The sequence below is a fragment of the Pseudomonas sp. ACM7 genome, assembly GCF_004136015.1.
GTDB lineage: Bacteria > Pseudomonadota > Gammaproteobacteria > Pseudomonadales > Pseudomonadaceae > Aquipseudomonas > Aquipseudomonas frigoris.
In genome coordinates, this window is the sequence record NZ_CP024866.1 from 4,155,456 (window position 1) to 4,211,473 (window position 56,018).

The 56,018-nt window shown below is 59.1% G+C and carries 54 protein-coding genes (2 of these 54 cut by a window edge); 21 read left to right on the forward strand and 33 right to left on the reverse strand.

The features are described from left to right. The 8 genes from CUN63_RS19705 to CUN63_RS19740 all read right to left on the reverse strand — a co-directional run. On the reverse strand, positions 1-217 hold the beginning of the coding sequence (locus CUN63_RS19705; RefSeq protein WP_129441731.1) for a succinylglutamate desuccinylase/aspartoacylase family protein. It extends 902 nt beyond the left edge of the window; the window shows 217 of its 1,119 coding nt (coding positions 1-217); it begins with the start codon at positions 215-217; the stop codon falls past the left edge of the window. 24 nt (positions 218-241) lie between these two features. Continuing rightward, entirely contained in the window at positions 242-952 is a 711-nt protein-coding gene (locus CUN63_RS19710; RefSeq protein WP_129441733.1) for an ABC transporter permease, read from the reverse strand. Continuing rightward, on the reverse strand, positions 949-1,677 hold the full coding sequence (locus CUN63_RS19715) for an ABC transporter permease (RefSeq protein WP_129441735.1): 729 nt from the start codon (positions 1,675-1,677) through the stop codon (positions 949-951). Before CUN63_RS19715 ends, CUN63_RS19710 begins: the two co-directional genes overlap by 4 nt. A gap of 56 nt (positions 1,678-1,733) precedes the next feature. Then, entirely contained in the window at positions 1,734-2,516 is a 783-nt protein-coding gene (locus tag CUN63_RS19720; RefSeq protein ID WP_129441737.1) for a transporter substrate-binding domain-containing protein, read from the reverse strand. A gap of 324 nt (positions 2,517-2,840) precedes the next feature. Continuing rightward, complete coding sequence (locus CUN63_RS19725) at positions 2,841-4,529, reverse strand: ATP-dependent DNA ligase (RefSeq protein WP_129441738.1); 1,689 nt, start codon at positions 4,527-4,529, stop codon at positions 2,841-2,843. Continuing rightward, entirely contained in the window at positions 4,526-5,560 is a 1,035-nt protein-coding gene (locus tag CUN63_RS19730) for a ligase-associated DNA damage response exonuclease (protein WP_129441740.1), read from the reverse strand. The genes CUN63_RS19725 and CUN63_RS19730 overlap by 4 nt, the downstream gene beginning before the upstream one ends. 197 nt (positions 5,561-5,757) lie before the next feature. Further along, entirely contained in the window at positions 5,758-8,208 is a 2,451-nt protein-coding gene (locus tag CUN63_RS19735; protein ID WP_129441742.1) for a penicillin acylase family protein, read from the reverse strand. Positions 8,209-8,418: 210 nt separating this feature from the next. Further along, on the reverse strand, positions 8,419-9,063 hold the full coding sequence (locus CUN63_RS19740) for a glutathione S-transferase N-terminal domain-containing protein (protein ID WP_129441744.1): 645 nt from the start codon (positions 9,061-9,063) through the stop codon (positions 8,419-8,421). A gap of 146 nt (positions 9,064-9,209) precedes the next feature. Here CUN63_RS19740 and CUN63_RS19745 point away from each other — a divergent pair, with 146 nt between their 5' ends. Further along, positions 9,210-9,761: a cysteine hydrolase family protein gene (locus CUN63_RS19745; RefSeq protein WP_129445121.1), complete on the forward strand. Its 552-nt coding sequence runs from the start codon at positions 9,210-9,212 to the stop codon at positions 9,759-9,761. Between the two features lie 150 nt (positions 9,762-9,911). On the opposite strand, the gene CUN63_RS19750 is transcribed toward CUN63_RS19745, so the two are convergent. From CUN63_RS19750 to CUN63_RS19765, 4 genes are all read right to left on the reverse strand, one after another. Next, the gene (locus CUN63_RS19750) at positions 9,912-10,139 is read right to left on the reverse strand and encodes an SEC-C metal-binding domain-containing protein (protein WP_129441746.1); all 228 of its coding nucleotides are present in this window, start codon (positions 10,137-10,139) and stop codon (positions 9,912-9,914) included. After that, the gene (locus CUN63_RS19755) at positions 10,136-10,630 is read right to left on the reverse strand and encodes an LEA type 2 family protein (RefSeq protein WP_129441748.1); all 495 of its coding nucleotides are present in this window, start codon (positions 10,628-10,630) and stop codon (positions 10,136-10,138) included. The genes CUN63_RS19750 and CUN63_RS19755 overlap by 4 nt, the downstream gene beginning before the upstream one ends. A gap of 135 nt (positions 10,631-10,765) precedes the next feature. Continuing rightward, a complete protein-coding gene (locus CUN63_RS19760; RefSeq protein ID WP_129441750.1) occupies positions 10,766-11,242 on the reverse strand; it encodes a YchJ family protein in 477 nt (158 codons plus the stop codon). 4 nt (positions 11,243-11,246) lie between these two features. Next, on the reverse strand, positions 11,247-11,744 hold the full coding sequence (locus tag CUN63_RS19765; protein ID WP_129441752.1) for a DUF6231 family protein: 498 nt from the start codon (positions 11,742-11,744) through the stop codon (positions 11,247-11,249). Positions 11,745-11,935: 191 nt separating this feature from the next. Here CUN63_RS19765 and CUN63_RS19770 point away from each other — a divergent pair, with 191 nt between their 5' ends. From CUN63_RS19770 to CUN63_RS19785, 4 genes are all read left to right on the forward strand, one after another. Next, a complete protein-coding gene (locus tag CUN63_RS19770; protein ID WP_129441754.1) occupies positions 11,936-12,631 on the forward strand; it encodes an OmpA family protein in 696 nt (231 codons plus the stop codon). 90 nt (positions 12,632-12,721) lie between these two features. Continuing rightward, on the forward strand, positions 12,722-13,438 hold the full coding sequence (locus CUN63_RS19775) for an OmpA family protein (protein ID WP_129441756.1): 717 nt from the start codon (positions 12,722-12,724) through the stop codon (positions 13,436-13,438). 147 nt (positions 13,439-13,585) lie between these two features. Beyond that, positions 13,586-13,864, forward strand: a complete 279-nt coding sequence (locus CUN63_RS19780; RefSeq protein ID WP_129441758.1) for a DUF1145 domain-containing protein — start codon at positions 13,586-13,588, stop codon at positions 13,862-13,864. Continuing rightward, positions 13,857-14,615 (forward strand): collagen-like protein, encoded by a 759-nt coding sequence (locus tag CUN63_RS19785; protein ID WP_129441760.1) that lies wholly within the window; start codon positions 13,857-13,859, stop codon positions 14,613-14,615. The genes CUN63_RS19780 and CUN63_RS19785 overlap by 8 nt, the downstream gene beginning before the upstream one ends. A 168-nt stretch (positions 14,616-14,783) precedes the next feature. Here the strand turns inward: CUN63_RS19785 and CUN63_RS19790 are convergent, their stop codons facing one another. Continuing rightward, positions 14,784-15,248: a CopD family protein gene (locus tag CUN63_RS19790; protein ID WP_129441762.1), complete on the reverse strand. Its 465-nt coding sequence runs from the start codon at positions 15,246-15,248 to the stop codon at positions 14,784-14,786. Positions 15,249-15,346: 98 nt separating this feature from the next. Here CUN63_RS19790 and dinG point away from each other — a divergent pair, with 98 nt between their 5' ends. From dinG to pdxH, 5 genes are all read left to right on the forward strand, one after another. Beyond that, positions 15,347-17,491, forward strand: coding sequence for an ATP-dependent DNA helicase DinG (gene dinG, locus CUN63_RS19795; protein ID WP_129441764.1), 2,145 nt, complete (start codon positions 15,347-15,349; stop codon positions 17,489-17,491). 95 nt (positions 17,492-17,586) lie between these two features. Beyond that, entirely contained in the window at positions 17,587-20,115 is a 2,529-nt protein-coding gene (locus tag CUN63_RS19800; RefSeq protein WP_129441766.1) for a beta-galactosidase, read from the forward strand. Between the two features lie 242 nt (positions 20,116-20,357). Further along, positions 20,358-21,503: a serine hydrolase domain-containing protein gene (locus CUN63_RS19805; RefSeq protein WP_129441767.1), complete on the forward strand. Its 1,146-nt coding sequence runs from the start codon at positions 20,358-20,360 to the stop codon at positions 21,501-21,503. 113 nt (positions 21,504-21,616) lie between these two features. After that, positions 21,617-22,732: an OmpA family protein gene (locus tag CUN63_RS19810; RefSeq protein WP_129441769.1), complete on the forward strand. Its 1,116-nt coding sequence runs from the start codon at positions 21,617-21,619 to the stop codon at positions 22,730-22,732. 24 nt (positions 22,733-22,756) lie between these two features. Next, positions 22,757-23,404 carry a pyridoxamine 5'-phosphate oxidase gene (gene pdxH, locus CUN63_RS19815; protein WP_129441771.1) on the forward strand — a complete coding sequence of 216 codons (648 nt, stop codon included), beginning with the start codon at positions 22,757-22,759 and terminating at the stop codon, positions 23,402-23,404. A 5-nt stretch (positions 23,405-23,409) separates the two neighbouring features. On the opposite strand, the gene CUN63_RS19820 is transcribed toward pdxH, so the two are convergent. Then, positions 23,410-23,646, reverse strand: coding sequence for a hypothetical protein (locus CUN63_RS19820; RefSeq protein ID WP_129441773.1), 237 nt, complete (start codon positions 23,644-23,646; stop codon positions 23,410-23,412). A 169-nt stretch (positions 23,647-23,815) separates the two neighbouring features. On the opposite strand from CUN63_RS19820, the gene CUN63_RS19825 reads away from it, so the two are divergent. Then, entirely contained in the window at positions 23,816-24,280 is a 465-nt protein-coding gene (locus CUN63_RS19825; protein WP_017336812.1) for a glycine zipper 2TM domain-containing protein, read from the forward strand. A gap of 126 nt (positions 24,281-24,406) precedes the next feature. Here the strand turns inward: CUN63_RS19825 and CUN63_RS19830 are convergent, their stop codons facing one another. From CUN63_RS19830 to nhaA, 4 genes are all read right to left on the reverse strand, one after another. After that, positions 24,407-24,631 (reverse strand): hypothetical protein, encoded by a 225-nt coding sequence (locus CUN63_RS19830; protein WP_129441775.1) that lies wholly within the window; start codon positions 24,629-24,631, stop codon positions 24,407-24,409. Between the two features lie 53 nt (positions 24,632-24,684). Next, positions 24,685-24,939, reverse strand: a complete 255-nt coding sequence (locus CUN63_RS19835) for a colicin E3-like toxin immunity protein (RefSeq protein ID WP_129441777.1) — start codon at positions 24,937-24,939, stop codon at positions 24,685-24,687. A gap of 7 nt (positions 24,940-24,946) precedes the next feature. After that, the gene (locus CUN63_RS19840) at positions 24,947-26,170 is read right to left on the reverse strand and encodes a colicin E3/pyocin S6 family cytotoxin (protein WP_129441779.1); all 1,224 of its coding nucleotides are present in this window, start codon (positions 26,168-26,170) and stop codon (positions 24,947-24,949) included. Between the two features lie 121 nt (positions 26,171-26,291). After that, entirely contained in the window at positions 26,292-27,479 is a 1,188-nt protein-coding gene (nhaA, locus tag CUN63_RS19845) for a Na+/H+ antiporter NhaA (RefSeq protein ID WP_129441781.1), read from the reverse strand. 236 nt (positions 27,480-27,715) lie between these two features. Between nhaA and CUN63_RS19850 the strand changes: the two genes are divergently transcribed. Continuing rightward, a complete protein-coding gene (locus tag CUN63_RS19850; protein ID WP_129441782.1) occupies positions 27,716-28,810 on the forward strand; it encodes a PLP-dependent cysteine synthase family protein in 1,095 nt (364 codons plus the stop codon). A 134-nt stretch (positions 28,811-28,944) separates the two neighbouring features. Here the strand turns inward: CUN63_RS19850 and CUN63_RS19855 are convergent, their stop codons facing one another. From CUN63_RS19855 to CUN63_RS19865, 3 genes are all read right to left on the reverse strand, one after another. Beyond that, positions 28,945-30,558 (reverse strand): NAD(P)/FAD-dependent oxidoreductase, encoded by a 1,614-nt coding sequence (locus CUN63_RS19855; protein WP_123366886.1) that lies wholly within the window; start codon positions 30,556-30,558, stop codon positions 28,945-28,947. Between the two features lie 94 nt (positions 30,559-30,652). After that, positions 30,653-31,306, reverse strand: coding sequence for a COG3650 family protein (locus tag CUN63_RS19860; protein WP_129441784.1), 654 nt, complete (start codon positions 31,304-31,306; stop codon positions 30,653-30,655). Between the two features lie 180 nt (positions 31,307-31,486). After that, entirely contained in the window at positions 31,487-32,086 is a 600-nt protein-coding gene (locus CUN63_RS19865; RefSeq protein ID WP_129441786.1) for a short chain dehydrogenase, read from the reverse strand. 105 nt (positions 32,087-32,191) lie between these two features. Here CUN63_RS19865 and CUN63_RS19870 point away from each other — a divergent pair, with 105 nt between their 5' ends. Beyond that, the gene (locus CUN63_RS19870) at positions 32,192-33,112 is read left to right on the forward strand and encodes a LysR family transcriptional regulator (RefSeq protein ID WP_129441788.1); all 921 of its coding nucleotides are present in this window, start codon (positions 32,192-32,194) and stop codon (positions 33,110-33,112) included. Positions 33,113-33,221: 109 nt separating this feature from the next. On the opposite strand, the gene CUN63_RS19875 is transcribed toward CUN63_RS19870, so the two are convergent. From CUN63_RS19875 to CUN63_RS19900, 6 genes are all read right to left on the reverse strand, one after another. Then, the gene (locus tag CUN63_RS19875) at positions 33,222-33,473 is read right to left on the reverse strand and encodes a DUF6124 family protein (RefSeq protein WP_129441790.1); all 252 of its coding nucleotides are present in this window, start codon (positions 33,471-33,473) and stop codon (positions 33,222-33,224) included. A gap of 544 nt (positions 33,474-34,017) precedes the next feature. Next, positions 34,018-34,719, reverse strand: a complete 702-nt coding sequence (locus CUN63_RS19880) for an ABC transporter ATP-binding protein (RefSeq protein ID WP_008147292.1) — start codon at positions 34,717-34,719, stop codon at positions 34,018-34,020. Then, complete coding sequence (livG, locus tag CUN63_RS19885) at positions 34,720-35,487, reverse strand: high-affinity branched-chain amino acid ABC transporter ATP-binding protein LivG (protein ID WP_129441792.1); 768 nt, start codon at positions 35,485-35,487, stop codon at positions 34,720-34,722. After that, positions 35,484-36,740 carry a high-affinity branched-chain amino acid ABC transporter permease LivM gene (locus CUN63_RS19890; RefSeq protein ID WP_129441794.1) on the reverse strand — a complete coding sequence of 419 codons (1,257 nt, stop codon included), beginning with the start codon at positions 36,738-36,740 and terminating at the stop codon, positions 35,484-35,486. Before CUN63_RS19890 ends, livG begins: the two co-directional genes overlap by 4 nt. Continuing rightward, positions 36,737-37,660, reverse strand: a complete 924-nt coding sequence (gene livH / locus CUN63_RS19895) for a high-affinity branched-chain amino acid ABC transporter permease LivH (RefSeq protein WP_046046220.1) — start codon at positions 37,658-37,660, stop codon at positions 36,737-36,739. The genes CUN63_RS19890 and livH overlap by 4 nt, the downstream gene beginning before the upstream one ends. A 232-nt stretch (positions 37,661-37,892) precedes the next feature. Continuing rightward, the gene (locus tag CUN63_RS19900) at positions 37,893-39,020 is read right to left on the reverse strand and encodes a branched-chain amino acid ABC transporter substrate-binding protein (protein ID WP_129441796.1); all 1,128 of its coding nucleotides are present in this window, start codon (positions 39,018-39,020) and stop codon (positions 37,893-37,895) included. Between the two features lie 338 nt (positions 39,021-39,358). Here CUN63_RS19900 and CUN63_RS19905 point away from each other — a divergent pair, with 338 nt between their 5' ends. Beyond that, on the forward strand, positions 39,359-39,664 hold the full coding sequence (locus tag CUN63_RS19905) for a DUF2288 domain-containing protein (protein WP_129441798.1): 306 nt from the start codon (positions 39,359-39,361) through the stop codon (positions 39,662-39,664). A 335-nt stretch (positions 39,665-39,999) separates the two neighbouring features. Here CUN63_RS19905 and CUN63_RS19910 read toward each other — a convergent pair whose 3' ends face one another. After that, positions 40,000-42,201 carry a hypothetical protein gene (locus CUN63_RS19910; protein WP_129441800.1) on the reverse strand — a complete coding sequence of 734 codons (2,202 nt, stop codon included), beginning with the start codon at positions 42,199-42,201 and terminating at the stop codon, positions 40,000-40,002. A gap of 197 nt (positions 42,202-42,398) precedes the next feature. On the opposite strand from CUN63_RS19910, the gene CUN63_RS19915 reads away from it, so the two are divergent. Continuing rightward, positions 42,399-43,295, forward strand: a complete 897-nt coding sequence (locus CUN63_RS19915) for an NAD(P)-dependent oxidoreductase (protein WP_129441801.1) — start codon at positions 42,399-42,401, stop codon at positions 43,293-43,295. Here CUN63_RS19915 and CUN63_RS19920 read toward each other — a convergent pair. Next, positions 43,186-45,468 carry a bifunctional diguanylate cyclase/phosphodiesterase gene (locus CUN63_RS19920; RefSeq protein WP_129441803.1) on the reverse strand — a complete coding sequence of 761 codons (2,283 nt, stop codon included), beginning with the start codon at positions 45,466-45,468 and terminating at the stop codon, positions 43,186-43,188. The genes CUN63_RS19915 and CUN63_RS19920 overlap by 110 nt on opposite strands. A gap of 288 nt (positions 45,469-45,756) precedes the next feature. Here CUN63_RS19920 and CUN63_RS19925 point away from each other — a divergent pair, with 288 nt between their 5' ends. Beyond that, entirely contained in the window at positions 45,757-47,106 is a 1,350-nt protein-coding gene (locus CUN63_RS19925) for an MFS transporter (protein WP_129441804.1), read from the forward strand. A 179-nt stretch (positions 47,107-47,285) separates the two neighbouring features. On the opposite strand, the gene rapA is transcribed toward CUN63_RS19925, so the two are convergent. Continuing rightward, positions 47,286-50,132 (reverse strand): RNA polymerase-associated protein RapA, encoded by a 2,847-nt coding sequence (gene rapA / locus CUN63_RS19930; protein WP_129441806.1) that lies wholly within the window; start codon positions 50,130-50,132, stop codon positions 47,286-47,288. Between the two features lie 252 nt (positions 50,133-50,384). Here rapA and CUN63_RS19935 point away from each other — a divergent pair, with 252 nt between their 5' ends. The 3 genes from CUN63_RS19935 (at position 50,385) to ccoM (ending at position 51,246) form a co-directional block, all read left to right on the forward strand. Beyond that, positions 50,385-50,726 carry an aspartate-semialdehyde dehydrogenase gene (locus tag CUN63_RS19935; protein WP_095128015.1) on the forward strand — a complete coding sequence of 114 codons (342 nt, stop codon included), beginning with the start codon at positions 50,385-50,387 and terminating at the stop codon, positions 50,724-50,726. 100 nt (positions 50,727-50,826) lie between these two features. Further along, entirely contained in the window at positions 50,827-50,988 is a 162-nt protein-coding gene (locus CUN63_RS31705; RefSeq protein ID WP_095128014.1) for a hypothetical protein, read from the forward strand. A 144-nt stretch (positions 50,989-51,132) separates the two neighbouring features. Continuing rightward, the gene (ccoM, locus tag CUN63_RS32570; protein WP_010462558.1) at positions 51,133-51,246 is read left to right on the forward strand and encodes a cytochrome c oxidase subunit CcoM; all 114 of its coding nucleotides are present in this window, start codon (positions 51,133-51,135) and stop codon (positions 51,244-51,246) included. A gap of 283 nt (positions 51,247-51,529) precedes the next feature. On the opposite strand, the gene CUN63_RS19940 is transcribed toward ccoM, so the two are convergent. The 3 genes from CUN63_RS19940 to CUN63_RS19950 form a co-directional block, all read right to left on the reverse strand. Beyond that, positions 51,530-53,005: an inorganic phosphate transporter gene (locus tag CUN63_RS19940; protein WP_129441808.1), complete on the reverse strand. Its 1,476-nt coding sequence runs from the start codon at positions 53,003-53,005 to the stop codon at positions 51,530-51,532. 377 nt (positions 53,006-53,382) lie between these two features. Continuing rightward, on the reverse strand, positions 53,383-53,583 hold the full coding sequence (locus CUN63_RS19945; RefSeq protein ID WP_007935837.1) for a hypothetical protein: 201 nt from the start codon (positions 53,581-53,583) through the stop codon (positions 53,383-53,385). Positions 53,584-53,630: 47 nt separating this feature from the next. Then, positions 53,631-53,894 carry a hypothetical protein gene (locus CUN63_RS19950; RefSeq protein ID WP_129441810.1) on the reverse strand — a complete coding sequence of 88 codons (264 nt, stop codon included), beginning with the start codon at positions 53,892-53,894 and terminating at the stop codon, positions 53,631-53,633. Positions 53,895-54,259: 365 nt separating this feature from the next. Here CUN63_RS19950 and pcaR point away from each other — a divergent pair, with 365 nt between their 5' ends. Together pcaR and CUN63_RS19960 are read left to right on the forward strand one after the other, a co-directional pair. Next, on the forward strand, positions 54,260-55,102 hold the full coding sequence (gene pcaR / locus CUN63_RS19955) for a pca regulon transcriptional regulator PcaR (RefSeq protein WP_008147316.1): 843 nt from the start codon (positions 54,260-54,262) through the stop codon (positions 55,100-55,102). A 141-nt stretch (positions 55,103-55,243) separates the two neighbouring features. After that, on the forward strand, positions 55,244-56,018 hold the 5' portion of the coding sequence (locus CUN63_RS19960) for an MFS transporter (RefSeq protein WP_111450928.1). The gene runs 572 nt beyond the window's last position; the window shows 775 of its 1,347 coding nt (coding positions 1-775); it begins with the start codon at positions 55,244-55,246; the stop codon falls past the right edge of the window.

The following is a 56,018-nucleotide window of genomic DNA, read 5'->3' on the forward strand; positions in this document are numbered from 1 at the left end:
CTAGCACGATTTCGCTGCGCAAACGGCCGGCGGCTTCGAGTTCCGCCAGACGTTGCTTGAGGTGCCAGGCAACCAGCATGCCGGGCATTTCATCGGCGTGCAGGGACGACTGGATGTAAATCTTGCCTTTGGCCGATGATGGGCCGAAGTGAAAGCTGTGAATCTGTCGCGCGGTCCCCGGCAGCGGGGCCAACAGGTCATGAATCTGGTGGCGCATGTGTCTTTATCCCTAAAGCGGGTCCTAGTGGGTCGGCCCGAGGAAGGCCAGCCATCGGCGTTCGGCGAGGCGGAACAGGCCGACCAGCGCAAAGGTAACGGTCAGGTAGATCAGCGCAGCGATGCCGAACGACTGGAAAGTCAGAAAGGTCGCCGAGTTGGCGTCTCGCGCGACTTTCAAGATGTCCGGGATGGTCGCGGTGAAGGCCACGGTGGTTGAGTGCAGCATCAAAATCACTTCGTTGCTGTAATAAGGCAACGAACGACGCAGGGCCGAAGGCATGATCACGTAGGCATAAAGCTTCCAGCCTGTCAGACCGTAAGCCTTGGCCGCTTCGACTTCACCATGCGCCATGCTGCGAATCGCCCCGGCGAAAATCTCTGTGGTGTAGGCGCAGGTGTTCAGGGCGAAAGCCAGGATCGTGCAGTTCATCGCATCGCGAAAGAACGCGTCCAGCACGGGTTGGGCGCGCACGGCGGCCAGGCTGTAGATACCGGTGTAGCAAATCAGCAGCTGGATATACAACGGCGTACCGCGGAACAGGTAGGTGTAGAACTGCACCGGCCAGCGGATGTAGAAGTTCGGCGAAACCCGGGCGATAGAGAGTGGAATCGACACCAGAAAACCGATGAAGATCGACGCACTGAGCAGCCACATGGTCATGGCCAGGCCGGTGATGTTGTAGCCGTCGGTATAAAGGAAAGCTTTCCAGTATTCCTGCAAGAGCTCGATCATCGTACGGCCTCCCGGGAACCGGCGGCGTAGCGGCGTTCGAGCCAGCGCAAGACGAAGTTGGAGGCGCTGGTAATCAGCAGGTAAATCATTGCTGCAAGCACCAGGAAGTAGAACAGCTGATAAGTGCTTTTGCCGGCATCCTGCGCAGCCTTGACCAGGTCGGCCAGGCCGATGATCGAGACCAGTGCGGTGGCTTTGAGCATTACCATCCAGTTGTTACCGATACCCGGCAGGGCAAAACGCATCATTTGCGGGAACACCACGATCCAGAAACGCTGGCCGCGCTTGAGGCCATACGCGGTAGCGGCTTCGACCTGGCCCCGTGGGACTGCGAGAATCGCGCCACGGAAGGTTTCAGTGAAGTACGCGCCATAAATGAAGCCCAGGGTGATGACCCCGGCGCTGAACGGGTTGATCTCGATGTATTCCCATTCCATGAAATCGGTAAACGACGTCAACCAGGTCTGCAGGCTGTAGAAGATCAACAGCATCAGCACCAGGTCCGGCACACCGCGAATCAGCGTGGTGTAGAGCTGGGCCGGAACCCGTACCAGTTTGACTTTTGACAGTTTGGCACTGGCGCCGAGCAAGCCGAGCAAAACGGCCACCAACAGCGACAGCACCGATAATTTGATGGTCATCCAGGTGCCTTCCATCAGCAGCGGACCGAAGCCCTTGAGGCTGAAGGCTGAGAGCCCCAGGTTTTGTAAGAGGTTTTCGAACATAAATCAGCAACCTGATCGAGTAAAAAAAGCGCCCATCGCAAGATGGGCGCCTGGCATTATTTGCCGCTGAACAGATTCAGATCGCCAAAGTGTTTCTTCTGAATGGTGGCGTAGGTGCCATCGTCGTGTAACGCTTTGATACCTTTATCCAAAAGTGCCTTGAGGTCTTTGTTACCTTTCGAGATACCGACAGCTGTTTTGGCTGGCAGCAATTCGCTGTCCACCGGCTTGCTGATTTCGTAATCGGCGCCATTTGGCGACTTCAGGAAGCCCAGTTCGGCTTGCAGCATGTCCTGGATCCCGGCGTCGAGACGACCGGAAGTCAGGTCGGAATACACCTGATCCTGGTTCTGATAGGCCTGGGTTTTCACGCCAGCCTTGTCCAGAACGGCTTTGGCATAGGCTTCCTGAATGGTGCCTTGTTCGTAGCCTACAGTTTTGCCCTTGAGCGAAGCGACGTCTGCCGTTACGCCAGAACCTTTTTTGGACACGTACGCGGTGGGGCCGGAGAACAGCTCGCTGGAGAAGTCGATGACTTTTTCGCGGGCCGGGGTGACGGTCATCGAAGAGATCACACCGTCGAATTTATTGGCCTTCAGGCCCGGAATCATGCCGTCGAAATCGCTTTCGACCCATTTGCACTTGACCTTCAGTTCGGCGCAGATCGCGTTACCCAGATCGATGTCGAAGCCTACCAGGCTACCGTCAGCCGCTTTCGACTCAAACGGGGCGTAGGAAGGGTCAACGCCAAAACGCAATTCCTTGTATTCCTTGGCCAGCGCGGAGCCTGCAGCCATGCACAACGCCAGTGCAGAAAGGGTCAGCAATGCTTTTTTCATTATTCAATCCCTAAAAACCAATATGAGCGCTTGTGGCGCAGAATTATTGTTACTGGAAAGCGTAAGACCTTATGAAAGTAGCAATTTCCGAACCAGAGTCCCGAACAAGTGTTTTAAAAGGTGATTCAAGAAATGGCAAGGAGGGATTTGTGCACGAAAACGGGCATTGAAAATTTGATGCACCAACTTGGTTTGGAATCGCACAAATCCATGTGTGCGGGCTTGCTCGCGAAAGCGGTGTATCAGCCAACATAGATGTTGGATGTGATGGCCTCTTCGTGAGCAAGTCGGATCGCCGCACCGCCGCTCCCACAGGGATTCGGTTTAGCTCAACAGGTCCTGAAGCGTCGCCAGGTTGTCCGCTTCTTCGACGGTTTTATCCTGCCGCCAGCGCAGCATCCTCGGAAACCGCACCGCAATCCCGCTCTTGTGTCGTTTGGACAGGGCGATGCCCTCAAATCCCAGTTCAAACACCAGGCTCGGCGTCACGCTGCTCACCGGCCCGAATTTCTCTACGGTAGTCTTGCGCACGATGCTGTCGACCTGGCGCATTTCTTCGTCTGTCAGCCCCGAATACGCCTTGGCGAACGGCACCAGTGCGCGTTCGCTCGCCTCAGGCGGCCTGTCCCACACGGCGAAGGTGTAATCGCTGTATAGACTGGCGCGGCGACCATGGCCGCGTTGCGCATAAATCAGCACCGCGTCAACGCTGAAGGGGTCGACTTTCCATTTCCACCAGACGCCCATGTCCTTGGTCCGCCCGACGCCATACAACGCATCCCGGGCCTTGAGCATCATGCCTTCGACACCGAGCTTGCGGGAGGCTTGCCGTTGTCGGGCGAGGTCGATCCAGTCTTCGCCAGTGAGCACCGGTGAGGCGAGCAACACCGGGTTGTTACAGCGGCTGACGACGTGCTCCAGTTGAGTGCGACGCTTGGCCTGAGGCTGGTTGCGCCAGTCTTCGCCCTGCCATTCCAGCAGGTCGTAGGCGAGGACCACCACCGGCACTTCTTCGAGGATTTTTTTATCCAGGGTTTTACGGCCGATTCGTTGTTGCAACAGAGCGAAAGGCTTTACCGCCGGTGAAGTCGGGGATTGAGGGCTGAAGGCGTCCTCTGTGGTGGGTTGTTCGGTTTTCCAGGCGACGATTTCACCGTCGATCACCGTGCCATCGGGCAAGCAGTGAACCAGACGCTCGAGTTCGGGGAAGCGCTCGGTGACCAGCTCTTCACCTCGCGACCAGACCCACAGTCGCCCCTCGCGTTTGACCACCTGGGCGCGAATGCCATCCCACTTCCATTCCACTTGCCATTGGTTGGCAGGGCCGAGCAGAGCTTCGAATTGTTCAACGGGTTGTGATAGCGCGTGGGCCAGGAAAAACGGGTAGGGCTGACCGCCACGTTGGGCATGTTCATCAGACGATTCGGTGGCAATCAGCTTCAAATAACTGGACGCACTCGGGCGGTTGGACAGGTCGGTGTAACCCACCAGTCGCTGGGCGACGCGTTTGCTGTCGAGCCCGGCCATGGCCGCCAAGGCGCGGGTGACCAGCAACTTGGAGACCCCGACGCGCAAGCTGCCGGTGATCAGTTTGATGCAGAGCATCAGGCTCTGGCGGTCCAGTTGCGACCACAGGGCAGGCAGTCGCTTGGCAAGGACTTGCGGGGTTTCACCGCGCAGCGGCAGCAGTTTGTCCTCAATCCAAACCGCCAATCCATCGTTGGAGCTTTGAAGCGTTTCGGGCAGCACCAGCGAAATGGTTTCCGCCAGATCGCCGACTGCCTGATAACTCTCTTCGAACAGCCACGGCGCGAGGCCGGAGATCTCCACCGCCAACTCTCGCAGGATGCGCACCGGCACCAGTTGCCGCGGCCGCCCGCCGGACAAAAAGTAAACAGCCCATGCGGCATCTTCCGGCGCGGCCTCGGCGAAGTAGTGTTGCATCGCCGCCAGTTTGGCGTTGCTCGACGTCGTGGCATCGAGTTCGGCATACAGCTCGGCAAACGCCTTCATGGCAGCACCTCGGTGCTCTCGGGTTCGACGGCTGCGTTTTCTTCCTCATCGTCGCCGTACTCGGTGCTGAAACTCATGGCATCGAGACCCTGTTCGCGCAGATGGCGCACCAGTACCCCGACCGAACCGTGGGTCACCATCACGCGCTCAGCACCGGTCTGTTCGATGGCCCAGAGCAGGCCGGGCCAGTCGGCATGGTCAGACAGTACAAAGCCACGATCCACGCCACGTCGCCGCCGTGTGCCACGCAAACGCATCCAGCCGCTGGCGAAACCATCGCTGTAGTCACCGAAGCGACGCATCCAGGTGCTGCCGCCAGCCGAAGGCGGGGCCAGGACCAACGCCTTGCGCATCATGGGGTCGCTCTTTTTTACCTCGCCGGCATAGATCGTTGGCGGTAAATAAATACCACCTTCGCGATAAACCTGATTGAGCGGTTCCACGGCGCCATGCACCAGAATGGGGCCTAGGCTGGCATCGATGCCGTGGAGAATTCGCTGCGCCTTGCCGAAGGCATAGCAGAACAACACGCTGGTTTTATCGGCGGCGGCGTTGGCTTGCCACCACTGATTGATCTCGGCAAACACGTGCGCCTGGGGCTGCCAGCGATAAATAGGCAGGCCGAAGGTCGATTCAGTGATGAAGGTATTGCAGCGCACGGGTTCGAACGGCGCACAGGTGCCGTCGGGCTCGATCTTGTAGTCGCCCGAGGCGACCCAGACTTCGCCGCCGTATTCCAGACGCACCTGAGCCGAGCCAAGGACATGGCCGGCGGGGTGAAAACTCAAAGTGACGCCATGGTGGGTCAGGGGGTGACCGTAAGGCAGGGTTTGCAGGTTGATGTCCTGGCCCAATCGCGCACGCAAAATCCCTTCGCCGGGAGCGGCCGCCAGATAATGCTGATTGCCGGTGCGGGCATGGTCGCCGTGAGCGTGGGTGATGACTGAACGCTCGACCGGCCGCCACGGGTCGATATAGAAATCCCCGGCCGGGCAGTACAAACCTTCAGGACGCGCGATAACAAGATCCATGTTGTTACCAAAATCTAGGGACTTGTTAGCTATGAGGTTTGCGCGAAGCCAGAAGTTCTATCGAGTTTGTAGGGCAAGTGACATTCAAGTGTGGGAGCGGGCTTGCTCGCGAAAGCGGTGTGTCAGGCAACGATGATATTGACTGACACGACGCCTTCGCGAGCAAGCCCGCTCCCACATTGGTTCGGTGTTGAGCCTTACTTACCGGGTGTCAGCGTCAACCGCGTCTTCCCATACACCTTGTCAAAGTTCTGCGGCTGCATCGGCAAACTCATGTATTGCCCCTTCAGCCACGGATCAATGCTGTCGAGGTAGTTCGGACTCGCCGGATTACCGGATTGCCCCGTACCGTTCTGCCCCATCAGCGGTTCGGCCTGGCCGAAGTCGACGATAAAGCGCGTGGCCGGCGCCAGCGTGGTGTTGAAGTCCTGACCCCAGGCGAGCGCTGCGGTATTCAGCGTGGTGTGGTCGCCACCGGCCGCGAGCGGACCGCGTACTGTCTGGCCACTGGCGTTTTTCCACTCGTAGCGGTGCAGTTTGCCCCACTGCCAGGCTTTGTGATCGCCGCCCAACTGGCTGTCGCCCGCGCTGATCGTGGCTGCCAGGCTGCGGGCGAGGATCGCCGGTTTATCTTCTTTCTGCGGTGTGCGAGCGTCATCCCAGAACGGACTGTCCTCACGCCCCAGCAGGTGATCGGCCTGGGCCGCGTAGGACAACTTGCCGTTGGCGATAAAGGCTTTCCACGCAGGGCTGCTTTCCGGGCCCAGTTCGTCGAGGAAAATCTGTTGGGTACTTTGCTGGAGGAACAGCTCGTAAATCGCTGCATCAGCGGAGGTCGGGCTGAGTTTGCCGTCGAAGGCCATCAAGCGGGTATACGCCTCGCGAGCCTTGCCACGATCCGCCACAGGCAACGCTTCAATAGCCTGCTTCAGCGGTTGCGACATGCCCGGTGCGTCGAACATTTTCTTCAGCTTGGCAGCGAAGGTTGTGGTCTGGTCGTATTGCATGGCGATCAGGCTGCGCGTGTCGTGTTTGCCCACGCTCGCCAGTTCGGCCAGGCGTTCGCCACGCTCCGGCGCCGACCATGAATTGGACAGCTGCATGCCGTAGCCATGGGGAATGACGCGCTGGTTGGCGGTGCCGAGCCAGCCCTGGGCCGGATCCTGGTCATAGGGATGGAGCATCGGGTCGGCGTAACCATCCCAATCGTAACGACCTTCCCAGCCCGGCGACGGCAGCAGGCCTTCACCTTCGCGACGGTTTGGGTAGCGACCGGTGACTTGCCAGCCGATGTTGCTGACGTCGGCAAATACCAGGTTCAGCGCGATGGCGCGGATTTCGCGGCTGGCGTCCGAGGCTTTCTCGACGGTCTGCGCCCGGGACAGGTCGAAAAACGCATCCAGGGTCTTGTCATCGGTGAAGTTCGGCGTCTGCAAGGCCAGGCCGAAACCGTTGGCCAGCGTCGTGCCTTGGGCACTGTTGAGCAGCGGGCCATGGCGGGTTTCGTACACGACTTCGCGAATCGGCCGCTGGCCTTTGACGAAGTAGGTTTCGTTGCGCACGATCGCCGGCTGCCATTTGCCGCCGACTTCGTAGGAAAGACCATTGCCCTGGCGTTTGATTTTTTCCAGGAACAGGTCCTGGTTGTCGCCCATGACGGTGGTCATGCTCCACGCCACTTTGCCGTTGAAACCGCCGAGCACCATCGGCAAACCGGCAATCGTCACACCAGAAGCCTGGTACTTCGGCGCGCGAATCTGCACGTAACTGAACAACGACGGCACGCCCAGTGGGCCATGACTGTCGCTGGCCAGCAGGCTTTTGCCGCTGCGACTGCGTTGCGGGCCGATCGCCCAGTTGTTCGACGAGGTGGCGCCCAGCAAATTCAGATCGGACAGTTGGCTCGTGGCTTTGCTGATCTCGGCCAGGCCCGGGATTTGCCCGTTGAGCTTGATGCCCTGAAGTTTTTCAGCTTCGGCTAGCGGTAGTTTTTCATCGGGAGCGGACGGCGTCAGCCACGGGAGCTTGTCGGTGCTGACGGTCTGGGCCAGCATCAGCGAGGCAATCTCTTCCGGCAGGTTGGCCGACTGGCTGAAGTTCAGCAGGCAGAAAATCAGCGCCGAATCTTCCGGTTTCCAGTATTCAGGCTTGTAGCCGGTGGCCGTGAGGTCCGCTGGCAGCTTGTCGCGATAGCGGAACAGGTAGGCGTTGACGCCGCGGGCATAGACTTCGAAGAAGCGTTTGAGGCGCGGCGAAGACGCCTTGTACAACTCGCCGGCGCTTTTCTTCAGATTGACGGCGCGCATGTAGCGGTCAGCGTCGAGCAGGTCTGAGCCAGACATCTCCGACAAACGGCCCTGAGCCAACAGGCGCAGGGTGACCATTTGCGTGATCCGGTCGGTGGCGTGGACGTAACCCAGGGTGAACAGCGCGTCGTGGAAGGTGTTGCTTTCGATCAACGGCATGCCCATGGCATTGCGGCGTACCGAAACGTTCTGCGCCAGGCCCTTGAGCGGCTGCACACCGGTGGTCGGCGGGAGGGTGTCCTGGGTGTTCCAGGTCTGACAACCGGTCAGGCTCAAAACACCGGCCACTGCAGCGGCAACGCCGAACCGGGGAAGAAAATGTGTAAGGGCTGGCGAGGCCATGGCAAAGCTCCTGCGGGGGGGTAGCGTCATTAAAGGCGCTACGTTAGTGAGCAGGAGGTGGCCGCGCAAGCGGGGTATCAGGTTATTTCAGGATTTGTCTGTGGAACGGAAAAAGATCGCAGCCTCGTTTCACACGACAGCTCCTACACGGTTTTGCATTCCCTGTAGGAGCTGTCGAGTGAAACGAGGCTGCGATCTTTTGATCTTCCATCAGGATTTAGGCGGGTTGATCTTGGCCGCGAGGGCATACGCCTTCACCGTCGCCGGACGGCTCTGGATGTGGTTGAACCAGCGCAGCACGTTGGGGAAGTCTTCCAGGTTCTGGCTCTGCCACTTGTGGGAAACGATCCACGGGTAGATCGCCATGTCGGCAATGCTGTATTCGCTGCCGGCGACGAAGTCTTTATCGGCCAGCTGCTTGTCGAGTACCCCATAGAGGCGGGCGGTTTCGTCGATGTAGCGCTTGATTGCGTAGGGGATCTTCTCCGGCGCGAACTGGCTGAAGTGATGATTCTGCCCCGCCATCGGGCCCAGGCCGCCCATCTGCCAGAACAACCATTGCAGCGCTTGTTGGCGACCGCGCAGGTCTTTGGGCAGGAACTTGCCGGTTTTCTCTGCCAGGTACAGCAAAATCGCCCCGGACTCGAACAGTGCCAACGGCTCACCGCCATCGGCCGGTTCGGGATCGACGATGGCCGGAATTTTGTTGTTCGGGGAGATTTTCAGGAATTCGGGTTTGAACTGGTCGTTCTGGCTGATGTTGATCGGGTGCACGTTGTAGGGCAGGCCGGCTTCTTCAAGGAATATCGAGATTTTGTGGCCGTTGGGGGTGGTCCAGTAATACAGGTCGATCATTGAGTACTCCAAATCAAGAGACGTCGTTACTTGCGGACAGCAAACGCCGGCATCAGGTCGTCCTGTTTGCGTTCGATAGCTTGCCTGTAGGAACAGGTGATGCTGAAGTGCGTGAAATTCAATGACCCCGCATGAGAAAAACCGGCATGGAGCTCAAAACAAACGCGGCACTGATCATCATCGATCAACAAAAAGGCATTCTGCATCCCAAACTCGGTCGCCGAAATAATCTTCAGGCCGAGGAGCGAATCCTCGATTTGCTAGCGCGTTGGCGTCGAACCGGGCGACCGGTCATTCATGTGCAGCACCTGTCCCGTTCACCTGACTCGGTGTTCTGGCCGCAGCAATCGGGGGTGGAATTTCAGGAGCGGTTTCAGCCACAGGCCGGTGAGCAGCTTATTCAAAAGCAGGTGCCGGATGCGTTTTGTGCGTCGGGGCTTGAGCGGACTTTGCGAGAGGCGGGGATCGATCAGTTGGTCATTGTTGGCGTAGCGACCAACAACTCGGTGGAATCCACGGCGCGAACGGCCGGGAATCTGGGGTTTGAAACGTGGGTCGTGGAGGATGCGTGTTTTACCTTCGACAAGGCTGACTACTTTGGGAAAACCCATACAGCCGAGGAAGTGCATGCGATGTCGCTGGGTAATCTACAGGGCGAATACGCGACGGTCGTGAGCGTTGCGCAGATCCTGAAGTGAGGGTGACTTTGAGGGCCTCTTCGCGGGCAAGCCCGCTCCCACAGGGGATTTGCAGTGGCCGCAAAAATTGGGCCTGGTGCAACTCAAATGTGGGAGCGGGCTTGCTCGCGAAGGCGATTCAATAGACGAAGAAGATCTCCACCCGAAGCATCAAGCGCCGTGGCACTTCTTGAATTTCTTGCCGTTGCCGCATGGGCAAGGGTCGTTGCGGCCGACGTCTTTCAGGGCGTTGCGCACCGGTTCCTGGTGGGCGTGGCCGCAGTTCGGGCCGTGGACATGGCCATGGTCGTGATCATGGTGGTCGTGATGGTCATGATGGTCATGATGGTCATGATCGTGGTTGCAGTCAGGGCCATGGACATGGGGTTGCTGGGTCATCGGTTTTGCTCCGGAATTAAATCGGCGGGGATTATCACGCCATTGCGCGCCAGGTGCACGTAGTGCGCGATGAATAAACCGGTTTCCAGTTCACCTTCCAGACGATAGGGAATGGGCTGCTTGGGTTTTTTCAGCAGTTTCACCAGATCCCGCACCTTGGGCCACAGGTTGGTGCGGATCGGCACTTTGAAGTAGGCACTGCGTTTGGGGCCGACTGTGAACCAGTGTTCGTGCTCACCTTCGGTCAGCAGCATGTCGCCCAAGTGAATGCGGTACTCGATGCCCCGCACCGTCAGGTCACTGTCGTTGGGGTTGTCGACGCGAAAGTGCAGCAGGAATTTTTGCTGCATCAGTTTGGCCTGGACCACTTCGACCTTGACCAGATGCACCTGCGGTTCCGGTTCATCATCGCCGAACCAGGACGCACAGCCGCCAAGCCCCAGAAACAGGAGCAGGGTGAACAGATAAAGTGCGGGTCGCCGGGTGATCATGGTCGGGTTTCTCCCTTGAGCACCAGTCTAGCCCTAAAAGATCGTAGCCTTCGGCAGCTCTTACACTGGATCGGCGTACACCCGTAGGAGCTGCCGAAGGCTCGGGCCGCGTTCGGACGATCTTTTGACGTCACTTCAACTGGTGAAATAACCCGCACAACACTTTTTGAATTTCTGTCCGCTGGCGCAAGGGCACGCATCATTGCGTCCGGCCTTGAGTTGTACGGTGGGGTCGATGAAGTACCAGTGGCCGGCGTTCTGCACGAACGACGAGCGCTCGCGGTGGCTGTGTTCACCGCTGCCGTCGTGCCAGCGCGCGGTGAAGGTCACGAAGGCATGTTCCGGCTGACCGCCCAAAACCTCGGAGCTTTCCACTTCAAGGCCCAGCCAGGTGCTTTGGGCGCTCCAGTCGCTGATGGACTGTCGATCCAGGCCTGCCTGTTGTGCGGGCAGGGTGGTCGCCACCAGATAATCGATCAGCCCCAGTACGTAGGCGCTGTAGCGCGAACGCATCAAGACTTCGGCACACGGCGCCGGATGGCCGGCATGGTAATGACCACAGCAGGCATCAAGCAGGGTGCCGCTACCGCAGGGGCAAATGGATGTACTCATCGCGTTACCACCAATATTTCCCGAAGTTTTCCGGATTGGCCCAGAACCGTGAGTTGAGCCAGTCGGGGACTTGTTTGTAGTCAAGCAGATCATAGGTGAACAGGGTCAGCACTTGATCGTCGCGCTGGAAGCGTTCGCTGGCTTGCAGGGCCAGGGAGAAAAAGTCGGTCTCCTGCCAGCCGCTGGCCGGCAAGTCCGCCAGCACCGCGATGCGACTGGCATTGAGGTTACGGATCCCGCCAAGCAGGTTCAGGCCATCGCGCTTGGGCAAATGTTCGAGGCAATCGACCACCAGCGCCAGGTCAAACCGGCGCGCCGCCAGTTCAGCAGGCAACGGTCCAGGTGCCGCATGGGCCACACGAGTGTCCGGGTGCGCCAGCTTGAAGGCCTCGAGCGCGGGGAACTCGCTGGCGCCAATCAGCAACAGGCGCGCGGGGGCATAACGATCAAGCAAAGCGGCCAACGCCTGCTGGGGCGTGCGCGAAGAAATACCTGCAATCATCGAAGATCCTCAATCAGAGCTGCCAAGACTAGCCTGCTCCAAGGACCGGGCCTAGAGCTGGTTCGTCCTAAAAGCGCCGATCTGCCGTGAACACGGGTTAAAACTGCAATGGCCTATTGCTGGCGGAGATTAAAACTCGGGTCTTTACTACCTGAATCGGTTCTCTGCCGATCCCCTCAGGAGAAAACTAGATGAGCATAGTTCGCACAGCATTACCCTTGGTTCTGCTAACCAGTGTGTTGACTGGTTGCGCAGGTTTGCAGAAAACCGACTGGCCGACCTGTGCGGCGGTCGGTGGTGTCGTGGGCGCAGGTCTCGGCGCGACCGAGAGCTCGGCATGGGCGGGGTATGGCGCGCTGCTCGTCGGCGGCACGGCTGCGGCCTATTGCTGGGTTCACGGTGATGGCGACGAAGACGGCGATGGCGTGCCGGATAGCCGCGACAAGTGCCCGGGAACACCTAGAGGCGTGCGGGTCGATGCCGACGGTTGCCCTCCACCGGTGCCTGCGCCAGTGGTCGAAGAAGCGGCCGTGGTTAAAGAAGAAGTCATCGTCATTCGCGATGTTCACTTCCAGTTCGACAAGGCCACACTGACCCCGGCCGACAAATTGGTACTCGATAAAATCGCCACTCGCTTGAAAGGGGAAGCGCCTAACGCCCAACTGACTGTAACCGGTCACACCGACAGCGTTGGCAGCGATACCTATAACCAGAAATTGTCGGACCGTCGAGCGCACTCGGTGGTCGAGTACCTGATTTCCCAAGGCGTACCCCGCAGCGAATTCGTGTCTGTTACCGGTGCCGGTGAAAGCCAGCCGGTTGCCGATAACAAAACCGCTGACGGCCGCTCGATGAACCGTCGCACGGAAATCAAAATCAACCGCTAACCCCCTCGTACTCCGCGGCTTGTGCAGTCGCGGATGCGGGTCTTTACTCCTGTGTGACCGGCATTGGCCGGTAACACAGGAGCTTTCACCATGAGTGTTCTCACACGGACCGTCTTGCCGGTTGTGCTGCTTGGCAGCCTGTTGACCGGTTGCGCTACTCACAGCGATGGCACCGCCCCCCTCAATCAACGAACCTGGCCAATCTGCAGCGTTATCGGCGGCCTGGTCGGTGGCGGTCTGGGCGCTCTCCAAAGTAGCGGTTGGGCGGCCGGTGGGGCGGCGCTTGGTATCTTGACCGGTGGCTTGATCTGTTACGCCCAGGATGGCGACGAAGACGATGATGGAGTCTTCGATCGACGCGATCGCTGCCCTGATACGCCGGCCAATACCCCCGTCGAACATCATGGTTGCCCATTGCCGCAGTACCCGGCCAGCGTGAAACCTGAACCTGCTCAATCGGAGGTCATCACCCTGAGCGACGCGGGCGACGTACTGTTTGCCTTCAACCAATCCGAACTGACCCCAGCCGCGCAGAGCAAGCTGGATTCGCTGATGCCCAAACTGCAAAGCGCCGATGTGGTGAGCATCAAGGTGATCGGTCATACCGACAGCATCGGCTCGGACACCTATAACCAGGCACTCTCGGAACGTCGTGCCAGTAGCGTGGCGGCCTACCTGTTGAGTCAGGGCGTGGCGCCGAACAAGCTCACCAGCGAGGGCAAGGGCCAAAGTCAGCCAGTGGCCGATAACGAAACGGAAGAAGGGCGGGCGAAAAACCGTCGGGTGGAGTTGCACATCAATCGCTGAGCCCCGTGATAGAGCCGTCGGACCACAATTGAAGTCAGTCCGACGGCCATTCGGCGGACTTATGAAGAATTTTCCGCTGCCCTCTGGCTTATCCCGCGTGGAAGCCGGTACTGTGCGCGCAAAGAATAATTGTCAGCGGGGGAGCGTATGAACGTGTTTTGGGGGCTTGGGAAGTTGTTGACCCTGCTGTTCTGGCTGGTGGTGCTGGTCAATCAGTTCATGCCGTTTGTCAATCCTCTGCATCTGCTGGTCGATCTGGCCGGCAGCCTGCTGGCCTGCCTTCATCTTCTTGAGGCGGTGTTTTGTTTCCGCAGCCTCAGAGGTCGCGCTCACCCTTGGCTTGATCGCCTGAAGATCCTCTTTTTCGGCGTTTTCCACCTGCAAACCATCCCGGCTCCGACCGCGCCTAAGGCTTCCCATGCGTAAACTCTGTCTGCTCGCTGCACTCATCAGCCCGTTGGCCTGCGCCCAGGTGGTGAGCGTCGAAACCAACTCGCTGATGCGTTTGCCCAACACCGCCAGCACCTTGCAGCTGGAACGCCTGGAAGTGGCCGACTACGGCACGTTGTTGATTCCCTCGAATGTGACCGAGGTATCCGTCGGTGAATTGCGTCTGGGTCGTGAAGCGCGGATCGCCATCGTACCCGGCGAACAGCCGCTTGAGCTGAAGGTCAGTCGTGCGCAGTTGTCGGAAGGCAGCCAGATCACGGCTCGCGGCGCGCCGGGGACTTACCTCAAGGCAGCCCGCTCCGGGCGTAACCTGAACTTGCAGATCAAGGCCCTGAGTGCACCGCAATTGTTGGTGGACGCTCGCGGCGGCGCGGGCGCACCGGGTTTCGTCGGTCTCGATGGGGCCAACGGTCAGGCACCGGGTTGTACCTGGGGCCAGGCCGGCCGTGGTGCCGACGGCAGTGATGGCAGTGACGGTCAGCCGGGCGCGCCGGGTGCACTGGTTCGTCTGGAAGTGCCGCGTGATTACCCGGCGGAACTGATCAAGGTCCAGGTGGCCGGCGGTGACGGTGGTGTGGCCGGGCCTGGCGGTAAACCGGGCGCGGGTGGCAAAGCCAAGGGCTGTTTCGTTTACAAGGCCGATGGCGGCAAGAGCGGCCGCCCTGGGGTTGATGGTCAGCCGGGGCCTGCCGGTGCGGCGGGTTCGGTGACCTTGCAGCGGTTGTAAGAATGACTGAGCTCCCCTGTGGCGAGGGGACTTGTCGGAATGCTGCATCACCCCGTTCGGCTGCGAAGCAGTCGTAAAACCTGTGTGTGCGGTGTATCTGTAGGAATGCAGGGGACCGCTGCGCGGTCCAACGGGGACAAGTCCCCTCGCCACAAAAGCTGTGAGGCTTTAGAACATCGGGCGAGCCGCAGCAATCGCCACCAGCACCAACCCGACAATCAGATTAATCCCCACCAACTTGCGAATTTTCCCAAGCGTAGCAGCCCCGGTCGGCCAATCCTGCGCCGCCACCGCCGTGCGCAACTCTGGCAACAACAACGCCTGAATCCGGATAAACAGCGCCGTCATCACCACGTACAACCCCATCATCACCTGCACATACCGCGGCGCCGCTTCAAAACCGCTGTACTGCAAATGAATCATGCCCACACCGCTGACTGGCAACAGCACCACCGCGACCCAGACCCAGCGGAAAAAACCTTGAAACACTTCTACCCACAGCTTCAAACGGGCAGGGCCTTCCAAAGCCTTCATCGCCGCGGGGCGCAAGACCATCCACGCGAAAAACATGCCGCCAACCCACACCAGGGCTGACAGTACATGCAGGGTATAAACAAGGCCAAAAGGTATCATTGGGGTACTCCGTTCTGCGCGGGATTAATTAGCGGGGTATGATAGCGTCCCATCCGAACCACTGAAAATTTATCCAGCGTTTTTCGCGCCCGACAATCATGATCAGCACCGAACTCAAAACCACGATCCAGGGCGCCTACTCGCGTTTTCTAGAAGCCAAGAGCCTCAAGCCGCGCTACGGCCAACGCCTGATGATCGCCGAAATTGCCAAGGTCCTCGGTGACATCGACACCGACGACGAAGGCCGGCGCAGTGGCGACCCCGCGATTGTCGCGGTGGAAGCCGGCACTGGTACCGGCAAAACCGTGGCCTACAGCCTGGCCGCCATTCCCACTGCCAAGGCCGCCGGCAAACGTCTGGTGATTGCCACGGCCACCGTGGCCCTGCAAGAGCAGATCGTCTACAAGGATTTGCCCGACCTGATGCGCAACAGCGGGCTGAATTTCAGCTTTGCCCTGGCCAAGGGGCGCGGGCGCTACATGTGCCTGTCCAAGCTCGACATGTTGCTCCAGGAAGGTCACGCGCAAACCGCCACGGCGCAGCTGTTTGAAGAAGAAGGTTTCAAGATCGAAGTCGACGAGGCCAGTCAGAAGCTGTTCACCAGCATGATCGAGAAACTCGCCGGCAATAAGTGGGACGGCGACCGCGACAGTTGGTCCACCGCACTGGAAGATGCCGACTGGGCGCGGTTGACCACTGATCACAGCCAATGCACCAATCGCCATTGCCCGAACTTCGGTCAGTGCGCCTTCTACAAGGCCCGCGAAGGCATGGGCAAGGTCGACGTGATCGTCACCAACCACGACATGGTCCTGGCCGACCTGGCGCTGGGCGGCGGCGCCGTGCTGCCGGACCCGCGTGACACCATCTACGTGTTCGACGAAGGCCACCACCTGCCGGACAAGGCCATCGGCCATTTCGCCCATTACACGCGTCTGCGTTCCACCGCCGACTGGCTGGAAACCACCGCCAAGAACCTCACCAAGTTGCTGGCCCAGCACCCGCTGCCGGGCGATCTGGGCAAGTTGATCGAACAAGTGCCGGAACTGGCACGGGAGATCAAAACCCAGCAGCAATTCATGTTCACCGCCTGCGAGCAGGTCGCCGATTTCAAACCCGGCGAAGACGTTGAAGGTCGCGAGCGGCCGCGTCATCGCTTTGTCGGTGGGGTCGTTCCCGAGCACATGCGCGAAATGGGCATCGAGCTGAAGAAGGGCTTTGCCCGTCTGACCGATGTCTTTACCCGACTGACCGAACTGCTCAAGGAAGGCATGGACGGCGAGGTCAACATCGGCATCGCCAGCAACCAGGCCGAAGAGTGGTACCCGCTGTTCGGTAGCCTGTTGTCCCGCTCTTCGGGCAACTGGGAATTGTGGGGCGCTTTCACCGCTGAAGACCCGGAAGACAATCCGCCGATGGCCCGCTGGCTGACCCTGGCCGAAAGCGGTTCGCTGTTCGACATCGAGGTCAACGCCAGCCCGATTCTCGCGGCAGAAATGCTCCGTCGCAATTTGTGGAACGTGGCCTACGGCGCTCTGGTGACCTCCGCCACCCTGACCGCGCTCGGTACCTTCGACCGCTTCCGCATGCGCGCCGGCTTGCCGAAAAAAGCCGTGACCGCAGTGGTTCCAAGCCCGTTTCATCATGCTGATGCTGGCGTGCTGCGAGTGCCGGACCTGAAGGCCGATCCGCGTGATGCGCCGGCCCACACTGCAGCGATCATCCGTGACTTGCCAGCCTTGGTGGAAGGTTCGCGCGGTACCCTGGTGCTGTTCTCTTCGCGCAAACAGATGCAGGACGTGTTCGACGGCCTTGACCGCGACTGGCGCAAGCAAGTGTTCATTCAAGGCAACCTGTCGAAACAGGAAACCCTGAACAAGCACAAGGCGCGGGTCGATGGCGGCGATTCCAGCGTGTTGTTCGGCCTGGCGAGTTTCGCCGAAGGGGTCGACTTGCCTGGTGCGTACTGCGAACACGTGGTGATCGCGAAGATTCCATTCTCGGTGCCCGATGATCCGGTCGAAGCGGCCCTGGCCGAGTGGATCGAGGCTCGGGGTGGTAATCCGTTCATGGAAATCTCGGTACCGGATGCTTCGCTGAAGCTGGTCCAGGCCTGCGGTCGCTTGCTGCGCACCGAAGAAGACCGCGGCACCATCACCTTGCTCGATCGACGTCTGGTGACCCAGCGTTATGGCAAAGCGATCCTCAATGCGTTGCCACCCTTCCGTCGTGAAATTTCCTGATACAGGGCTGGGCAATTTTGCCCAACCCGTTGTCTATCTCTCTGCCATCGCATTTCCACTGGCCCATCTGGGTCGTTAGGGAGAATTTCGTTCTCATGATTCGCCGTTCGCTGCGCCGTTCGTTACCTGCCGTTTTCGCTCTGATGTTCGCAGCCCCTTTGCTGGCGGCCCCTGCCGGCCAACAGACGCTGTTCAACTTTGTGCGCCCCGCCGACGTGGTCCAGGTGGCGACTCAGGACGCCAGTCTGCCGCAATCCAACGCCGAGCAAACGGCCGAAGGCGAAGTGCTGCGTCGGGTGACGTTCAACCCGGTGGCACAACCGACCTTGCGTCTGACCCCGCAGACTGGCGTCTGGGACTGGTCCCAGGCGGGCTTCATGAGTTTGCGGATTCAGAGCGCAATGAACTGGGCCGTGACCCTGTACGTGACAATCCAGAGCAACGACGGCAAGACACTGGTCAGCCGCGTCGACTTGCCGGCCGGCCCTGCGCAAACTTTATGGGTGCCGCTGCAGCCATTTACGCCATTGAACCTTGGCCTGAAAGCCGGCCCGCCGATGCCGATCACTTTTGAGGGGCAGCGCGTATTGCTGGCCAGCAGCGCCGGTGAGCTGGAGCGCAGCCAGGTGGTGGCGGTGACCTTGTCGATGGATCAGCCGAAAGTCGCGCAAAGCATTCTGCTTGAGCGCTTTGGCGTGCAGGACGGCGATGCGGTTACCCAAGCGGCTTTTGGCGGCCTTGTAGACGCTTACGGCCAGTCGACCCGGGCCAAATGGCCAGAGAAAGTCAGCAGCGACGAGCAACTGAAAAGCGCCGCCGCCAAGGAACATCAGCAACTGAAAACCTGGCTGGCCGAGCGCGAAAAGTCGTCCCTGGACAAGTTCGGTGGCTGGAACAAAGGCCCGGCATTCAAGGCCAGCGGGTTTTTCCGCACTGAGAAGCGCGACGGTCGCTGGTACCTGGTGACCCCGGAAGGCCATCCGTTCTATTCGCTCGGGGTCAACACCGTCACCCCGGACGTCGACCAGACCTACGTCGCGGGCCGCGAGTGGATGTTTGAATCCCTGCCCAAACCCGACGAGCCGCTGGCCAGCCACTATGGCGAAGGCGATAACCGTGGCGGCAACGGCGTCGATCAGGGCCGAGGCTACAATGCCGGTCGTTGGTACGACTTCTATGGCGCCAACTTGCAGCGTCTGTATGGCGCGCCGTGTGTGGTGACAAGCGACACTAAGGCCGGTGTCGCCGAAGCGGCCAAGGCTGACGCGGTTGCGGCAACGGCAACGGTGGAGAAGGCTGCTGAGCAACCTGTCGTTCCTTCGACGGCCGAATCCGGTGTCGCCGAAGCCGCCAAGACCGGCGCCGTTGAAGCGACCGCCGCCATAGCAACTGAGCAAACACCTGCCGAACCCTGCAAAGCGGTGGTTGATGAACAGCGCTGGGCCAGTCACACCCTTGATCGCCTGCAAGCCTGGGGCTTCAACACCCTCGGCAACTGGAGCGCCCCGGCGCTGGCCAACGCTGATCGCGTGCCGTACACCTTGCCGCTGTCGATCGTCGGCGATTACGCCAGCATCAGCACCGGCACCGACTGGTGGGGCGGCATGCCCGACCCGTTCGACCCACGATTCGCCATGGCCACCGAACGTGCCGTGGCCATTGCCGCGCGCGATCATCGCGATGATCCATGGCTGATCGGTTACTTCGCCGATAACGAACTGGCCTGGGCCGGCCCCGGCGACGACCCGAAAGCCCGTTACGCCTTGGCCTACGGCACCTTGAAAATGACCACCGACGTACCGGCCAAGCGCGCATTCCTCAAGCAATTGCGGGACAAATACCGCAATCAGGCGGGCCTATCCAAAGCCTGGGGCATTGATTTGCCGGCCTGGGAATTGATGGAAGACCCGGGCTTCGTGCCGCCGCTGCCAAGCGCCGAACACCCGGAAATCGAAGCCGACTTCAAATACTTCCAGAAGGTTTTCGCCGACACGTACTTCAAGACCCTCTCCGATTCGCTCAAGTGGCACGCGCCGAATCAGCTGTTGCTGGGTGGCCGGTTTGCCATCAGCACTCCGGAAGCGGTTGAGTCCTGCGCCCAGTATTGCGACGTGCTGAGCTTCAACATGTACACCCTGCAACCGCAGGACGGTTATGACTTCGCCAAGCTGCGCAGCCTGGACAAACCGGTGCTGATCACCGAGTTCAACTTCGGCTCCGCGGATCGCGGTCCGTTCTGGGGCGGCGTGACGCAATTGGCGAAGGAAGAGGACCGTGGGTCGGCTTACGCCAATTTCCTCAAACAGGCGATGAGCGAACCGTCGATCGTCGGCGTGCACTGGTTCCAATACCTTGACCAACCGGTTACCGGTCGTCTGCTGGATGGCGAGAACGGGCACTTCGGGCTGGTGGGCATTACCGATCTGCCGTTCCAGGGGTTCGTCGACAGCGTTCGCAAAAGCAATTTGCAGACCGTCGATCAGCTCGGTAAAGAGGCCGAGAAGGCCAAGGCTGAGGCGGATAAAGCCGGTCAAACAGCTGAGGGCGGCAGAAAAGGCGAGGCTGGCAAAGGCGCAGGGCAGGGCGCTGGCCATGCGGGTGGGCATTCCGGCAATGGCCATTAAATAGCTGAAACCGTGTCATCGTTCTTCGCGAGCAAGCCCGCTCCCACATTCAATCGCATTCTTTCTGAAAGAACTCGGTCGAATGTGGAAGCGGGCTTGCTCGCGAAGGCGTCCGCCAAGGCACCCTAAAGATCTGATCCAATCCATAGGTGGGCGACCGCCCAGCTTGCCACAGTTCCCAAAACCCTCTAGGGCTGGAACAATGCGGCCACTTTGTAGAACATTATCCAGAGGAGTTGCGGGTGCAGATTCAGGGTTTTTACGAGCTGAAGTTCGAAGCGGTGCGTGAGGCTTTCGCGGCGCTGTTCGACGATCCTCAGGAACGTGGCGCAGCGTTGTGCATCCAGATTGGCGGTGAAACCGTGGTCGACCTTTGGGCCGGTAGCGCTGACAAGGATGGCACCGAAGCCTGGCACAGCGACACCATCGCCAATCTGTTCTCCTGCACCAAGACCTTCACCGCTGTCACCGCCCTGCAACTGGTGGCCGAAGGCAAGCTGCAACTGGATGCCCCGGTTGCCCGCTACTGGCCCGAGTTCGCCGCCGCCGGTAAAGAGTCCGTGACCCTGCGTCAATTGCTCTGCCATCAGGCCGGTCTTCCGGCGCTGCGTGAGCTGCTGGCCCCGGAAGCCCTTTACGACTGGCAAACCATGGTTGACGCCCTGGCCGCCGAAGAACCGTGGTGGACGCCGGGCGTCGGTCACGGTTACGCCGCGATCACCTACGGCTGGCTGGTCGGTGAGTTGCTGCGTCGTGCCGACGGTCGTGGGCCGGGTGAGTCCATCGTGGCGCGGGTCGCAAAGCCTTTGGGGCTGGATTTTCACGTCGGCTTGGCGGACCAGGAGTTTCATCGCGTGGCGCACATCGCCCGTGGCAAGGGCAATGTCGGCGACGCCGCCGCCCAGCGCTTGCTGCAAGTGACGATGCGCGAGCCGACGGCCATGACCACGAGGGCGTTCACTAACCCTCCGTCGATCATGACCAGCACCAACAAACCCGAGTGGCGGCGCATGCAGCAACCCGCCGCCAATGGCCATGGCAATGCCCGCAGCCTGGCCGGGTTCTATGCCGGTCTGCTCGATGGCAGCTTGCTGGAAAGCGAAATGCTTGACGAAATGACGCGCGAGCACAGCCTCGGCGAGGACAAGACTTTACTGACCCGGACCCGTTTCGGCCTGGGTTGCATGCTCGATCAACCGGACGTCCCCAACGCCACCTACGGCCTCGGCCCTCGTGCGTTCGGTCATCCGGGTGCGGGCGGTTCCACCGGTTTTGCCGATCCGGAACACGATGTGGCCTTCGGCTTTGTGACAAATACCCTTGGGCCGTACGTCTTGATGGATCCGCGCGCACAAAAACTTGTGCGAGCACTGGCCACTTGTCTGTAAAACGCGCTCAGGGGTTCCAGGGCCGGAACCCCAAGGCCTTTTTGATTTCCAAGCGTCTGTTTATCCGGGTCAATCCGGCCTGATAGTTCATTACTTCATTTTGTGGATATCCAATGTCTTCCAATAAAACCCTCGCTTTGGCCCTGTGCTTCGCTATTACCGGTTGCGCACAAACTCCACAAAATGACTCGGATGGCGGCAGCTGGTGGCCGTTCGGTTCCTCCGACAAAGTCGCTGCTAAAACCCCGGCCCCGGCACCCCTCAAGCCTGCCGCGACCGCTCCGGTGGCCAAGACTGAAAGCGCCAGCCATTGGTACTGGCCGTTCGGCTCCGATGACAGCGCCGACAAGACCCCGGCCAAGCCAGAAGTAAAACCAGAGGTAAAACCTGAAGCCAAACCTGCCGCTGTGGCCAAAGCTGAGGCCGATGCAGGTGGCAAATGGTGGTGGCCGTTCGGCGGCAAAGAGCAAAGCACTGCCAAAGCCGTTCCGATGCCTGATCCTAAAGTTACCCAAGCCTGGCTCGACGACTACGAACCGCGCCTGCGCGAAGCGATCAAGGGCAGCAACCTGCAACTCGAGCGCCGTGAAAACGTATTGGTGGTTACCGCGCCAGTAGAAGGCTCGTTCAACCCTGACCGTCCGGCCATGCTGCTGCCGGTGACCCTCGGCCCGTTCACTCGCGTCGCGAAAATCCTTGAAGTTGATCCGAAAACTGCCGTGCTGGTTCTCGGCCACAGTGATACGTCGGGCTCCGCACCGGCCAACGTGAAACTGAGCCAGGAGCGTGCCCAGGCCGTTGCCGCGATTTTCCGCCTCAGCGGTTTGCAGCGTGATCGCCTGATGCTGCGCGGTATGGGTGGCGAAGCCCCGCGTGCTGCCAACGACAGCAATGAAGGCCGTGCCTTGAACCGTCGCGTCGAACTGCTGGTGACCCCGCAAAACACCATGGTCGCGTTGCTGAGCAAGTACAACATGCCGGCGCCGGCGCCAGTGAGCCAGGTCGCTGCCAAGGACATCAAGCCAGTGGCCACGCCGGTCACCCCTGCGCCAGCCGCGAAAAAAGCGGCTGTACCCGCCGCGAAAAAGGCCCCGGCCAAGAAAGCCGCCGCCAAGAAGGCGCCAGCTAAAACCGCGACTCCGGCGAAAAAGACTGCTCCGGCCAAAGCCGCTGCCGACTCGAAAAAAGTCACCGCCGCTGCCCCCGACGCCGACGCCACAAAGAAGTGATTCGTTAACTAAAAGGAATGCGCCATGACCCAGGGCCTGGCTGATATGCGTCGCGACTACACCCGTGATGGCCTGACCGAGGCGCAAGCCCCGGCCGAGCCATTCGCGCTGTTCCACCAATGGTTCGCCGACGCGGTGAAAACCGAGCAGGCGCCGGTGGAAGCCAACGCCATGACCCTGGCCACCGTCGATCAGGACGGTCGGCCGCATTGCCGCATTCTGCTGCTCAAGGGGCTGGACGAGCAGGGTTTCACCTTCTTCACCAACTACGACAGCGCCAAGGGTCAGCATCTGGCCGCGAACCCGTTCGCGGCCATGACCTTTTTCTGGCCGGCCCTGGAGCGTCAGGTGCGCATCGAAGGGCGGGTGGTGAAGGTTACGCCTGAAGAGTCCGACGCCTACTTCCAGGTCCGGCCGCTGGGTAGTCGCCTCGGTGCCTGGGCTTCGCCCCAGAGCCGGGTGATCGCCGATCGTGCCGAGCTGGAAGCGCTGCTCAAGAACACCGAGCAACGTTTCAGCGACACGCAACCTCATTGCCCTGAGCATTGGGGCGGTTATCGTTTGTTACCGGAGCGCATCGAGTTCTGGCAGGGCCGTTCGAGCCGCCTGCACGATCGCCTCAACTATCGTTTGCAGGGCGCCGACTGGATTCTTGAACGTCTGGCACCTTAAGCCGTCTACCGATCGGAATAACCTGCCGCAGCGGCTTCAAGCCACTGCGGCAGGTCTCGGCGCTTGATCTTCTGCGCTTGAGCGTTCGCCAGTTGCTGGAGCATGAACGCCTTTTTCTGCTCGTCTTTACCCGCCAGCGCTAGCGCCAGATCGCGGTCCATCCAGCGTTTGATCCGCACGTATAACCACCCGTGGAAGTACAGACCGGCGACGGTGGTGATGACAATGATGAAGTAATCCATGAAAATCCTTGGTTCAGTGGCGCAGATTACGGAATTTGCCGCTACTGTGTGTCAAGTTCGTGGCAGCGCCCTGTACCGGGCCTGAATCAAACCAATTTTATCCGGGCAGGGCCGTGACAGGCGTCAAGCCGCGGAGTTTAATGAATACCTGTCCTTTGGAGTTGATGCTATGCGTAAGTCTGTTCTGCTGGTTGCTTCTTTTTCCACGATGGCGATGTTGCTCACTGGTTGCCAATCCAGTCTGACCGGTGACTCCTACTCCCGTGACGAAGCGCGTCGCGTGCAGACGGTTCGCATGGGCACTATCGAGTCCCTGCGACCGGTCAAAATCGAAGGCACCAAAACCCCGATCGGCGGCCTTGCCGGTGCGGCGGTGGGCGGTGTTGGCGGCAGCGCTATCGGTGGCGGTCGTGGCAGCATCGTTGCTGCGGTTATCGGCGCCGTCGCTGGCGGCCTGATCGGCTCGGCCACTGAAGAAGGCCTGACCCGCGCCCAAGGCGTCGAAATCACCGTTCGCGAAGACGACGGCAGCATGCGCGCCTACGTGCAACAGGTTCAGGAGAATGAAGTGTTCCGTGTTGGCGAGCGGGTGCGGATTGCTACTGTTGATGGGACTAGCCGCGTTTCGCACTAAGCGGGAATACGGGTAAAAGAAAACCCCGATCAGGTGACTGGTCGGGGTTTTTTGTTTTTTGGGGGATTGTTCAGGATGACTCGGGTGCTGACAGACGTCCGATGAAAACTGTTTTTCGATATTTTGTTAGTCGTGTGAAGTCAGAAACAAGTCAAGATGTTTAGGCAGCTCCATTGCGCACGCTTTTTCTATACCGAGGATTTGTTGGTCGGTTAATCGGTAATCATGTAACGGGTCTTCGTCATTCTCCCATCCCATGATGAGTCTGAGTGCGGTGGTGGCAATGGGAATCTGTTTCTCGAATGAAGGAAAGTCTTCTCCTTTCGGAACTCCCATAATTTGATGTTTCATGGCTTTTTCTGCAATGGATAGTTATTTATCGGGTGAAAAATTACTTGGCTTTCTCACCATGCTTTCCGATAACGAAACGCAATCTGGTAGTCAAAAGCGGCAATATCAATTTGATGGTTGAACAGAGGCTGAATCTCAGGAATCCAAGCCGCTAAAACATCAAATCCTCCGTCGTATATCTCGCTTTCCGCCATCAAACCTAATGCTTCGATTATTGAACCGTCATCGCCAAGGTCTGCCGAGTATTCCTTTCCGTCCGCTATTTCCGTTTCCTTGTCATACCAGTTCAATCTGACTTTCAGTCCCATAGAGTCCTCACAAGTACTTTTTAATGCTGCGGTTTTTCTTAGGTGGATCTATTTGCTCACCTGTTTTGTGATCGAACGAGCCTAGATGACTTCCATCGCTTGCACGATAGGCTTCTAGCTCCCCATGCAAAGAGTCCCATTCATAAATGGTTCGACCTTTGGCATCAATCCAACGTTCTCGAAGGCCACCGCCCCCTTGTCGTGGGGTTTTCTTCTTCGCCTCGCTCAAGCCTGAAAATCCGGTAATTTCTTCTGTTTCGGGCGCGGAGTGATAGTCGTGATCGGGGTTAGGAAGTTTTCTTCCAGAAACGCTCACCACAATATAAACCGGCAACACCCCCGAACCCGACGGAAACACAAGAATGAAATCCTTGTACTCAGGCGGATACGCCGGGTTCACGATAATGCTGTCAGCCGCTTTCGTCGGCGGGTAAACCCAAATATGCGGCGCTTGCGGCGCAGCCTCCAGCGCGGGAATCCCGAGGATGTCGGAACCATCCACAGCCGGTGTCCAGATCAGCTCAACGCCATCCCCTAGATCCGCCACCTGCTGACTGCCGCGTAATGCGAACTGCACGACATCAACCATTTCCCAATCGCGGTTCTTGCCGGTGTAAAACCCATAGCCTTTGAGACTGCCGTCAGCTTGTTGCTCTACCTGTAGACGAACGCGGGTTCTGGCCTGTTTCAGGGCGCGCAACTGGTCTTCGGTGTAGAGCGCGCTGTCGCCCAAGCTGGGCGTCCAGAACGCTGCAACCACTGCGGCCAATACGGTGGCTCCAGCAGCACCGACTGCTGAGGCCGGAGCGGCGAGAGCCGGCGCGCTGAGTGCAAGGCGGCCAATGCCGAGCGAGAGGGTGCTTCCACTGATGGTTTCAAGATTCAGCAGCCCGGCATCGTCTACCTCACGAGCCCCGAGCCAGGCGACTTCTCCGTAGTCCTTGAGGCTGTCGGTAGGCACCATCCCCGAAGGATTCGAGTAATCGATGATGGCGTCGGGAAGCTTGCAGGACTTGGCGAATACGCATCCTGCGCGAACGGCTTCGTGCTTTTTCGCTACAACCTCACGACTCCGTTCGAAGGCGTCTTGTCTCGCGAGCATGGCGTCGTGAGCGTTTTGTCTGGCATCCCGCTCGGCCAGTTCGGTGGCCGTCATGAAGCGGTGAGTGACGTGATGCCCGTCGCCTGACGGTGGGTTCTGAACCCGGGGAATGTCCTTATTGCCAGCCACTGATCTTCCTTGCGTTCGTACGTCGACAGCCCCCAAAAAAGGGGCTGTGCGACGTTAACGAACGAGGCTGATCGTGGCTGTAGGACGAGTCTTCAATGACTCTAAGAGTTGTCTCTGATTATCAGGATGGCAACGCAGTGCTCTTGCGACTCGCTGCCGCCGTCACCGCATAACCCATCAATGCCGCCAATATCGAACCGGTCAAAATCCCCATCCGATCCATCCCGGCGTATTCACTGACACCCGGCTCAAACGCCAGGGAGCCGACAAACAGACTCATGGTGAAACCGATCCCGCAGAGGATTGCCACGCCCAGCACCTGGCCCCAGTTGGCGCCTTGGGGCAGGGCGGCGATGCCGATTTTCACGGCCAGCCAGGTCAGGCCGAACACGCCGAGGGTCTTGCCCAGCAGCAGGCCAACCGCGATGCCCATCGGCACGTGGTGGGTGAAGCTTTCGACGGTCACACCGCTCAGGGACAGGCCGGCGTTGGCGAAGGCGAACAGCGGCAGGATGCCGTAGGCCACCCATGGATGCAGAGCGTGTTCCAGGGTAAGCAACGGCGAGGGTTCGGCGTTTTTTGTGCGCAGGGGAATGCAGAAGGCCAGGGTCACACCGGCCAGTGTCGCGTGGACACCGCTCTTGAGCACACAGACCCAGAGGATCAAACCGATGATCATGTACGGCCCGAGCTTGACCACGCCGAGCCGGTTCATCGCGATCAACGCCACGATGCACGTCGCGGCCAGAGACAGCGAAAGGGTCGAGAGCGTACCCGAGTAGAAGATCGCAATGACGATGATTGCGCCGAGGTCGTCAATAATTGCCAAAGTCATCAGGAAAAGCTTCAGCGACACCGGTACCCGCTTACCCAGCAGGGCCAGTACGCCGAGGGCGAAGGCGATGTCGGTGGCCATCGGGATGGCCCAGCCACCCATGGCTGCCGGGTCATCGCGGTTCAGAAACCAGTAGCTCAGCGCCGGCACCACCATGCCGCCAATCGCCGCCGCGCCGGGCAGGACGATTTGCGACGGTTTCGACAGTTGGCCGTCGAGGACTTCGCGCTTCACTTCCAGCCCGATCAGCAGGAAGAACAGGGCCATCAGGCCGTCGTTGATCCACAGCAGCGCCGGTTTGGCGATTTGCAACGCGCCGACCTGCGCCACTACCGGAGTGTCCAGAAAACTGCTGTAAAGCCACGACAGCGGGGAATTGTTGATGATCAAAGCCAGAGCAGCAGCGGCGATCAATAACAGTCCGCTGGCAGCTTCCAACTGGAAGAAACGCGTGAAAGTGCTACGCAGAGGCAAGGTCGCTCTCCATCGATGAATTCAAAAGGTGGCACACACTAACCCGTACCGTTAGTTGTTAAAACAAAAGTTATATTCTTTTTTGTTATATACCGTTACAACGTGAACGACCGGCGACCTGAGCCTAGCAGTTGCCGGGCGTATTGAACCTCAGCTGTACCTGTGCGTGATGTAGGTTTTTTCCTAAGCTTGTTATCTGAGCCTTGCAACAAGGCCGACTCAACGAGAAAAACACCATGAGCGACAATCGACAGTGGGCCCGCGAAGCCATCCGGATCATCGAAGCCGACTTCCAGCGCAGCGCCGACACCCACCTGATTCCCTTGCCGCTGCCGGGTTTTCCGGGCATCGAGTTGTATTTCAAGGATGAGTCCAGTCATCCCACCGGCAGTCTGAAGCACCGTTTGGCGCGCTCGCTGTTTCTGTATGCGCTGTGTAACGGCTGGCTCAAACCCGGTGCGCCGGTGATTGAAGCGTCCAGCGGTTCGACGGCGATTTCCGAGGCGTACTTCGCCAGTTTGCTGGGCTTGCCGTTCATTGCGGTGATGCCGGCGACCACCTCCAAGGAGAAGATCGCGCAGATCGCTTTCTACGGCGGCAAGAGTCATCTGGTCGATGATCCGACGCAGATCTACGCCGAATCCGAGCGCCTGGCCCGCGAACACGATGGGCATTTCATCGACCAGTTCACCTATGCTGAGCGCGCTACCGATTGGCGGGCGAACAACAACATCGCCGAGTCGATCTTCCAGCAAATGCGCTTCGAACTGCACCCCGAGCCGAGCTGGCTGATCTCCAGCCCCGGCACCGGCGGCACCACCGCGACGCTGGGCCGTTACGTGCGTTACCGCCAACATTGCACCCGCGTGCTCTGCGCCGATGCCGAGCGCTCGGTGTTCTTCGATTACTACCAGACCGGCGACGCGAGTCTGCGCCTGGATTGCGGTTCGCGGATTGAAGGCATTGGCCGGCCTCGGGTGGAAGCGTCGTTCCTGCCCAAAGTGATCGATGCGATGGTCAAGGTGCCGGACGCATTGTCTCTAGCAGCCATGCATTACCTGGCGCAGCGTTTGGGACGTCGGGTCGGCGGGTCGAGCGGGACCAACCTGATCGGCGCCTTGATGGCGGCCCAGCAGATGGCGGCGGCGGGGGAGTCGGGGTCCATCGTGGCGATACTGTGTGATGGCGGCGAGCGTTATGCCACGACCTATTACGATCAGGCTTGGCTCAAGGTCCAGGGGTATGAGTTGAGTGGTTTGATGGATGCCGTGGCGGGGAGTGTCGAGCGCGGCGAGCCGCTGCCGGCCAGCGTGTTGCGCGCCAATATCTGATCCACCGCAGAGCAAATGTGGGAGCGGGCTTGCTCGCGAATACGGTTTAACATTCAACGAAGATGTTGACTGATCCACCACTTTCGCGAGCAAGCCCGCTCCCACAGGTTCTGCTTTGTTTCATTGATTGCGTATCAGGCTTCGAGGCCGAGGATGTCGCGGGCCACAGCTTCTGCAATCCGAATCCCATCGACACCCGCCGACAGAATCCCGCCCGCATAACCCGCGCCTTCACCCGCCGGGAACAAGCCTTTCACGTTCAGGCTTTGCATCGACTCGTCACGGGTAATCCGCAGCGGCGATGACGTACGTGTCTCGATCCCGGTCAACACCGCGTCGTGCAGCGAGTATCCGCGAATCTGCTTCTCGAACGCTGGCAAGGCTTCGCGAATGGCTTCGATGGCAAACGCCGGCAAGGCCAGCGCCAAGTCACCCAAGGCAACCCCCGGTTTGTAAGACGGTTCTACGCTACCCAACTCGGTGGACGGCTTGCCGGCAATGAAGTCGCCGACCAGTTGCGCCGGCGCTTCGTAGTTGCTGCCGCCCAGCACAAAGGCGTGGGATTCCAGGCGTTCCTGCAACTCGATACCTGCCAGCGGGCCGCCCGGATAATCGACTTCCGGGGTGATCCCGACGACGATCCCGGAGTTGGCGTTGCGCTCGTTACGCGAGTACTGGCTCATGCCGTTGGTGACCACGCGGCCCGGCTCGGACGTCGCCGCCACCACGGTGCCGCCCGGGCACATGCAGAAGCTGTAGACCGAACGTCCGTTGCTGGCGTGGTGCACCAGTTTGTAGTCGGCAGCCCCGAGTTTCGGGTGGCCGGCGTACTTGCCCAAGCGTGCGCGGTCGATCAGCGACTGCGGGTGTTCGATGCGGAAACCCACCGAGAACGGCTTGGCTTCCATGAACACACCACGGCCATGCAGCATACGGAAGGTGTCCCGGGCGCTGTGACCGAGGGCCAGAATCACGTGTTTCGAATGGATCTGCTCGCCGCCATTGAGCTCGACGCCGACCAGTTGGCCATCCTCGATCAACACATCGGTCACCCGCTGCTGGAAGCGCACTTCGCCACCCAGCGCACGAATCTGCTCACGCATGTTTTCCACAACACCGGTCAGACGGAACGTACCGATGTGCGGTTTGCTGACGTAGAGAATTTCTTCCGGCGCACCCGCTTTGACGAACTCGTGCAGGACTTTGCGACCGATGAATTTCGGGTCCTTGATCTGGCTGTAGAGCTTGCCGTCAGAGAACGTCCCCGCGCCACCTTCACCGAACTGCACGTTGGATTCCGGGTTAAGCACGCTTTTACGCCACAGACCCCAAGTGTCCTTGGTGCGCTGACGCACTTCGGTGCCGCGCTCGAGGATGATCGGCTTGAAGCCCATTTGCGCGAGCAGCAGCCCGGCGAAAATCCCGCACGGACCGAAACCCACGACGACAGGACGTTGCTCAAGATCAGCCGGCGCCTGGCCGACCACTTTGTAGCTGACATCCGGCGCCACGTTGACGTTACGGTCATCGGCGAACGTGTGCAGCACCGCCGCCTCATCGCGAACGTTGAGGTCGATGGTGTAGATGAAGCACAGTTCGGAGGACTTTTTGCGCGCATCGTAGCTGCGCTTGAACAAGGTGAAGTCGAGCAGGTCATCACTGGTGATGCCCAGGCGCTGCACGATGGCAGGGCGCAGGTCTTCTTCGGGATGGTCGATCGGCAGCTTGAGTTCGGTGATTCGTAACATGACAGGATCCGGTTCGCGGGGCGCACAACTGCGCCAAGGCGGTGAAGCCCGCGATTATAAGCCTCAAAGAATGATTCCCGTGAGGCTAAAACGATCAGTCGTTACGCGATCCGCCGAAATACCCGCAACCACGCTGAACCTGGCCGTCGACGCGCAGTTCGGCGCTCATGTGCTGGACACTGCCGGTGGTGCTGTCGACGCAACGTTGCGGTGCAACCCACAATTCGATGTGCTGGTTATTGGCTTCGGTGCTGAGGTTGAAGCGGCCATCGCCCAGTTGCTCTTCAACGTAGGGAACGGCCAATGGCGGCTGACCGGCGCGTTCGATGACCATGCCTTTGCCGCTGACTTTCACGTTCCACTCAGGCCCATGGCCGGCGGCGCGCAGGATAAGCAATTTGAAATTCGGATCGTTGCACGCGGTGCCCGAGCGCTCGACGCGGTACAGCTGCGCAAGATCGAGGCGGCTGTCGACGATTCGCCCGCGCACGTCGGCGAACAGCTTGCCCTGGGCATCGGCCAGGGTCGCGGCCTCTTGCAGGACGCTGGTGCCGCCGGTGTCATTGACCACGTAACTGCGTTGTTCATTGCACGGTTGGAACTGCAACTTGCCGTCCGCCGCCGTCAACTGGCCCTGCATACGGGTCTGGCCCACGTGGGAGGCACTTTCACGCGGGCCATCGAGCAACTGGCAAGCGGCGAACAACGGAAGCAGGGCAACAAGGACTAAGGAACGGGCAACACGCATCTTTGAGTCTCCAGACAAGTGCCGCCACGTTACTCAGCCTGACCGTTCATCACAACCCTGCATGTCCTCGCTTTCCTGAAATCAAGATCAAAAGATCGCAGCCTGCGGCAGCTCCTACGGGGCGTACGCCGAGCCTTTTGTAGGAGCTGGCGAAGCCTGCGATCTTTTGATTCTGGCTGTTTAGCCGACGTGGAAGGTCTGACCTGTTTGCAGGCCTTCCACACTTTTGGCGTAGGCCAGAGCCACATCCGCTGCCGGAACCGGTTTGTAGCCGCGGAAATACGGCGCGTATTTGCCCATGGCCTCGACCAGTACGTTAGGGCTCACCGAATTGACGCGCAGACCGCGAGGCAGTTCGATGGCCGCTGCACGCACGAAGCTGTCCAGCGCACCGTTGACCAGCGCTGCCGAGGCACCGCTGCGAATCGGGTCGTGGCTGAGCACCCCGGTGGTGAAGGTGAACGAGGCGCCGTCATTGGCGAATTCGCGACCGATCAGCAGCAGGTTGACCTGGCCCATCAGCTTGTCTTTCAGGCCCAGGGCGAAGCTTTCTTCGGTCATTTCACCGAGGGGTGCGAAGGTCACGTTGCCGGCAGCGCAGACCAGTGCATCGAACTTGCCGGTTTGCTCGAACAGCTTGCGAATCGAAGCGCTGTCGCTGATATCCACATGGAAATCACCGCTGTTGCGGCCGATGCGGATGATCTCGTGGCGCTCGGACAGCTCCTTGTCGACCGCCGAACCAATGGTGCCGCCTGCGCCTATCAAAAGAATTTTCATCGTGTTGTTCCTCGAAGTGGTTAAACGAGGTTGAAGTCTAGAGTGGTTTTTTCCATTGATAAGCGCGCTAATAGGCAACCTTTGGTTTTCAAATGGAAACAATCCATGAGCGAAATGGATGATCTGGCAGCGTTTGCGGTGTTGATCGAAGCGGGGAGTTTTACCTTGGCGGCGCAGCAATTGGGGTGCAGCAAGGGGCAGCTATCCAAGCGCATCAGCCAACTGGAATCGCGTTTTTCAGTGGTGCTGCTGCAACGCACCACTCGCCGTTTGAGCCTGACCGCTGCGGGTGCGGCGCTGTTGCCTCAGGCTCAAGCGCTTGTGGTCCAGGTCGAGAGAGCGCGTCAGGCATTGGCGCGGCTGAAGGACGACATGGCCGGGCCGGTGCGTATGACGGTTCCGGTATCGCTGGGGGAAACCTTCTTCGATGGCTTGTTGCTGGAGTTTTCCGGCAAGTACCCCGAGGTGCAGATCGAGCTAGACCTGAGCAACAGCTACCGTGATTTGTCCCGCGACGGGTTTGATCTCGCGGTTCGCTCCGAGGTGGGCAATGACGAGCGCCTGGTGGCCCGGCCGCTATTAGCCTGGCACGAAATGACCTGCGCCAGCCCGGCTTACCTTGAGCAATACGGCGAACCGTTGACGCCTCAAGCACTCGCTGATCATCGCTGTCTGCTCAACAGTCATTACAGCGGCCGCGAAGAGTGGCTCTATCACCAGCAACACGAGTTGTTGCGGGTTCGCGTATCGGGACCGTTCGCCAGCAACCATTACAGCCTGCTGAAGAAAGCGGCACTGGCCGGCGCCGGCATTGCGCGGTTGCCGTCCTACCTGCTGCAATCGGAATTGGCTGACGGACGTTTGCGCTGGCTCCTGCGTGACTATCAGACCCGCCGCATGCCAATGTACCTGGTTCACCCGTATCAGGGCGGTTTGCCGAAGCGCACGCAGGTGTTGGCGGATTACTTGATTGGTTGGTTCAAGCGCAGCGGTGAAGCGCTGGATCGGCTCCAGCACACCACATAGATCCCTGTGGGAGCGAGCTTGCTCGCGATAGCGGTGAGTCAGTCAACATCACTGTTGAATGTGAAATAGTCATCGCGAGCAAGCTCGCTCCCACATTGGATCTTCGTTGTCAGGAATCTTGCGGGTCGATTTGATCCAGCGCCCGATTCACCGCCAGCTCGCCCAGCATGATGCTTTGCTGGATACCGAGCAGCATGTTGCGGTGCGAACCCTCCAGGAAAGCGGCGAAATTGCTGGCCATCACACTCGCCGACGCTAGTGATTCGCAGGCATGGCCCAGCAGGGTTTGCACATCGATACCGGGCGCGACGACAAACATCGGGCTGGGATTGTGTGGGGGGTTGGGTGAGTTCTTGAACATAGGTTTGTGCTCGCTGTAAGGGCTACGCCCGGTTCGCGACTAAACGAATGGGTGGCAGCTGTATGCAGGTTAGTCGACCGATGAGCACAGAAACTCGGCGCGCCCGAAGGCGCCCTGCACACAGCCGCCATCAAGTGCAGGAAAGGGATACCTGACTTTTTGGCGCTTATGCGTTTCTGTGCAAAACAACCGAGCGACTAAACCCGACCACTGATGGGCAGTGGCAGGGAAACGATAGAGGCCGGTCCCCAGGCGCACAAGCCGGCGGATTCTGGCGTAGCTGTAGGCAACGACGCAAGGCGTTGTAGCTTGCAGGAAGTAACACGGACACTGATTAAACACGCTCTCCCAAACACTAAAAAAACCTGGTAGGAGCTGCCGAAGGCTGCGATCTTTTGATCTTGATTTTCACCAGAACCACCGAAGATCAAGATCAAAAGATCGCAGCCTTCGGCAGCTCCTACGGGGAGATCTTCATTGTTATGAGGTGTGTGACAGACATAAAAAAACGGCCCGAAGGCCGTTTTTTGTTTACCGCAAAGACTCAACCACCCAAGTACGCTTCACGCACTTTCGGGTCGGTCAGCAGCGCTTCACCGGTGCCTGTCATCACCACCCGGCCGTTCTCCAGAACGTACGCACGGTCAGCAATTTTCAGCGCCTGGTTGGCGTTCTGCTCCACCAAAAACACCGTCACGCCATCTTTGCGCAGCTGTTCGATGATGTCGAAGATCTGCTGGATGATGATCGGTGCCAGGCCCAACGATGGCTCGTCGAGCAGCAGCAGTTTGGGTTTGCTCATCAGCGCACGGCCGATGGCGAGCATTTGCTGTTCGCCGCCGGACATGGTGCCGCCGCGTTGGGCAAAGCGCTCTTTCAGGCGTGGGAAAAGTCCGAGAACCTTGTCCATCTGTTCCTGATAATCGCCCTTGTCGGTGAAGAACCCGCCCATGGCGAGGTTTTCTTCCACGGTCAGACGGGCAAACACCCGACGGCCTTCCGGCACGACTGCGATGCTTTTGCGCATGATCTGCGAGGAGCTCTGACCGACCAATTCCTCACCCATGTAGCGGATGCTGCCGCTGTGGGCTTGCGGCGAACCGCAGAGCGTCATCAGCAGGGTCGACTTGCCGGCACCGTTGGCGCCGATCAGGGTCACGATCTCGCCCTGGCGGACTTCGACGTTGACGCTGTGCAGGGCCTGGATCTTGCCGTAGAAGGTGGAAACGTTTTCGAATTGCAGCATTTACGCTTCCCCCAGGTAGGCTTTGATCACTTCGGGATTATCGCGGATCTGTTCCGGCGTGCCGTTGGCCAGAGGCGTGCCCTGGTTGATCACGACGATGTGGTCGGAAATGCTCATGACCAGTTTCATGTCGTGTTCGATCAGCAGCACGGTGACGTTGTGCTCTTCACGCAACATGCTGATCAGCGCCTTGAGGTCTTCGGTTTCCTTCGGGTTCAGGCCGGCGGCCGGTTCGTCGAGCATGAGGATCCGCGGGCGGGTCATCATGCAGCGAGCGATTTCCAGACGACGTTGCTGACCGTAGGCCAGGGTGCCGGCCGGACGGTTGGCGAAGGCCTTGAGGTTGACCTTGTCCAGCCAGAACTCGGCGAATTCCATGGCCTCGCGCTCGCTCTTGCGGAACGCCGGGGTCTTGAACAGACCGGCCAGGAAGTTGGTGTTCAGGTGACGGTGCTGGGCGATCAAGAGGTTCTCGACCGCCGTCATGTCCTTGAACAACCGCACGTTCTGAAAGGTGCGCACCACGCCTTTGAGGGCGATTTTGTGGCCGGGCAGGCCCTGGATCGGCTCGCCGTCCAGCAGGATGCTGCCGCCACTTGGCTGGTAGAAACCGGTCAGGCAGTTGAACACGGTGGTCTTGCCGGCGCCGTTGGGGCCGATCAGTGCCACGACCTGTTTTTCCTTCACGCTCAGGGCTACGCCGTTGACCGCCAGCAAGCCGCCGAAGCGCATGCTCAGATTTTCGACTTTAAGGATCTCGCGGCTCATTTGCGCAGCTCCATGTGGGGGCGTTGCATAGGCAGCAGACCTTGAGGACGCCAGATCATCATCAGCACCATCAAGGCGCCGAACATCAACATGCGGTATTCACTGAATTCACGCATCATCTCCGGCAACAGGATCATCACCGTGGCGGCGAGTACGACGCCCAGTTGCGAGCCCATGCCACCCAGCACCACGATGGCGAGGATGGTCGCCGACTCGATGAAGGTGAACGACTCCGGTGTCACCAGGCCCTGACGCGCGGCGAAGAAGCTGCCGGCGAAACCGGCGAAGCACGCACCGAGGGTGAAGGCCGAGAGCTTGATGACCGTAGGATTGAGACCCAACGCACGGCAGGCGATTTCGTCTTCACGCAGCGCTTCCCAGGCACGGCCCAGCGGCATGCGCAGCAAGCGATTGATGACGAACAGGGCAAACAGCGCCAGCAACAGCGCAACGAGGTAAAGGAAGATCACCTTGTTGATCGAGTTGTATTCCAGGCCGAAGTACTCGTGGAACGTCTGCAGGCCTTCAGCGGCTTTACGTTCGAAGGTCAGGCCGAAGAACGTCGGTTTCTCGATGTTGCTGATGCCGTTCGGACCACCCGTGAGGCCGGTCAGGTTACGCAGGAACAGACGGATGATTTCACCGAAGCCCAGCGTCACGATCGCCAGATAGTCACCGCGCAGACGCAGGACCGGGAAGCCGAGCAGGAAGCCGAAGGTGGCCGCCATCATCCCGGCGATTGGCAGGCAGATCCAGAAGCTCAGACCGTAGTAGTGCGACAGCAGCGCATAGCTGTAGGCGCCGACGGCATAGAAGCCGACGTAACCGAGGTCGAGCAGACCGGCCAGACCGACCACGATGTTCAGGCCCAGGCCGAGCATCACGTAGATCAGCACCAGGGTGGCAATATCCACCGCACCGCGGGAGCCGAAGAACGGCCAGACCAGCGCACCGATGATCAACGCGATGATGATCCAGCGCTGAGTGGTCGGCAGGGTCAAGAAAGTACTGGCCTTGGCCGGCATCACCGGCATGTTCGGCGAGGATTTCCAGGCTGCGCTGATCTGGTGGTCGAACAGCACCCGCAGGAACATCAACACCGAGCATACGGCGATGGTGATCAGCGTTGCAGTGCTGGTGCCATGGACTTCGAGGTTGATGCCGACAATGGTCAGTTTCAGACCGAGTACCGGGTAGGCAACAGCCCACACCAGCAAGGCGCTGAACAACGCCTGTTTAAGATTCCTAGTCATACTTTTTCAACCTCCGGACGGCCCAACAGGCCGGTTGGCCGGAACAACAACACCAGAACCAATAAGCCGAACGCCACGACGTCCTTGTACTGGTCGCCGAAGATATCGGCACCAAAGGCTTCCGCCACCCCAAGCACGATCCCGCCGAGCATGGCTCCGGGGATGCTGCCGATGCCGCCCAGTACCGCTGCGGTGAAGGCCTTGAGGCCGACCAGGAAACCGGCGTTCGGGTTGATCACGCCGTATTGCATGCTCAGCAACACAGCCGCGATGGCTGCCAGTGCGGCACCGATGACGAAGGTCAGGGCGATGATGTTGTTGGTGTTGATACCCAAGAGGTTGGCCATCTTGATGTCTTCGGCACAGGCGCGGCAGGCGCGACCCAGGCGAGAGCGGGAGATGAACAGCGTCAGGCCGAGCATGGCGACAAAGGTCACCACGAACACCACGATTTGCATGTAGGAAATCAGCACTTCTTGTGCGCCACCTGGCCCGATGGAGAAGTTACCGGGGATCAGGTTGGGGATGGATTTGTCCTTGGAGTCTTGCGCCAGCAGAACCGTGTTCTGCAGGAAGATCGACATGCCGATGGCGGAAATCAGCGGGATCAGACGGTTGCTGCCGCGCAAAGGGCGGTAGGCGATCCGTTCGATGCTGTAGCCGTAGGCACTGGTCACGACGATGGTCGCGAGAAAAGCGGCGGTCATCAACAGCGGAACACTGTCGAGTCCCATCATGGACAGGCCCGCAATGGCGATGAACGCCACGTAGGAACCAATCATGTACACCTCGCCGTGGGCGAAGTTGATCATTCCAATGATGCCGTAAACCATCGTATAGCCGATGGCGATCAGGGCATACGTGCTGCCAATGGTCAGACCATTAACCAGCTGTTGGAAAAAGTGATAGATGTCAGGCATTACAGCGCTCCTAAAAACCTGATACGCATTTCACTGGTGGAGTCATTTTCCCGCTCGAGCCCCGTGGATCTGCATCCACTTCGAACGCGAGGTTTGCCAGCGAACCGCTGATGACGGTTTTGAGATTTTCAGGTGGGGAGACTGGCGGATCACGCCAGCGCGGCCCAATACGTTCGTAAAACAAAGCCCACGGCACGCCGTGGGCTTTATTGGCAGTCAGTCAGGCAACGCCTTACTGAGGCTTGGCTTCAGTTTTAGGTTTGCCGAAGTGCCACTCGTAAACCACAAATTTGAAGTCTTTCAGGTCGCCCTTGGCGTCGAAGCTCAGGTCGCCAGTCGGGGTTTTGAACGTGCCGGCGTGGATAGCTTCAGCCACTTTGGCAGCGTCTTCGCTCTTGGCAGCCTTGATACCGTCGGCAATCACGGTCACAGCCGAGTAGGCCGGGAACACGAATGGACCGCTCGGATCTTCTTTCTTGGCTTTGAACGCATCAGCCAGGGCGATGTTGGCCGGATCCTGGTCGAAGGATTTCGGCAGGGTTACCAGCAGACCTTCGGAAGCGTCTTTGGCAATCTGCGAAATGGAGTCGTTACCCACGCCTTCCGGACCCATGAACTTGGCTTTCAGGCCTTTTTCCTGTGCTTGACGCAGGATCAGACCCAGCTCCGGGTGGTAGCCGCCGTAGTAGACGAAGTCGACGTTGGCTTGCTTGAGCTTGGAGATCATCGAAGAGAAGTCTTTGTCGCCGGCGTTGATGCCTTCGAACACGGCAACCTTGACGTTTTTGCCTTCCAGGGTTTTCTTCACGGCGGTGGCGATGCCTTCACCGTATTGCTGTTTGTCGTGCAGAACAGCAACGATCTTCGGTTTTACGAAGTCGGCAATGTAGTTACCGGCGGCAGGGCCCTGGGCGCTGTCCAGACCGATAGTACGGAAGATCATTTTGTAACCACGGGAAGTGATGTCCGGGCTGGTGGCCGCCGGGGTGATCATGATCACGCCTTCGTCTTCGTAGATGTCCGAAGCCGGTTGGGTGGAGCTGGAGCACAGGTGACCGACCACGAACTTGACGCCGTCGTTGACGACTTTGTTCGCGACCGCTACCGCTTGTTTTGGATCACAGGCGTCATCGTATTCAACGGCTTCGAGTTTCTTGCCGTCTACGCCGCCTTTGGCGTTGATCTGTTCGATGGCCATTTTGGCGCCACTGAACTGCATGTCGCCGTATTGGGCTACAGGGCCGGTTTTAGGGCCGGCGATGCCGATCTTGATGGTGTCAGCTGCGAACGAATGGCTGGCAACCCCGGCCAGAACCATAGCGGCAAACAGTTTGGAAATCTGCTTAGTAGCCTTAGTCATAGTGCTCCACTCTTACTGTTGTAGTTTTTATAGTCCTGGCGCCGTAGCAGCAGAACCGGGTCAGATATCTTCGATATCCTCCGGAAAATGCCCCCGGCAACTGTACCGGTACAGTGTAGAGCGCCAATTGTTAGCCTGGGAAGCTGGCGCCAGGGGGCAAAACCTGAGGGTGTCGCTTTTTTGAAAGAAAAAGACAGAATGGCGGCGGGGGTTATAGCTGAAATATCAGCAATCCTTGGCTTTCCTGCTGTTTTCAATCGGTAACTCAATTGCATCCGGGTTTTTCTGCCAGACCACCAACGTTATGATGACGTCGATTTCTTTTCCGGACAGGACCCATGACTCAAGAACCTAGCACCCTCTATGCCAAGCTGCTTGGTGAAACCGCATCTATTACCTGGAAGGAGCTGGAGCCGTTCTTCGCCAAGGGTGCCCTATTGTGGGTCGACCCCGGTCTGGATTTGATTGCTGCAGCGCAGGCAGTGGCGACCGACGAAGGCGAGAAAGTGGCTGCCTGGCTGGCCGCCGACAAGGTCGCCAAGCTGTCTGAAACGCGGGCGCTGGATCTTTTTGAACGTGATCCGGAGCTGTGGGCAGTGGTCGTATCGCCGTGGATTCTGATCCAGGAAAGGGCGACGAGCTGAATGCTTGCACTCTATTGGTGCGTGGCTTTGTCGGGCAAAAGTGTGTAGCCGAGTAGCGTGATGGCATGTTGCCGTAGAGAAAGGCCACAGGCGGGCCAGCATCACGGTGACGTAAACGTAACGGGAACAGTTTATCGAGCAGCCTGATGGCTGCTTAATTGTTTCTGAATGTTGGGATTGGTGTCGGATGTGAGACCGCTTTCGCGAGCAAGCCGAATCGTCGCACCGCCGCTCCCACATTTGATCGCATTCCTTCTGAAAAAATACGGTCAAAATGTGGGAGCGGCGGTGCGACGATTCGGCTTGCTCGCGAATGGCCGCGACGCGGTTTTGTGTCAGACCGAGAACGTCTTGCCAGTATGGTTATTCAGCGAAATAACCTTGGTCTTGCCAATCCGGTGACGATAAATCTCGCGCAAGTACTTGATCGCCTTCTTCACGCAATCCCGGGACAGGCGAATGTCATTGATCGAGACGAACTTGTCTTTGTCATTGATCAACTCGCGGTACTTCTTCTCGTACATCGGTTTGATTGCGTACCAGTTGGTGTCGAGGATCTTCGCCGGGTTCTCGAACTCATTCAGCAGCTCGTCGATCCGGTCTTCGTCGAACTCTTCCTTAATGATGAAGTCCAGGATCGAGTTATCCAGAGTCTCGTCGAAGCGGTACGGGTTTTTCGCGAAGCAACGCTTGATGAAGGCCACGATCAGCGTCAGGAAATCGTCCGACAGGCACGGGCTCTTGGCGATCAGGGTGGTCAACGACAGGTTGGCCGAGGCGCCGATGACCAGCGCATAACGCTTGAGCGTGGTGTTCGGGAACAGGCTGTTGAGGTGGGTCTTCAACCGGTTCAGGTCCATGTAGGACAGCTTGTAGTCCTTCGGCAACGAAACAATCGAGACCACCGACGAGCAGTTCTTGAAGAAGTGCAGGTCGTGCAAGGCGGCTGCGTCATACCCCGAATTCTTGTACTGCTCCAGCGAGGCGCGATAGCGCTTGGATTCGATCGGCAACAGGCTGATGCCTTCGATCGCCTGGGTCACTTTGTTGAAGTGCGGCAAGTCGATGGAGCGGAAGAACAGATCGTCGATGTTCAGGCGCTGCGGCTCTTTCTCGAACACCTTGAATTTGTCGCTGCTCGGCGGCGGGGTTTCCGGCACCACGGACTCGGCGTAGGCAATCGCTACGGGGCCTGCCAGGCTCATGAACAGGTCGTTGGCGTCGAGGCGAATGGTTTCACCAATGTCGATGCCGGCGCGACGGAAATAGTTCTGGTCGTAGTCGGTGGTGACCGCTTGCGCCGTCAGAATGTTGAAGATCTGCTGTGAGATGTATTGGTTAGCGTGCTTTTCCATCGCATTGACGTCGATGTTCTGGATGTTGCCGTCATCGCTTTCTTCGGCGTAACGCATGATGTCGTTGGAGATCAGCATCATGGCGTTCCATGGGCGGATACGGCCCATGACACTGGCTTCGCTGCTGTCTTCGTTGGCGAAGTTGTAAGAGAAGTCCCACTCTTCCGACAGGTATTTGCACAGCAGGCGACCGGCGTTGATGTGCAGCGCCTCGGACATTTCGCTGCGGTGATCGGAAATGTTCGGCAACACGCAGATGCCGCTGGTGAAGATCGGCTCGAAGACGAAGGAATGACCGCTCTTGCCGTCGTGCTCGTCCATCGGCTTGGTGTCGAACGTCTTGTTCATGTACGAGTGCTGCTGGGCCAGGCCGAATTCCGAGGCCATGCCCGAACCGGTACCGCCGCCGGCACTGAAGATCGAGAAATACAGGCGCGACTGGTTGGCCTTGATCCCGCAGCTGTCGATCAGGTACGAGTGAATCATCTTCCAGTCAGGGCTGGAGAAACGCTGGGTGTCCTTGTTCAGGATGATCTTGGCCAGGTACTGACCGAGGATCGGCGCGTTACCGGCGCCACCGGCGTGGACTTCCGACAAGTCCATGATTTTCATTTTGCTGTAGTCGCGCAGGAAACCGCTTTTTTCGCCTTTGCGCGAGAAACGGATGCGGCCGGCGATGTCTTTGTCCAGGTCGCCGAGCATGACCAGCGGTTCTACCAGGAACACCGGTTTGGTGGCCTTGTTCGGCCCCAGACGCAGGTTGTTGCGAATCCACTGTGCCGGGCTGTAGCCCTTTTCGGCGAAGCGCTTGTCCGGCGACAGGCGATCTTCGTTGTTGAATTCGTTGAGGTAGAACTTGCGGGCGTTGTACACCAGCTCGGCGACGTCCAGCGCGATGTTCGAGCCGCAGCGGCCCAGGCCGATCAGGCACACCGACGGGAATTCCTGATCGCTGTGCTGTTCGCTGTCACCGTCCAGATGCGGTGGGCGCGGGAACACCATGTCGCGCAGGCCGTCGAGGTTATCGAGGATGCGGTCGGTATTGGTTTCGGTGAAGTACAGGTATTGCTGAGTTGCCAGCGGGCGCGATGGCGTCAATGGCTTCGACGGTGCGGGGCTGTTCGCCGCGGGGCTCAACGTCAGATCGGATATCGCAGTGGCCGGATTGTTTTTAGAAGTCATTGTGCGCCATGTACCTGGGCTGGTTGGTTGAGCGACACGATGTCGTCGAACCATCACGGATGGGATCTTGCGTCTTTTTTCAGCGCGTATTTGGCCCAAGCGTCAGGGCCTTGGCCTGAGCATCGCTCGGGGGAATCCTTTCCTAAGTCATGATGAATCGGCCAATATTCGATGATCTTTAATCAAAAGGAGGCCAAATGATGGCAGCGTTACCTTCACTCGGGTTTGCCGGGGTCGGCCTGATGGGCTTGCCGATGTGCCGTCGACTGCTGGCAGCGGGTTATCCGCTGACGGTGTGGAACCGCAATCCAGCCAAGTGCGCGCCGCTGGTCGAGGCCGGTGCACGACAGGTCGCCACGCCGGCTGAGCTGTGTCAGCACGCTGACGTGGTGATGCTGTGCCTGGCGGACACCTCGGTGGTTCGCGAGGTGGTGTTTGGCCCGGCCGGGGTTGCGGAGGGTGGGAAAAGCGGTCAACTGCTGGTGGATTTTTCCAGCCTGGAACCTACCGCGACGCGGGAAATGGCGACAGCGCTGGTCAGCCAAACCGGCATGAGCTGGCTGGATGCACCCGTGTCCGGCGGAGTGGTCGGTGCCGAGGCCGGCAGCCTGGCGATCATGGTGGGCGGTGAAACGGCGGATCTTGAGCGCGTCAGGCCTGTGCTGTTGAGCCTCGGCCAGCGCGTGACCCACATGGGCGCCGTCGGAGCGGGGCAGGTGACCAAGGCTTGTAATCAGATGATCGTCGCCTGCAACGCGCTGGTGATCGCCGAAGTGGTGGCGTTGGCCGAGCGTTCCGGGGTCGACGCCCGTCTGATCGCCGAGGCGCTGGCCGGTGGTTTCGCCGATTCAAAGCCGTTGCAGATCCTGGGTCCGCAAATGGCCGACAGCCGTTTCGAACCGGTGAAATGGCATGTGCGCACGTTGCTCAAGGACCTCGATACCGCGGTGAAGTTTTCCCGTGAGCAAGGCTCGGCCACGCCGATCAGTGGACTGGCCGCACAATTGATGCGCCTGCATGGGAGCCAGGGATTCCTGGAAAAAGATCCGTCGACGCTAGTGCAGTTGTACCGCGAGCCAGACTCAAAGGGCTGACAGTGTGCGAGTGCTTGCGCTGGTTGATTTCGCTCAGCACGGGACGCAATTGCGCGAGCGGTACCGGACGACTGAGCAAGTAGCCCTGCACGAAGTCGCAGCCGTTACGCTCCAGAAACTCGTATTGTTCAAGGGTTTCGACGCCTTCGGTCACCACCTGCAAATGCAGCGTGTGGGCCATGACGATGATCGCTTGAACGATTTCCATGTCCTGGGTGGCCTTGGGAATGTCCTGAATGAACGAGCGGTCGATCTTCAGCGTATTGAGTGGTAGGCGCTTGAGGTAGGCCAGAGAGGAATAACCGGTGCCGAAGTCGTCAATCGACAGCGAAACGCCGAGGGCGCGAATCTGGCGCAGCAACACCGCCGTGTTGGCGATGTTGCCCATCAAGGCGTTCTCGGTCACTTCCAGTTCCAGCCGCTGCGGCGCCACTCCGGCGCGCCGCAGTGCCTGTTCGATTTCATCGGCCAATTCTTCGCGCGCCAGGTTCAGGGGCGAGCAGTTCACGGCGATGTGGAGTTCTTCGCAACCCTGACGCGACAACTCGCCCAGATCCTCACAGGCTTTGCGCAGGACCCAGTGGTCCAGTTCGGCGATCAGGCCGTTGGCCTCGGCGATGGCAATGAACCGGTCCGGTGCCAGCAGTCCGTGAACCGGATGTTGCCAGCGGATCAGCGCTTCAAGCTTGCTGACTTGGCCGGTTTTCAGGTCGTAGATCGGTTGGTAATAGAGCATCAGCCCGGTGTTTTCGCGCAGGGCGTGGCGCAGTTCTTCTTCGAGTTGCAGTTCCAGCGTTGCGCGGGTTTTCAGGTCTTCGCTGAAGAAATTCAGGCCATTGCGTCCGCTGTCCTTGGACTGATACAGCGCCAGGTCAGCGTTTTTCAGCAACTCTTCACAGGTCTTGCCATCTTGCGGAAACAAGCTGATGCCGATACTGGTGGTCATGACCATGCGCCGCCCGGACAGCTCGATGGACTCCTTCATTTTCGCCATGATGCGCTGGGCCATGTGCCGCGCTTCCTCACGATCATGCAGGCCGATGAGGATGCAAAACTCGTCGCCTCCGAAGCGCGCAACCACATCGTCGTGGCTGCGCACCGAACACTTTATGTGGTTGGCCAGGACTTTGAGCAATTCGTCGCCGGCATCATGGCCGAGGCTGTCGTTGATTCGCTTGAAATGGTCGATGTCCAGGAACAGCACCGCCAGCATGCCGCCTTCGTTGGTTTTCTCGATTAGTTTCTCGGCAAAAATCTGGTTGAAGCCACGGCGGTTGATCAGGTTGGTCAGGGGGTCGTAGTGCGCCACCTGTTGTAATGACATCCTCGCCTGGTCCAGTTGACTGAGCAGGGCGTTGACCCGCTGCAAGTCGCACTCCTTGTTTTGCAGCTTCTTGTCGGCCAGTGCTGCGCTGATGCTGCTGCCGATGATCAGCAGCGTCATGATCGCCACCGTCAGACCCAGTTGCAGATGATTGTTTACGCCGGGCAGCGGCTGGAGGCTGTCGGCGGGCAGCACCAGATGGAAGGCGGCCATGCCGGTGAAGTGCATGCTGATGATGCCCGCCCCGAGCACCAGACTGGCGCTGTATTTGAGCAGTTGGTGGAACAGACCGGTGCCGTCGCGCAGATGACTTGATATCAGCAGGGCTGCAAGGCTGGCACCGATGGCGATCACAATGGAGAGGGCGAATAGCGCTGGTTGGTAATAGGCCATCGCACTCGAACGCATGGCGGTCATGCCCACGTAATGCATGGTGGCAATGCCCAGGCCAATGCAGATCGAAGCCTGGAGATATTGCCAAAAACTCAGGCGGGGATGACTGAGAGCATGCATGGCCAGCCACGAGGCGAGCAGGGCGATCAACAGAGAAAGAAGGGTGATGGGCAATTCATATTGAATGTCGATCGGAGCCTGAAACGCTAGCATGCCAATGAAGTGCATGGCCCAGATCCCGCCCGCCAGGCAACCGGCGCCTACCCAGCGCCAGAGCCGCTGCGAGGCGGGTTTTTCCACGTGACCGACCCGTTCGGCCATGTCCAATGTGGCAAAGCTGCCGACACAGGCGACCAAATACGCCAGCAGTACCAGAAAAGGGTCATTTGTGCAGTTGAGTATTACCTGGCCGTTCGCCGTCAGCTCGGTAATGAAATGCAAACCAAGCCACTCCATAGCATGCCCCATTGTCATCCTGGCTGGCGCCATGAACGCTGGCGAATGCTTTGGAGTATAGAAGGCATGTTTAGAGTGCAAACGATAGTGGCACATCGGCCCTAACCATTTTGGAATCAGCATTAGAGCGTTTGGAAATAAAAGTTGTATCAGCTGCGACATCCTCCATGGGCGGATATCAGCTTTACAAATAATGACAGACAGCTCTGGCGGGCCTGACTAGATTGCAGGTTCCGGGCTCGGATGCGTTGGCAGTGAAGCCCCAATAACAATAAAAGAGACGGACCCATGCAGAACTCGACCCAAGCGGCGAATGCCTGGCGCATTCTGTTCCTGCTGTTCCTGGCGAACCTGTTCAACTTCTTCGATCGCACCATTCCGGCCATCATCATCGAACCGATACGCATGGAATGGCACCTCAGCGACTTTCAGCTGGGGATCATCGGTACTGCATTCACCCTCGTTTATGCCATTGCCGGCCTGCCTCTCGGACGGATGGCCGATACCGGTTCACGCAGTAAATTGATGGGCTGGGGCCTGGCGGCGTGGAGCGGGCTGACAGCGGTCAACGGACTGGTGGGGAGTTTCTGGGCTTTCCTGATCGTGCGCATGGGCATCGGCATCGGTGAAGCCAGTTACGCACCGGCCGCCAACTCGCTGATCGGCGACCTGTTCCCGGCCCACCGTCGGGCGCGGGCGATGGGTATCTTCATGCTGGGGCTGCCGTTGGGGTTGCTGTTGGCGTTCTTCACCATCGGCGCGATGGTCAAGGCGTTCGACAGCTGGCGCGCGCCGTTCTTTATCGCGGCAGTGCCGGGGCTGATCCTGGCGGTCTTCATGTTCTTTATCAAGGAACCGAAACGCGGCGCCGCAGAGAGTGTGCAAGTCTCGCAGGAGCGCGTAGACCGGCCGATCCGTCGGGTGCTGGCGGTGCCGACTTTCCTGTGGCTGGTGATGGCGGGGCTGTGCTTCAACTTCGCCACGTATGCCTGCAACTCGTTTCTGGTGCCGATGCTGCAGCGCTATTTCCTGATGCCGCTGCAGGAAGCGGCAGTGGCGACCGGGGTGATCGTCGGCGTGACCGGGTTGTTCGGCCTGACACTGGGCGGTTGGGTGGCTGACAAGATTCACCAGCGGGTGGCCAATGGGCGACTGCTGTTTGCCGCGTTCAGCTTGATCATCTCGACCTTGTGCACCGCTTGGGCGCTGCATTCCGGGCGGATCGAGATCGGGGTATTTGTGGCGGTGTTCAGTGTGGGCTGGTTGTTTGCCTACAACTTCTACACCTGCGTTTATACCGCCATTCAGGACGTAGTCGAGCCGCGCTTGCGGGCCACGGCCATGGCGCTGTTCTTTGCCGGATTGTATTTGCTGGGTGGCGGTTTGGGGCCGGTGGTGGTGGGTGCATTGTCCGACCACTTTGCGCATACGGCGATGCTCTCGGCCGGTGCTGAACAGATGACCGAGGCGTTCAAGGCTGTCGGCTTGCATGACGCGATGTATTTGATCCCGGTGGCGCTATTTTTCACCATGGTGTTTCTGTTCCTGGCTTCACGGTGTTTTGTGCGTGATGCCAAGCGGATGAAGGAAGGGTTGGTGGCGGTGGTTGAGCCTGTGGGGGCTGCGGTGACTGCATGATAGCCTTCGCGAGCAAGCCCGCTCCCACAGTTGACCGAGTTCATTCAGGAGAAATGCGGTCGAATGTGGGAGCGGGCTTGCTCGCGAAGAGGCCATCAGCAGCACAGCAACAATCAAGTAGACAAAAAAAGGCCCGCATCGCTGCGGGCCTTTTGTTTTAGCGGGGTAGAGCAGGGGAATTAACCCGCCACCAACACCCGAATCGCTTCCAGTCGCAGCGCAGCCTTGTCGAGCATGGCCAGGCCTTGCTCGCGTTGTTTGCGCAAGGCAACCAGTTCGCTGTCACGCACGGTCGGGTTGACCGCTTGCAGCGCGGTCAGGCGCGCCAGTTCTTCGTCGGTGTCGGCGGCCAGACGACGCTGCGCCTCAGCCACGCGCTCGGCGTGACGCGGGAAGATCTTCTCTTCGCCGGCGTTGATCCGTGGCGTCAGTTGATCACGCTGGGCCTGGATGAACTTGTTAGCGCTGGCACGCGGCACGCTTTCCAGCTGATCGTTAAGAGTTTCGAACGACACACGGGCCGACAGGTCGTTGCCATTGGCATCGAGCAGGCAGCGCAGGGCGGCCGGTGGCAGGTAACGGCCCAGTTGCAGCGAGCGCGGGGCAACCACTTCACTGACGTAAAGCAGTTCCAGCAACACGGTGCCAGGTTTCAACGCCTTGTTCTTGATCAGCGCCACGGCGGTGTTGCCCATGGAGCCGGACAAGACCAGATCCATGCCGCCCTGAACCATCGGGTGTTCCCAGGTGATGAACTGCATGTCTTCGCGAGACAGCGCCTGGTTGCGGTCGTACGTGATGGTCACGCCTTCGTCGTCGCCCAGCGGGAAGCTGGCGTCGAGCATTTTTTCGCTCGGCTTGAGGATCAGCGCGTTTTCAGAGTGGTCTTCGCTGTCGATGCCGAAGGCGTCGAACAGGGTTTCCATGTAGATCGGCAGGGCGAATTGATCGTCTTGTTCGAGGATGTCCTCGACCAGCGCATCACCTTCGCCAGCGCCGCCGGAGTTGAGTTCCAGCAAACGGTCGCGGCCGGTGTGCAGCTCGGCTTCCAGACGCTCGCGCTCGGCGCGGGCCTCGTCGATCAGTGCTTGCCACTCGCCGTCATCGGCGTTTTCCAGCAGCGGCAGCAGGCGCGGGCCGAACTGATGCTGCAAGGCATTGCCGGTTGGGCAGGTGTTGAGGAACGCGTTCAGCGCTTCGTGATACCACTGGAACAGACGCTCTTGCGGGCTGGTTTCCAGGTACGGCACGTGCAGTTCGATGATGTGCTTCTGGCCGATCCGGTCCAGACGACCGATACGCTGCTCGAGCAGGTCCGGGTGCGAGGGCAGATCGAACAGCACCAGGTGGTGCGAGAACTGGAAGTTACGACCTTCACTGCCGATTTCCGAGCAGATCAGCACTTGCGCGCCAAATTCTTCGTCGGCGAAGTAGGCGGCGGCGCGGTCACGCTCGAGGATGTTCATGCCTTCGTGGAAAACCGTGGCTGGAATGCCGGAACGCACGCGCAGGGCGTCTTCCAGGTCCATGGCGGTTTCAGCGTGGGCGCAGATCACCAGCACTTTGGTGCGCTTGAGCATCTTCAGCGTGTCGATCAGCCACTCGACGCGCGGGTCGAATTTCCACCAGCGTTCTTCTTCGTTGGCGTCCGGCTGGGCCTGGAAGCTGACTTCCGGGTACAGCTCGGCGTGATCGCCCAACGGCAGTTCGAGGTATTCGTCGGGGCATGGCAGCGGGTACGGATGCAGCTTGCGCTCCGGGAAACCCTGCACGGCGGCGCGGGTGTTGCGGAACAGCACGCGGCCGGTGCCGTGGCGGTCGAGCAGTTCGCGGACCAGGCGGGCGCTGGCTTCGGTGTCGCCATCGTTGACCGCAGTCAGCAAGGCTTCGCCTTCGTTACCGAGGAACCCGTGGATGGTTTTGTGCGCTTCAGGCGACAGGCGCCCCTTGTCCAGCAACTCCTGGACGGCTTCGGCCACCGGGCGATAGTTTTCGCTCTCGGCGCGGAAGGCGTGCAGGTCATGGAAACGGTTCGGGTCAAGCAGGCGCAGACGCGCAAAGTGGCTGTCCTGGCCCAGTTGTTCCGGGGTCGCAGTCAGCAGCAGGACGCCGGGAATGACTTCGGCCAGTTGCTCAACCAGCGAGTATTCCGGGCTGGCCTTGTCTTCGTGCCACACCAGGTGGTGGGCTTCGTCGACGACCATCATGTCCCAACCGGCGGCGAACAGCGCGTCCTGGGCCTTCTCGTCTTCTACCAGCCACTCGAGTGCAACCAGCGCGAGCTGGGTGTCTTCGAACGGGTTGGCGGCATCGCTTTCGATGAAGCGTTCTTCGTCGAACAGTGCGACTTGCAGGTTGAAGCGGCGGCGCATCTCCACCAGCCACTGGTGCTGCAGGTTCTCCGGAACCAGGATCAGCACGCGGTTGGCGCGGCCCGAGAGCAGTTGGCGATGGATCACCAGACCGGCTTCGATGGTTTTACCCAGACCCACTTCGTCTGCCAGCAAAACCCGCGGCGCAATGCGGTCGGCGACTTCACGGGCGATGTGCAGCTGGTGCGCTATCGGTTGCGCACGCACGCCACCGAGGCCCCAAAGCGCGGACTGCAACTGGCGGCTGGTGTGTTCCAGGGTGTTGTATCGCAGGGAGAACCAGGCCAGCGGGTCGATCTGCCCGGCGAACAAACGATCGCTGGCCAGACGGAACTGAATGAAGTTCGACAGTTGGGTTTCCGGCAGGGTAACCACTTCGTTTTGCCCGTTGAGGCCGTGGTAAACCAGCAGGCCGTCGACGTCGTCGACTTCTTGTACGGTCAGTTTCCAGCCTTCGAAGTGAGTGATCGAGTCACCCGGCGAAAACCGCACGCGGGTGAGGGGCGCATTCCGTAGCGCGTACTGGCGAGTCTCGCCAGTGGCCGGGTAGAGCACGGTCAACAAGCGGCCGTCCTGTGCCAGAACGGTGCCTAAACCCAGCTCGGCTTCGCTGTCACTGATCCAGCGTTGCCCCGGTTGATACTGCTGCGCCATGCTGCCTGACTCCCACCTTGAAAAAGCGGGCTATCTTAACGGAATCGGCCCTCCAGACCAAAAGGTTTACGGCATAGAAGCTGCCGAAGGCTGCGATCTTTTGATCTTGGGGAACGCTTGAATTCTATGTTGTCCGATAAAGATCGCAGCCTGCGGTAGCTCCTACAAGTGCCAAACGGGTCACAGTTTGCGACCGATGGCTCAAGTCGGCATCCCCGCAGCCGACAGACTGCTGACAGGAGACTAATAATTATGCTTCCACCGATGCTCCCCTTGAGTGCCGTGCCAATCACCTCACAGCAGGATCCGATTCGCCAGCGGCCAGATATTCCCCCCGTGGTGCCGGTGCAGGAAAGCTCCAACGAAAGCACCATTGACCTGCAACAGCGCGATCCGGAAGAGGCGGCGTTTCAGCTGCGCGAGGAACAGCGCCGCAAGCAGGAACAGCAAAGGCGCCGCCGCGAAGCGGATGAAGATCCCGAAGAGCACCTGGCGATTCCCGGTGACGAGCTCAATGCCGACAATACCGTACCAGTGGCGCCATTGATGGAAGATCAGCCACGGCAGGGTTTGTGGGTCGATATCCAGATTTGAGGTCACGGCTGGTCAGCGCTGCCATCAGACCGCATCATTGGCACATCCTTGCCTGCAAATGCGGCAACTGAATTTCATTCCAAGCGATGCACTGAGCACCATGAGCCAAGACGACAAGCTGATCGACCTCAACGCCGAACGCGCCAAGCGGGTTCATGACCTTAATGAAAAGCGCCTGAACGAAGTGCGCCAGGCATTCGAGCACGCCATGCCGTTGGGTAAAGCGAAGAAGAAGCCGAAGAACAAACCGAAAAAGCGTTGAAACACCCTGCATCGGTTGATGCAGGTCAGTTATTTCCCCTCCTTTACGCCCAGTCTCGGGCGACATTGATCCCGGTCAATTTCTTCTCCTGCCTGATTGGTTAACTTAGCCCCATCGCAACAAGGCAAGTGCAGGAGGCCAGTCATGTTTTTCGACAACGTGGTGATCGCCGGAGTGCTGACAGTCGGCCTCATGGTTCTGTTTTTTGCAGGGTTTGGATTTTTTATCTGGAAGGATTCGCATAAGCGCAAACCGTAGGTCTTTCTGGAAGCAATGAGCACGCAAGGCATTTTGGGCAACTTCGGTTGCCCTTTTTTTTTGCGTGCGAAAATCTGTCGGATGTACATAGAACTACTGTGGGAGCGGGCTTGCTCGCGAAGGCGGCTTGGCAGCCAATATAGATGTTGAATGTTATGGCCTCTTCGCGAGCAAGTCGGATCGCCGCACCGCCGCTCCCACAGTTGATCGGTGGTGTAGCGAAGATTGCGGCATAAAAAAGGCGCGAACCTCACGGAACGCGCCTTTTTTGTGCGGCTATGTATCAGCTGCCCAGTGCCTTCGACGCCAGCCAGAACAGGCCGGCCGACAAGGCCACTGTGGCTGGCAGGGTCAGGACCCAGGCCAGCAGGATGGTTCTAACGGTGCCGCCTTGCAGGCCGCTTTTGTTGGCGACCATGGTGCCGGCCACACCCGAGGACAGGACGTGGGTGGTGGACACCGGCAGGCTGAAGATGTTGGCCATGCCGATCAGGCTTGCGGTAGTGATCTGTGCCGACATGCCTTGGGAGTAAGTCATGCCCTGCTTGCCGATCTTCTCGCCGATGGTCAGAACCACGCGTTTCCAGCCGACCATGGTGCCCAGGCCGAGAGCCAGAGCGACTGCCAGAATCACCCAGAACGGGGCATATTCGGTGGTGGTGGTCAGGTCTTTGCGCAGCTTGTCCAGGTCAGCCTTTTCACGGGCGTTGAGGCCAGGCAGCTTGCCGACTTTCTTCGCCGTGTCGTCCAGGCAGAGCAGATAACGACGCACTTCGATGCGGCTTTCCGCCGGCAGCGAGTGGTAGTCGGCTACACCTTTAAGGGTGCCAAGCAGGGCGGTGATGGTCGGTTCGGTCTGTTGCGGATTGCAACGGAATTTCTCCGGCAGATCGCCCTCCACGCTTTTGCCCAGGGCCAGGAATTCACCCAACGTATCGGCATTGCGCTTGTAGAACTGGCTCAGGTGCAGGGTCGCGTCGCGAGTCCGTTCGATCTGGTAGGTCGTGCTGCCCAGGTCGAGTACGAACTGCGCCGGAACGATGCCGATCAGCACTAGCATGATCAGGCCGATACCTTTCTGGCCATCGTTGGAGCCGTGCACGAAGCTCACGGCCATGGCTGAAATGACCAGCACCAGGCGGTTCCAGAACGGCGGGTGTTTCTTGTCGTCGATCTTGCGGCGTTGTTCCGGCGTCTTGTGCATCTTCGACAGTGGACGCCACCATTTAAGGCCGATCAGTATCAGTGCGGCGACCAGGAAGCCCGCCATCGGCGAGAACACCAGGGACGCACCGATATCAATTGCCTTCTGCCAGTTCACGCCATCAGCCAACGGAATGTCGTTGATCAGGGCGTTGGCCAGGCCGACACCGAGGATCGAACCGATCAGCGTATGGGAACTGGAGGCCGGGATACCGAAGTACCAGGTGCCCAGGTTCCAGGTGATGGCGGCGGCAAGCAACGAGAACACCATGGCCAGCCCGTGACCGGTGTTCACATTGATCAGCAGCTCTACCGGCAGCAGGTGGACGATGGCATACGCCACGCCGACACCGCCCAGCAGCACGCCGAGGAAGTTGAACACACCGGAAAAGAACACCGCCAGATGAGGCGGCATGGCTTTGGTGTAGATAACAGTGGCCACCGCGTTAGCGGTGTCATGAAAGCCGTTGATGAACTCGAAGGCGAGGACAAAGGCCAGGGCGAGCAAGAGGCTCACAAGCACCCAAGCATCTAGTCCGCTGAATAAATCGATCATGAAGGTTTTCTGACCCGGTCGTAAGGGGGCGCGATTATGCCAGAAAAGACTGCTAATCGATGCACTAGGTGCTCATCGGTAACATTCTTCAACGAATTAATTTGTGGCAGTAGCCCAAACCCCAGGTTTTTACTGGGTTTTGCAAGTCATTGAATTTCTTTGAAAAGGCCGCAGCCACAAGGCGTCCTCTCGTAGGAGCAAGAGGTTTTAACGCTTGTGTGAAATATCTGAAAAGAGGGCCAGCCATGAGCCATTTGCCTCATCCGGTGGGTGAGGTGGCCGCTGCCCGCTGGTAGCGGGCGCGAAAGGCATCATCGATACATCCCGCTTTTAACGGGTGCAGACGCAGACCCTTGAAAGGATTCAGGCCGAGGTGATTATGGCTCTTCGGCTTTGAGTTCCTTTTCCATTTTCTGCAATTCTTGAGTGAAAGCCTGATCCTGAACAGTGGCGCGTTTACGCCAGGGTTTGCGTTCCGGTTCGGGCTGAGCGGCGTAGGTGGTGACTTCCCCGCCGTAAACTTCCTTGTAACGTTGTTCCTGGCGCTCAAGTTCCGCGCGCAGTTCGTCTTTCGTCACAGTGCTACCTGATTGAGTTGAGATAAATTCTGGTGAAACGCGCTGCATCAAATGTATTTGACCACGCTCGCCGAAAGGACAAGGCCCGCAAAGGCATCATTTTTTACGGCATTGCGATCAATTACTTCCATGTTGCAGGCGGCCACGGCACCAGAGATAAACAGCTGACGTAGCATCAGTTCCTGTTCCAGCGAACGCCTTGGCCAAGCATATGAAATAGTGTCAGGCGCTTGCTGCGGGTAACGGCGATGGAACATCGCGCTACCGGTGGCGGAATCGGCAATTAAAAACCGGACACCACTGAATTGCATTATAGCGGTCGATTCGAAGAACACTATCGCCAAAGAGTTAAAAGTGGGTCTTGATGTGTGATTGTTTTGTTACTCGCAACTTTATACGGCTAACTAGGTCGTTCGGCGGCACGACGTTACAGTGATGCCTTTCTGACGCCATTAAGTCGAACAAGTTAGGACAATTACATCGGTCCTTCTAATCTGCGTCAGAGTCAGTATAAAAATAGGTGCACCCCCGTTCAATAGTCGGCTGCCCCTGGTGGGAGTCCATTGCGATTACCGGTCGATGGTTCGATAATCGCACAGTCTTGGCTGCTCGGGCTTGTGTGAGGGACCGGCTGCCGCTTGTAATAGCCGCTGATCCGCGTGGAAAAGGACCTTATATGAACGATCAAATGCGCAATTCCTTCGCTTCAGTGGCGCCGCCGATCGTTGCCTCGCCCGCCAAGCGGATCCAGGCACTGACCGGCGACCCGGATTTCATGACCTCCCTGGCCCGTGGCCTGGCCGTGGTGCAAGCCTTTCAGGAGCGCAAGCGTCACCTCACCATCGCCCAAATCAGTCATCGCACGGAAATTCCCCGCGCCGCTGTGCGACGTTGCCTGCACACGCTGATCAAACTCGGCTACGCCACCACCGACGGCCGTACGTATTCGCTGCTGCCTAAAGTACTGACGCTTGGCCATGCCTATGTGTCCTCGACGCCGCTGGCGGTTTCCGCTCAGCCCTACCTGGACCGCATGAGCGAGCAACTTCATGAAGCCTGCAACATGGCCACTCTGGAAGGCGATGACATCTTGTACATCGCTCGTTCGGCCACCACCCAGCGACTGATTTCCGTCGACCTGTCGGTGGGTGGACGTCTGCCGGCCTATTGCACCTCGATGGGGCGGATTCTTCTCGCGGCGCTGGACGATACGTCACTGCGCGAGTACCTCGACCATGCAGAGCTGCAAGCCAAGACCAGCCGAACCTTGCACACCCCCGAGGCGTTGCTCGAATGCCTGCAAGAGGTGCGGCAGCAAGGCTGGTGCATCGTCGATCAGGAACTGGAGCAGGGTCTGCGCTCGATTGCCGTTCCGGTGTACGACGCTTCCGGCCAAGTGGTCGCGGCGCTAAACGTCAGTACCCACGCCGGCCGAGTCAGCCGCAACGAGTTGGAACAACGTTTCCTGCCTGGCCTTCTGAGCGCGAGCCGCGACCTTAGCGCGCAACTCTTTGCGTAAGCCATTTGCCTAAGCTGTTCGATAAACGCACAGACTCGCGTTTATCGAATTGACGCTCTTTCCCCAAGATCACTAATGTCGCGGCAGCGCCAGCCTTGGCTGGCTCCCGTCCGACTGCGTTCTTTGCGTGGAATAAAAATAATGAACCAGCCCCAGTCTGCTGTAGGAAATTGCCTCGACGTGCAGTCCTTCATCAATGCTCAACCCATTTCGCGCTACCAATGGCGAGTGGTGATCCTGTGTTTCCTGATTGTTTTCCTCGATGGCCTCGACACGGCGGCCATGGGTTTCATCGCGCCCGCCCTGTCACAGGACTGGGGCATCGACCGCGCCAGTCTCGGTCCGGTGATGAGCGCGGCGTTGATCGGTATGGTCTTTGGCGCACTGGGTTCTGGCCCATTGGCTGACCGCTTCGGGCGAAAAATCGTACTGGTGGGCGCGGTGCTGTTGTTCGGCGCGTTCAGCCTAGCTTCGGCTTACAGCACCAATGTCGATCAGTTGCTGGTGCTGCGTTTCCTCACTGGCCTGGGCCTTGGCGCCGGCATGCCGAACGCCACGACGCTTCTGTCCGAATACACCCCGGAGCGCAAGAAATCCCTGCTGGTGACCAGCATGTTCTGCGGTTTCAACCTCGGCATGGCGGGCGGCGGTTTCATTTCCGCCAAACTGATTCCGGCCTTTGGTTGGCACAGTCTGCTGATGATCGGCGGGATTTTGCCGCTGATCCTCGCCGTCGTATTGCTGTTCTGGCTGCCGGAATCGGCGCGCTACCTCGTCGTCCGCAATCGCGGCACTGACAAAGTGCGCAAGACCCTGGCGCCCATCGATCCAACCGTAGTAGCTCAGGCTTCCAGCTTTAGCGTGCCGGAACAGAAAACCGTGAAGGCCCGCAACGTGTTCGCGGTGATCTTCTCCG

Bases quoted from the DNA above. Each gene is read 5' to 3' on its own strand.
- CUN63_RS19810 (WP_129441769.1), top strand. From the start codon at position 21,617: ATGTCTTCCAATAAAACCCTCGCTTTGGCCCTGTGCTTCGCTATTACC.
- CUN63_RS19725 (WP_129441738.1), bottom strand. From the start codon at position 4,529: ATGAAGGCGTTTGCCGAGCTGTATGCCGAACTCGATGCCACGACGTCG.
- CUN63_RS19910 (WP_129441800.1), bottom strand. From the start codon at position 42,201: ATGACTTCTAAAAACAATCCGGCCACTGCGATATCCGATCTGACGTTG.
- CUN63_RS19710 (WP_129441733.1), bottom strand. From the start codon at position 952: ATGATCGAGCTCTTGCAGGAATACTGGAAAGCTTTCCTTTATACCGAC.
- CUN63_RS19920 (WP_129441803.1), bottom strand. From the start codon at position 45,468: ATGGAGTGGCTTGGTTTGCATTTCATTACCGAGCTGACGGCGAACGGC.
- CUN63_RS19905 (WP_129441798.1), top strand. From the start codon at position 39,359: ATGACTCAAGAACCTAGCACCCTCTATGCCAAGCTGCTTGGTGAAACC.
- rapA (WP_129441806.1), bottom strand. From the start codon at position 50,132: ATGGCGCAGCAGTATCAACCGGGGCAACGCTGGATCAGTGACAGCGAA.
- CUN63_RS19720 (WP_129441737.1), bottom strand. From the start codon at position 2,516: ATGAAAAAAGCATTGCTGACCCTTTCTGCACTGGCGTTGTGCATGGCT.
- pdxH (WP_129441771.1), top strand. From the start codon at position 22,757: ATGACCCAGGGCCTGGCTGATATGCGTCGCGACTACACCCGTGATGGC.
- CUN63_RS19715 (WP_129441735.1), bottom strand. From the start codon at position 1,677: ATGTTCGAAAACCTCTTACAAAACCTGGGGCTCTCAGCCTTCAGCCTC.
- CUN63_RS19940 (WP_129441808.1), bottom strand. From the start codon at position 53,005: ATGATCGATTTATTCAGCGGACTAGATGCTTGGGTGCTTGTGAGCCTC.
- CUN63_RS19865 (WP_129441786.1), bottom strand. From the start codon at position 32,086: ATGAAAATTCTTTTGATAGGCGCAGGCGGCACCATTGGTTCGGCGGTC.
- CUN63_RS19875 (WP_129441790.1), bottom strand. From the start codon at position 33,473: ATGTTCAAGAACTCACCCAACCCCCCACACAATCCCAGCCCGATGTTT.
- pcaR (WP_008147316.1), top strand. From the start codon at position 54,260: ATGAACGATCAAATGCGCAATTCCTTCGCTTCAGTGGCGCCGCCGATC.
- livH (WP_046046220.1), bottom strand. From the start codon at position 37,660: ATGCCTGACATCTATCACTTTTTCCAACAGCTGGTTAATGGTCTGACC.
- CUN63_RS31705 (WP_095128014.1), top strand. From the start codon at position 50,827: ATGAGCCAAGACGACAAGCTGATCGACCTCAACGCCGAACGCGCCAAG.
- CUN63_RS19830 (WP_129441775.1), bottom strand. From the start codon at position 24,631: ATGAAACATCAAATTATGGGAGTTCCGAAAGGAGAAGACTTTCCTTCA.
- CUN63_RS19800 (WP_129441766.1), top strand. From the start codon at position 17,587: ATGATTCGCCGTTCGCTGCGCCGTTCGTTACCTGCCGTTTTCGCTCTG.
- CUN63_RS19835 (WP_129441777.1), bottom strand. From the start codon at position 24,939: ATGGGACTGAAAGTCAGATTGAACTGGTATGACAAGGAAACGGAAATA.
- CUN63_RS19925 (WP_129441804.1), top strand. From the start codon at position 45,757: ATGCAGAACTCGACCCAAGCGGCGAATGCCTGGCGCATTCTGTTCCTG.
- livG (WP_129441792.1), bottom strand. From the start codon at position 35,487: ATGAGCCGCGAGATCCTTAAAGTCGAAAATCTGAGCATGCGCTTCGGC.
- CUN63_RS19860 (WP_129441784.1), bottom strand. From the start codon at position 31,306: ATGCGTGTTGCCCGTTCCTTAGTCCTTGTTGCCCTGCTTCCGTTGTTC.
- CUN63_RS19950 (WP_129441810.1), bottom strand. From the start codon at position 53,894: ATGCAATTCAGTGGTGTCCGGTTTTTAATTGCCGATTCCGCCACCGGT.
- CUN63_RS19755 (WP_129441748.1), bottom strand. From the start codon at position 10,630: ATGATCACCCGGCGACCCGCACTTTATCTGTTCACCCTGCTCCTGTTT.
- ccoM (WP_010462558.1), top strand. From the start codon at position 51,133: ATGTTTTTCGACAACGTGGTGATCGCCGGAGTGCTGACAGTCGGCCTC.
- CUN63_RS19790 (WP_129441762.1), bottom strand. From the start codon at position 15,248: ATGATACCTTTTGGCCTTGTTTATACCCTGCATGTACTGTCAGCCCTG.
- CUN63_RS19785 (WP_129441760.1), top strand. From the start codon at position 13,857: ATGCGTAAACTCTGTCTGCTCGCTGCACTCATCAGCCCGTTGGCCTGC.
- CUN63_RS19760 (WP_129441750.1), bottom strand. From the start codon at position 11,242: ATGAGTACATCCATTTGCCCCTGCGGTAGCGGCACCCTGCTTGATGCC.
- CUN63_RS19765 (WP_129441752.1), bottom strand. From the start codon at position 11,744: ATGATTGCAGGTATTTCTTCGCGCACGCCCCAGCAGGCGTTGGCCGCT.
- CUN63_RS19770 (WP_129441754.1), top strand. From the start codon at position 11,936: ATGAGCATAGTTCGCACAGCATTACCCTTGGTTCTGCTAACCAGTGTG.
- dinG (WP_129441764.1), top strand. From the start codon at position 15,347: ATGATCAGCACCGAACTCAAAACCACGATCCAGGGCGCCTACTCGCGT.
- CUN63_RS19730 (WP_129441740.1), bottom strand. From the start codon at position 5,560: ATGGATCTTGTTATCGCGCGTCCTGAAGGTTTGTACTGCCCGGCCGGG.
- CUN63_RS19745 (WP_129445121.1), top strand. From the start codon at position 9,210: ATGGAGCTCAAAACAAACGCGGCACTGATCATCATCGATCAACAAAAA.
- CUN63_RS19935 (WP_095128015.1), top strand. From the start codon at position 50,385: ATGCTTCCACCGATGCTCCCCTTGAGTGCCGTGCCAATCACCTCACAG.
- CUN63_RS19735 (WP_129441742.1), bottom strand. From the start codon at position 8,208: ATGGCCTCGCCAGCCCTTACACATTTTCTTCCCCGGTTCGGCGTTGCC.
- CUN63_RS19915 (WP_129441801.1), top strand. From the start codon at position 42,399: ATGATGGCAGCGTTACCTTCACTCGGGTTTGCCGGGGTCGGCCTGATG.
- CUN63_RS19775 (WP_129441756.1), top strand. From the start codon at position 12,722: ATGAGTGTTCTCACACGGACCGTCTTGCCGGTTGTGCTGCTTGGCAGC.
- CUN63_RS19850 (WP_129441782.1), top strand. From the start codon at position 27,716: ATGAGCGACAATCGACAGTGGGCCCGCGAAGCCATCCGGATCATCGAA.
- CUN63_RS19900 (WP_129441796.1), bottom strand. From the start codon at position 39,020: ATGACTAAGGCTACTAAGCAGATTTCCAAACTGTTTGCCGCTATGGTT.
- CUN63_RS19820 (WP_129441773.1), bottom strand. From the start codon at position 23,646: ATGGATTACTTCATCATTGTCATCACCACCGTCGCCGGTCTGTACTTC.
- CUN63_RS19750 (WP_129441746.1), bottom strand. From the start codon at position 10,139: ATGACCCAGCAACCCCATGTCCATGGCCCTGACTGCAACCACGATCAT.
- CUN63_RS19855 (WP_123366886.1), bottom strand. From the start codon at position 30,558: ATGTTACGAATCACCGAACTCAAGCTGCCGATCGACCATCCCGAAGAA.
- CUN63_RS19825 (WP_017336812.1), top strand. From the start codon at position 23,816: ATGCGTAAGTCTGTTCTGCTGGTTGCTTCTTTTTCCACGATGGCGATG.
- CUN63_RS19780 (WP_129441758.1), top strand. From the start codon at position 13,586: ATGAACGTGTTTTGGGGGCTTGGGAAGTTGTTGACCCTGCTGTTCTGG.
- CUN63_RS19880 (WP_008147292.1), bottom strand. From the start codon at position 34,719: ATGCTGCAATTCGAAAACGTTTCCACCTTCTACGGCAAGATCCAGGCC.
- CUN63_RS19890 (WP_129441794.1), bottom strand. From the start codon at position 36,740: ATGACTAGGAATCTTAAACAGGCGTTGTTCAGCGCCTTGCTGGTGTGG.
- CUN63_RS19740 (WP_129441744.1), bottom strand. From the start codon at position 9,063: ATGATCGACCTGTATTACTGGACCACCCCCAACGGCCACAAAATCTCG.
- CUN63_RS19870 (WP_129441788.1), top strand. From the start codon at position 32,192: ATGAGCGAAATGGATGATCTGGCAGCGTTTGCGGTGTTGATCGAAGCG.